Source organism: Chryseobacterium barbadense, assembly GCF_042849955.1.
Taxonomy (GTDB): domain Bacteria; phylum Bacteroidota; class Bacteroidia; order Flavobacteriales; family Weeksellaceae; genus Chryseobacterium.
In genome coordinates this window covers 1-57,671 of the sequence record NZ_BAAFHL010000009.1, presented here as the reverse complement: position 1 = coordinate 57,671, position 57,671 = coordinate 1, and the positions used below count along the sequence as shown (strand labels likewise).

At 37.1% G+C, this 57,671-nt stretch carries 45 protein-coding genes (1 of these 45 running past the window's edge); 22 read left to right on the top strand and 23 right to left on the bottom strand.

Annotation, left to right across the window (positions count from 1 at the left end):
• Both ACGHIN_RS06305 and ACGHIN_RS06300 read right to left on the bottom strand, forming a co-directional pair.
• Positions 1 to 447: the 5' portion of a cytochrome-c peroxidase gene (locus tag ACGHIN_RS06305; protein ID WP_390451855.1), read on the bottom strand. Its footprint begins 1,368 nt before the window's first position; only the first 447 of its 1,815 coding nucleotides appear in the window; the start codon lies at positions 445 to 447; its stop codon lies beyond the left edge, outside the window.
• A 66-nt stretch (positions 448 to 513) separates the two neighbouring features.
• Entirely contained in the window at positions 514 to 1,989 is a 1,476-nt protein-coding gene (locus ACGHIN_RS06300; RefSeq protein WP_390451853.1) for an alkaline phosphatase PhoX, read from the bottom strand.
• Between the two features lie 503 nt (positions 1,990 to 2,492).
• Here ACGHIN_RS06300 and ACGHIN_RS06295 point away from each other — a divergent pair.
• Positions 2,493 to 2,918: a hypothetical protein gene (locus tag ACGHIN_RS06295; protein ID WP_390451851.1), complete on the top strand. Its 426-nt coding sequence runs from the start codon at positions 2,493 to 2,495 to the stop codon at positions 2,916 to 2,918.
• A gap of 29 nt (positions 2,919 to 2,947) precedes the next feature.
• Here ACGHIN_RS06295 and alaS read toward each other — a convergent pair whose 3' ends face one another.
• Positions 2,948 to 5,551: an alanine--tRNA ligase gene (gene alaS / locus ACGHIN_RS06290; protein WP_390451889.1), complete on the bottom strand. Its 2,604-nt coding sequence runs from the start codon at positions 5,549 to 5,551 to the stop codon at positions 2,948 to 2,950.
• A 351-nt stretch (positions 5,552 to 5,902) separates the two neighbouring features.
• On the opposite strand from alaS, the gene ACGHIN_RS06285 reads away from it, so the two are divergent.
• The 4 genes from ACGHIN_RS06285 (at position 5,903) to msrB (ending at position 8,375) form a co-directional block, all read left to right on the top strand.
• Positions 5,903 to 6,454: an RNA polymerase sigma factor gene (locus ACGHIN_RS06285; protein ID WP_390451850.1), complete on the top strand. Its 552-nt coding sequence runs from the start codon at positions 5,903 to 5,905 to the stop codon at positions 6,452 to 6,454.
• Between the two features lie 10 nt (positions 6,455 to 6,464).
• Positions 6,465 to 6,737: a hypothetical protein gene (locus ACGHIN_RS06280; protein WP_390451848.1), complete on the top strand. Its 273-nt coding sequence runs from the start codon at positions 6,465 to 6,467 to the stop codon at positions 6,735 to 6,737.
• A 79-nt stretch (positions 6,738 to 6,816) separates the two neighbouring features.
• Entirely contained in the window at positions 6,817 to 7,266 is a 450-nt protein-coding gene (locus ACGHIN_RS06275) for a DUF417 family protein (RefSeq protein WP_390451846.1), read from the top strand.
• Between the two features lie 17 nt (positions 7,267 to 7,283).
• Positions 7,284 to 8,375, top strand: a complete 1,092-nt coding sequence (gene msrB, locus ACGHIN_RS06270; protein WP_390451844.1) for a peptide-methionine (R)-S-oxide reductase MsrB — start codon at positions 7,284 to 7,286, stop codon at positions 8,373 to 8,375.
• 33 nt (positions 8,376 to 8,408) lie between these two features.
• Here the strand turns inward: msrB and ACGHIN_RS06265 are convergent, their stop codons facing one another.
• The 3 genes from ACGHIN_RS06265 to ACGHIN_RS06255 form a co-directional block, all read right to left on the bottom strand.
• Positions 8,409 to 9,275 carry a tail fiber domain-containing protein gene (locus ACGHIN_RS06265; protein WP_390451842.1) on the bottom strand — a complete coding sequence of 289 codons (867 nt, stop codon included), beginning with the start codon at positions 9,273 to 9,275 and terminating at the stop codon, positions 8,409 to 8,411.
• A 318-nt stretch (positions 9,276 to 9,593) separates the two neighbouring features.
• Entirely contained in the window at positions 9,594 to 10,439 is an 846-nt protein-coding gene (locus ACGHIN_RS06260) for an ABC transporter permease (RefSeq protein ID WP_390451840.1), read from the bottom strand.
• Positions 10,432 to 11,343, bottom strand: coding sequence for an ABC transporter ATP-binding protein (locus ACGHIN_RS06255; RefSeq protein ID WP_390451838.1), 912 nt, complete (start codon positions 11,341 to 11,343; stop codon positions 10,432 to 10,434). Before ACGHIN_RS06255 ends, ACGHIN_RS06260 begins: the two co-directional genes overlap by 8 nt.
• A 94-nt stretch (positions 11,344 to 11,437) precedes the next feature.
• Between ACGHIN_RS06255 and ACGHIN_RS06250 the strand changes: the two genes are divergently transcribed.
• The 4 genes from ACGHIN_RS06250 to ACGHIN_RS06235 all read left to right on the top strand — a co-directional run bounded on the left by ACGHIN_RS06250 (position 11,438) and on the right by ACGHIN_RS06235 (position 16,250).
• Complete coding sequence (locus ACGHIN_RS06250) at positions 11,438 to 12,811, top strand: ATP-binding protein (RefSeq protein ID WP_390451836.1); 1,374 nt, start codon at positions 11,438 to 11,440, stop codon at positions 12,809 to 12,811.
• A gap of 42 nt (positions 12,812 to 12,853) precedes the next feature.
• Complete coding sequence (locus tag ACGHIN_RS06245) at positions 12,854 to 13,963, top strand: NAD(P)/FAD-dependent oxidoreductase (protein ID WP_390451835.1); 1,110 nt, start codon at positions 12,854 to 12,856, stop codon at positions 13,961 to 13,963.
• A 392-nt stretch (positions 13,964 to 14,355) separates the two neighbouring features.
• Positions 14,356 to 15,468, top strand: a complete 1,113-nt coding sequence (prfB, locus tag ACGHIN_RS06240) for a peptide chain release factor 2 (protein WP_390451833.1) — start codon at positions 14,356 to 14,358, stop codon at positions 15,466 to 15,468.
• Positions 15,469 to 15,554: 86 nt separating this feature from the next.
• Entirely contained in the window at positions 15,555 to 16,250 is a 696-nt protein-coding gene (locus ACGHIN_RS06235) for a DedA family protein (protein ID WP_390451832.1), read from the top strand.
• A 38-nt stretch (positions 16,251 to 16,288) separates the two neighbouring features.
• Here ACGHIN_RS06235 and ACGHIN_RS06230 read toward each other — a convergent pair whose 3' ends face one another.
• Positions 16,289 to 17,152, bottom strand: a complete 864-nt coding sequence (locus ACGHIN_RS06230; protein WP_390451831.1) for an alpha/beta hydrolase — start codon at positions 17,150 to 17,152, stop codon at positions 16,289 to 16,291.
• Between the two features lie 253 nt (positions 17,153 to 17,405).
• Here ACGHIN_RS06230 and ACGHIN_RS06225 point away from each other — a divergent pair, with 253 nt between their 5' ends.
• Positions 17,406 to 18,287, top strand: a complete 882-nt coding sequence (locus ACGHIN_RS06225) for a DUF808 domain-containing protein (protein WP_390451829.1) — start codon at positions 17,406 to 17,408, stop codon at positions 18,285 to 18,287.
• Positions 18,288 to 18,631: 344 nt separating this feature from the next.
• Here the strand turns inward: ACGHIN_RS06225 and dnaJ are convergent, their stop codons facing one another.
• From dnaJ to proS, 5 genes are all read right to left on the bottom strand, one after another.
• Positions 18,632 to 19,756 (bottom strand): molecular chaperone DnaJ, encoded by a 1,125-nt coding sequence (gene dnaJ, locus ACGHIN_RS06220; protein ID WP_390451828.1) that lies wholly within the window; start codon positions 19,754 to 19,756, stop codon positions 18,632 to 18,634.
• 96 nt (positions 19,757 to 19,852) lie between these two features.
• Positions 19,853 to 20,389 carry a nucleotide exchange factor GrpE gene (locus ACGHIN_RS06215; protein WP_390451826.1) on the bottom strand — a complete coding sequence of 179 codons (537 nt, stop codon included), beginning with the start codon at positions 20,387 to 20,389 and terminating at the stop codon, positions 19,853 to 19,855.
• A gap of 157 nt (positions 20,390 to 20,546) precedes the next feature.
• Positions 20,547 to 21,881 (bottom strand): Nramp family divalent metal transporter, encoded by a 1,335-nt coding sequence (locus tag ACGHIN_RS06210; RefSeq protein WP_390451825.1) that lies wholly within the window; start codon positions 21,879 to 21,881, stop codon positions 20,547 to 20,549.
• A 112-nt stretch (positions 21,882 to 21,993) separates the two neighbouring features.
• Positions 21,994 to 23,298 (bottom strand): OmpA family protein, encoded by a 1,305-nt coding sequence (locus ACGHIN_RS06205; protein ID WP_390451824.1) that lies wholly within the window; start codon positions 23,296 to 23,298, stop codon positions 21,994 to 21,996.
• A gap of 314 nt (positions 23,299 to 23,612) precedes the next feature.
• On the bottom strand, positions 23,613 to 25,088 hold the full coding sequence (gene proS / locus ACGHIN_RS06200) for a proline--tRNA ligase (RefSeq protein WP_390451822.1): 1,476 nt from the start codon (positions 25,086 to 25,088) through the stop codon (positions 23,613 to 23,615).
• 134 nt (positions 25,089 to 25,222) lie between these two features.
• Between proS and ACGHIN_RS06195 the strand changes: the two genes are divergently transcribed.
• A complete protein-coding gene (locus tag ACGHIN_RS06195) occupies positions 25,223 to 26,260 on the top strand; it encodes a prolyl-tRNA synthetase (protein WP_390451820.1) in 1,038 nt (345 codons plus the stop codon).
• 57 nt (positions 26,261 to 26,317) lie between these two features.
• Positions 26,318 to 27,694 (top strand): OmpP1/FadL family transporter, encoded by a 1,377-nt coding sequence (locus tag ACGHIN_RS06190; protein WP_390451818.1) that lies wholly within the window; start codon positions 26,318 to 26,320, stop codon positions 27,692 to 27,694.
• Positions 27,695 to 27,761: 67 nt separating this feature from the next.
• Here ACGHIN_RS06190 and ACGHIN_RS06185 read toward each other — a convergent pair whose 3' ends face one another.
• Complete coding sequence (locus ACGHIN_RS06185) at positions 27,762 to 28,481, bottom strand: ZIP family metal transporter (protein WP_390451887.1); 720 nt, start codon at positions 28,479 to 28,481, stop codon at positions 27,762 to 27,764.
• Positions 28,481 to 29,209, bottom strand: coding sequence for a class I SAM-dependent DNA methyltransferase (locus ACGHIN_RS06180; protein ID WP_390451817.1), 729 nt, complete (start codon positions 29,207 to 29,209; stop codon positions 28,481 to 28,483). Before ACGHIN_RS06180 ends, ACGHIN_RS06185 begins: the two co-directional genes overlap by 1 nt.
• A gap of 145 nt (positions 29,210 to 29,354) precedes the next feature.
• Here ACGHIN_RS06180 and ACGHIN_RS06175 point away from each other — a divergent pair, with 145 nt between their 5' ends.
• Positions 29,355 to 30,515, top strand: coding sequence for a THUMP domain-containing class I SAM-dependent RNA methyltransferase (locus tag ACGHIN_RS06175; RefSeq protein ID WP_390451816.1), 1,161 nt, complete (start codon positions 29,355 to 29,357; stop codon positions 30,513 to 30,515).
• Between the two features lie 49 nt (positions 30,516 to 30,564).
• Positions 30,565 to 30,756: a hypothetical protein gene (locus ACGHIN_RS06170; protein WP_390451815.1), complete on the top strand. Its 192-nt coding sequence runs from the start codon at positions 30,565 to 30,567 to the stop codon at positions 30,754 to 30,756.
• A gap of 64 nt (positions 30,757 to 30,820) precedes the next feature.
• Here the strand turns inward: ACGHIN_RS06170 and ACGHIN_RS06165 are convergent, their stop codons facing one another.
• Positions 30,821 to 31,627, bottom strand: coding sequence for a helix-turn-helix domain-containing protein (locus ACGHIN_RS06165; protein ID WP_390451814.1), 807 nt, complete (start codon positions 31,625 to 31,627; stop codon positions 30,821 to 30,823).
• 37 nt (positions 31,628 to 31,664) lie between these two features.
• Positions 31,665 to 32,675 (bottom strand): SDR family NAD(P)-dependent oxidoreductase, encoded by a 1,011-nt coding sequence (locus ACGHIN_RS06160; RefSeq protein WP_390451813.1) that lies wholly within the window; start codon positions 32,673 to 32,675, stop codon positions 31,665 to 31,667.
• A 202-nt stretch (positions 32,676 to 32,877) separates the two neighbouring features.
• Between ACGHIN_RS06160 and ACGHIN_RS06155 the strand changes: the two genes are divergently transcribed.
• Entirely contained in the window at positions 32,878 to 33,882 is a 1,005-nt protein-coding gene (locus ACGHIN_RS06155) for a glycosyltransferase family 2 protein (RefSeq protein ID WP_390451812.1), read from the top strand.
• Positions 33,883 to 33,920: 38 nt separating this feature from the next.
• On the opposite strand, the gene ACGHIN_RS06150 is transcribed toward ACGHIN_RS06155, so the two are convergent.
• Positions 33,921 to 35,144, bottom strand: coding sequence for an aminotransferase class I/II-fold pyridoxal phosphate-dependent enzyme (locus ACGHIN_RS06150; RefSeq protein WP_390451811.1), 1,224 nt, complete (start codon positions 35,142 to 35,144; stop codon positions 33,921 to 33,923).
• Positions 35,145 to 35,290: 146 nt separating this feature from the next.
• Between ACGHIN_RS06150 and ACGHIN_RS06145 the strand changes: the two genes are divergently transcribed.
• Positions 35,291 to 35,749, top strand: a complete 459-nt coding sequence (locus tag ACGHIN_RS06145) for an Lrp/AsnC family transcriptional regulator (RefSeq protein ID WP_390451809.1) — start codon at positions 35,291 to 35,293, stop codon at positions 35,747 to 35,749.
• Between the two features lie 5 nt (positions 35,750 to 35,754).
• On the opposite strand, the gene ACGHIN_RS06140 is transcribed toward ACGHIN_RS06145, so the two are convergent.
• From ACGHIN_RS06140 to ACGHIN_RS06130, 3 genes are all read right to left on the bottom strand, one after another.
• The gene (locus tag ACGHIN_RS06140) at positions 35,755 to 36,792 is read right to left on the bottom strand and encodes a bestrophin family protein (protein ID WP_390451808.1); all 1,038 of its coding nucleotides are present in this window, start codon (positions 36,790 to 36,792) and stop codon (positions 35,755 to 35,757) included.
• A gap of 120 nt (positions 36,793 to 36,912) precedes the next feature.
• Positions 36,913 to 38,985, bottom strand: a complete 2,073-nt coding sequence (locus tag ACGHIN_RS06135; protein WP_390451806.1) for an alpha-ketoacid dehydrogenase subunit alpha/beta — start codon at positions 38,983 to 38,985, stop codon at positions 36,913 to 36,915.
• Between the two features lie 79 nt (positions 38,986 to 39,064).
• On the bottom strand, positions 39,065 to 41,161 hold the full coding sequence (locus ACGHIN_RS06130) for a S8 family peptidase (RefSeq protein ID WP_390451804.1): 2,097 nt from the start codon (positions 41,159 to 41,161) through the stop codon (positions 39,065 to 39,067).
• Positions 41,162 to 41,421: 260 nt separating this feature from the next.
• Between ACGHIN_RS06130 and dnaE the strand changes: the two genes are divergently transcribed.
• The 3 genes from dnaE to ACGHIN_RS06115 all read left to right on the top strand — a co-directional run bounded on the left by dnaE (position 41,422) and on the right by ACGHIN_RS06115 (position 52,255).
• On the top strand, positions 41,422 to 46,089 hold the full coding sequence (gene dnaE / locus ACGHIN_RS06125; protein ID WP_390451802.1) for a DNA polymerase III subunit alpha: 4,668 nt from the start codon (positions 41,422 to 41,424) through the stop codon (positions 46,087 to 46,089).
• A 406-nt stretch (positions 46,090 to 46,495) separates the two neighbouring features.
• Positions 46,496 to 49,690 carry a T9SS type A sorting domain-containing protein gene (locus tag ACGHIN_RS06120; RefSeq protein ID WP_390451800.1) on the top strand — a complete coding sequence of 1,065 codons (3,195 nt, stop codon included), beginning with the start codon at positions 46,496 to 46,498 and terminating at the stop codon, positions 49,688 to 49,690.
• A 267-nt stretch (positions 49,691 to 49,957) separates the two neighbouring features.
• Complete coding sequence (locus tag ACGHIN_RS06115) at positions 49,958 to 52,255, top strand: choice-of-anchor J domain-containing protein (RefSeq protein ID WP_390451798.1); 2,298 nt, start codon at positions 49,958 to 49,960, stop codon at positions 52,253 to 52,255.
• Positions 52,256 to 52,339: 84 nt separating this feature from the next.
• Here the strand turns inward: ACGHIN_RS06115 and ACGHIN_RS06110 are convergent, their stop codons facing one another.
• Entirely contained in the window at positions 52,340 to 52,498 is a 159-nt protein-coding gene (locus ACGHIN_RS06110) for a hypothetical protein (RefSeq protein ID WP_390451796.1), read from the bottom strand.
• A 41-nt stretch (positions 52,499 to 52,539) separates the two neighbouring features.
• Positions 52,540 to 53,367 (bottom strand): ion transporter, encoded by an 828-nt coding sequence (locus ACGHIN_RS06105; protein ID WP_390451795.1) that lies wholly within the window; start codon positions 53,365 to 53,367, stop codon positions 52,540 to 52,542.
• 246 nt (positions 53,368 to 53,613) lie between these two features.
• Between ACGHIN_RS06105 and ACGHIN_RS06100 the strand changes: the two genes are divergently transcribed.
• The 3 genes from ACGHIN_RS06100 (at position 53,614) to ACGHIN_RS06090 (ending at position 56,448) form a co-directional block, all read left to right on the top strand.
• The gene (locus tag ACGHIN_RS06100) at positions 53,614 to 54,462 is read left to right on the top strand and encodes a hypothetical protein (RefSeq protein WP_390451793.1); all 849 of its coding nucleotides are present in this window, start codon (positions 53,614 to 53,616) and stop codon (positions 54,460 to 54,462) included.
• Between the two features lie 109 nt (positions 54,463 to 54,571).
• Positions 54,572 to 55,669 carry a Nif3-like dinuclear metal center hexameric protein gene (locus ACGHIN_RS06095; protein ID WP_390451791.1) on the top strand — a complete coding sequence of 366 codons (1,098 nt, stop codon included), beginning with the start codon at positions 54,572 to 54,574 and terminating at the stop codon, positions 55,667 to 55,669.
• A 2-nt stretch (positions 55,670 to 55,671) separates the two neighbouring features.
• The gene (locus ACGHIN_RS06090) at positions 55,672 to 56,448 is read left to right on the top strand and encodes a zinc ribbon domain-containing protein (protein ID WP_390451789.1); all 777 of its coding nucleotides are present in this window, start codon (positions 55,672 to 55,674) and stop codon (positions 56,446 to 56,448) included.
• 55 nt (positions 56,449 to 56,503) lie between these two features.
• On the opposite strand, the gene ACGHIN_RS06085 is transcribed toward ACGHIN_RS06090, so the two are convergent.
• The coding region (locus tag ACGHIN_RS06085) for a WG repeat-containing protein (RefSeq protein WP_390451787.1) at positions 56,504 to 57,671 on the bottom strand (1,168 nt) is incomplete at its 5' end.

The window sequence follows — 57,671 nt, the reverse complement described above, 5'->3', positions numbered from 1 at the left end:
TTTATTGGTCAGTTTTTTCAACAGCCGTATCGCTTCTTCTTTATTTTCGGCTGTATAAGGGTAGAAGAGTTCTTCCAATACCTGCAATCCTTCAGGTTCCAGTTCCGTATGTTCATCCATTTCGATTTCCGGAAGAGCAGGTCCGTTGATGAATCTTGCGGAATGTGGCAGAAAATATTCCACGGCCCATTCCATTCTTTTATAGGTTTTTCTAAGCTCTTCAAATTTCTTCCGGAGTATTTTTTCATCTGCATTATTGGAAACAAGAGCCATAAGCTCACCGGTTTGTTTTTCAAAAGAAGTATTGATTAGAATTATTTCTTTTTTTACACTTCCCAGATCCTCATGTACAGGTTGGTGCTGATCATTTTTGCATTGATAAACAGAAGACAGGACAACTGTAATGAAAAGAAGCACTATTACCGGGTATTTTGACAATATTTTCATAGGTATGAAAAAGTACCAGCGGAGATTTTCCGCTGATACTTTATATTTTTATTAAATGATTGAAATTTATTTCTCTACGTTTCTGATAATGACGATCTGTCCCCCTTCTTTATTTGTATTCACTCCCGCACCATCAGCATTTTTAAACTGATCTTTCTGCCATGTATGAGAGTGGATGTTTACCGCAAATGTATTCGGAACACCAATGATATCGGAAATGTCTACCATGGCCCCGAATTCCCAGGAACCGAATTTCTGAAGGTTTCCGGATTGGTTGTACGCTGTTTGCCATGCTGCATCCGTTCTGTTGTGCTTCATGTTCAGCCATGGTTTATATTGCTTTGTGGCAATATTCAGTTGCCAGATATAAGAATCATGGGCTGCTGCTGCGTAATAAGAATCCCCGTCTTCCTGAATGTAAACAAAGTTTTCTGTCACACATAAGTTATCAGGATTGATCAGGTTGTTTCCTGGATTTGAATCTCCTTCTGCTACAACTTCCAGCTTTCCGGTTAGCATGTTGCTTTCATTAAGAACAAGTTTGTACACTCTTCCCCACATGGTAAGTCCCGGTTTTGGATTCGTCCCGTCGGAAGACTCACCTGTTGCGGTAAAGTAGACTTCTCTTCCTTTTCCTGCCCCTTTTCTGTAATCTACGTCTTCAACTCTTGAAAAACGGATCGCATTATTGTTAATGTTCTGCTGGTTGATCTGTGCCCCCGTTAGATTTTTGGCATTAGGAATTTCTACGAATTCTACATCGTATGAGTTTCCTTTTACCATATCCGTTTCTGTATAATTATTATTGGTTCTTTTTAAAGCATAAAGTTTTCCGTTGTCAAGGTCTCCCTGTGCATTAGCGACATACATAATCAGCTGTCCAGCAGATTGGTGAGAAGAAGAATAAGACTGGTCTTCACCAATTATGATGTAGGTTTTCCCGCCGGAAACATCCTTAGGAAGCGGAACAGCATTTTCCATAGAAGCTTTTCCTAAAGCCGGTTTTACTCTGGTCTGATCAGATGCCTGTGATGTTGGAGCCAATGGATTCAGGGCGTGAACCATGCTTTCTTCTCCGGATTCTCCTGCAGTAAGGAATGCACTGAACCCGTGGGTTTCCTGAGTAGCAAGGGTTGCAGAGCAAAGTCTTGTCATTCCTCCGATTCCATTCAGGATATATTCCCCTTTGAAAGGCTTGAACGTTTTATCTAAATACACTCTTGATACAGATTGGGTAATCTCATGATTGGTAATCATTAAATAACCATCAGAGTTAGGATCTTTCATAATTCCCATGCCGTCCGGCTGACCGGCCAATACGAAATTGGGAGTTCCCGGAAGAACATCCGAACTTGAAATCAGGGTAGTGATATTCAGGCTTTCGAAACCGGGCATTCCGTAGACAAATGCAGGTTCTTTTGAAAAATTTTCGATTTTAATATTCTGGTTGATGGGGTTTTCCTGTCCGTTATTGTCATCATTGCAGCTCTGGAATGCCAAAGCAGCCAACAACAGAACTCCGATAGTTTTGTTCATTTTCATAATTACTTTTTGAATTTCGATTAAAGCAAAACTACAGGTCTAGTATGAATTATATTTTAAGGAGACGAAACAAATAGTTTAAGTTTAAGTAATGATTTGTTAAGACAAGGTCAATAATTAGAATGGTTATAAATAAAACCTCTTCAGAACGAGAGTATCTAAATCATCTTATTTATTTTTTTAGGAAATTTTATTATTTATTCTGAATTCGGGATAAGATTTAGCTATTACAAGTATTTAATTTTAACGCAAAATCCGCAATATCATTGATTATTCTTTATTTTTCGTTCGCTAAGGCACTCTGCTCAGCTATAACTTACCGCAAACACTGCTGAGTAAAAACGCCCTTGCGAACGAAAATTATAACAAAATATAGGAAAGCTCCAGCGTACATAGCGTTTATGCAATTTCAACATATTTTACTTAACCAGAACTGAGGTTATTTAGGATTGGTATACTTTTTATAGATATATTTGGATAGATTTTTAAAAACACAAAAACAGATGAAAAATTATTACTTCACCGGAATATTCGGTGCTTCTCTATTATTCTTCTCTTTCAGTGCAAAAGCACAGATGCAGGATGTAAGCGCTATGACACAGCAACGCGATGTTTTAAAGCTTTATACAGATCTTATGGATAAGCAAATCAACCTGGAAAAAGAAAAGCAGAATAATGCTAAAATTTTAGGGAAAACAGAGGGACTTAACAATCTATCTGATAAAAAGACAGATAAATTCAGTGCTTCCGACCCCAGTAGTACTGCCAAAGATGCAAGGAAAACGGCAAAGCTTTTAAGGCAAACGGAATCTGCCAACAAAGAACTGCAGAAAAGCAATTACAGAATTGTTAATATGGAAGGGGAGATCAAAAAATTACAAATGCAGCTGGATAGATTGAAATATGCAGTAGAAGTTAAGGAAAAATAAAAAAAGGAAGTCATTGACTTCCTTTTTAGTTATATATTGAGAGCTTTTTGATAAGCATTCTCTAAACCTTCAAGATTTTTTCCGCCTGCTGTGGCAAATCCTGGATTTCCTCCGCCACCGCCTTGGATTTCTTTCGCTAAATCTTTCACAATGGCGCCCGCCTGATACTTGGCTGCCAAATCATCGGAAACACCTACGGTAATCATTGGTTTTCCATCTGCATCAGAAAGAACGATCGTCACAGAAGTCGGGATTTCTTTTTTCAACTGGAAAACAATGTCTTTTACAGAACCTGCATCTAAAGAAGTTCTTTTTACTAATAATTGTTTATCACCTTTCTGTTCATAAGCATTTTTCCAGTCACTGATTTCTCCTTTTGCCTTCTCTTTTTTCAAAGCATCCACTTCAGCTTTTAAAGAAGCGTTTTCATCCATTAATTTCTCAATAGATTTTACCACATCTTTGGACTTCAGTAATTGAGCGATTTCAGAAACCTGTTTTTCAAGATTGTTGAAGTATTCATCAGATTTATCCCCGGAGATAGCTTCAATTCTTCGGATTCCTGCAGCGGTTGAGCTTTCGGATGAGATTTTGAAATGTCCGATTTCGCTGGTGTTTTTCACGTGAGTTCCTCCACAAAGTTCTCTTGAACTACCAAACTGGATCATTCTTACATTGTCACCGTATTTTTCACCGAATAAAGCCATTGCTCCTTTATCCAAAGCTTCCTGAATCGGAATGTTTCTGAATTCCTGTAAAGCAATGCTTTCTTTGATCTTTCTATTTACTTTTTCTTCTACCAGAGCCAATTCTTCTTCAGTCATTTTGTTGAAATGAGAGAAGTCGAAACGAAGGTAATCCGGACCTACATAAGAACCTTTTTGCTCTACGTGAGTTCCTAAAACCTCTCTTAACGCTTCATGTAAAAGGTGGGTTGCAGAGTGATTAGACTGTGTATTCTTTCTGTCTGTAGCATTTACTTTAGCATAGAAAACTGCTCCTGCATCTTTCGGAAGACCATTCATTAAAGAAATGATCAATCCGTTTTCTTTTTTTGTATCTAAAACTTCAAAACTTTCCGCAGCATTTTCAAGGATACCTTTATCTCCTATTTGTCCACCTCCTTCCGGATAGAAAGGAGAGTTGCTTAATACCACCTGATAAAATTCCCCGTCTTTATTTTCTACTTTTCTGTATCTTGTAATATAGGTTTCAGCTTCAATCTGATCATACCCTACAAAAGTTTCAGGTTTTTCTTCCAGTACTACCCAGTCGTAAACCTTAGAAGCGGAATCTTTTTTGGAACGCTGCTTTTGCTTTTCCATTTCGGCTTCAAAGCCTTTTTCGTCAATGGTTAATCCTTTTTCCTCAGCAATGATTCTCGTTAAATCGTCTGGAAAACCATAAGTATCATATAATTCGAATACCTCTTCACTAGGTAATACTTTTAGGTTATCCGCTATAGTTTGCTGAATTAATTTTTCAACCCGGATCAATCCGTTTTCAATGGTTTTTAAGAAAGATTCTTCTTCACTCCTGATCACTTCAGTTACTAGTTGCCCCTGTTTTTCCAGTTCCGGGAAGAATGTACCCATTTGATTTTTAAGAACAGAAACCAATTCGAAAAGGAAAGGTTCTTTCATTCCTAAGAATCTGTAAGAGTAAGAAATGGCTCTTCTTAATATTCTTCTGATTACATACCCTGCTCCTCCGTTGGAAGGTAATTGTCCGTCTGCAATGGCAAAAGAAACCGCTCTGATGTGGTCTACCACTACACGGATCGCAATATCTTTTTCGTCTTCTAAAACTCCTGTGTATTTCTTTCCGGAAAGTTCTTCCACTTTAGCAATCAATGGAGTGAAAACATCTGTATCATAGTTGGATGATTTCCCCTGTAACGCCATACAAAGACGCTCAAATCCCATTCCGGTATCTACATGCTGCTTTGGTAGTTTTTCAAGGCTTCCGTCAGCTTTTCTGTTGAATTCCATGAAAACCAGGTTCCAAACCTCTACAACTTGCGGATGATCATTATTGACCAATTCTAATCCGGAAACTTTTGCTTTTTCTTCAGGAGTTCTTAAATCCACATGAATTTCGGAGCAAGGTCCACAAGGCCCGCTTTCCCCCATTTCCCAGAAATTGTCTTTTTTGTTTCCGTTGATGATTCTGTCTTCAGAAATATGAGATTTCCAGAAATCATAGGCATCCTGATCTCTTTCCAGATTTTCGGTAGCGTCTCCTTCAAAAATGGTTACATACAGGTTCTCTTTAGGAATTCCGTAAACTCCTGTTAAAAGTTCCCAGGCAAAAGCAATAGCATCTTTTTTAAAATAATCACCAAAAGACCAGTTTCCCAACATTTCGAACATGGTGTGGTGATAGGTATCTCTACCCACATCATCCAAATCATTATGTTTCCCTGAAACCCTCAGACATTTTTGTGTATCAGCAATTCTGGGAGCTGTAGGTTCTTTGTAACCCAGGAAAAAATCCTTGAATTGAGTCATTCCGGAATTGGAAAACATGAGAGTAGGGTCGTCTTTCAGCACAATAGGCGCTGAAGGAACAATAAGGTGATCTTTGCTTTTAAAATAATCTAAAAATTTTTGACGTATCTCTTGTGATGTCATCATGATATATATTGCTTTGCTTTTACAATTTTTTGATAAGATGCAAATTTAAGGTTTTTAGCTGATTCATATCTACTTTAAGATATTGAAGGCATAATTTTTTGTAAGAAATTTTGAAAATAATGGTTCTGGTTTCAAAATAAGCATTTGTCATTCTGAACGAAACAAAGTGGCATGAAGAATCTCAACAGTTAAAGAATGTTTAGATTACTGCGAAATGACAAAATTGTTATTTGATGTTTAGTATTCAATTGGTTTTTAATATTTTTGAATCTCGCTGATTTCGCTGATTATGCAGTTGATGGTGTTAAAAAAAAATTATAAAAGCGTTTTATCTTCTAAATAAGATTAATGAAAAACGAAGTACTGAAAAACTGGGTAGAGCAGTATTCCGGGTCTCTTTTGAAGAGAGCGGTTTATCTGCTTTCGGATAAGGATGAAGCACAGGATATTGTTCAGGAAGTTTTTCTGTCCGCTTTTTCAGCCTATGATTCTTTTGAAGGGAAAAGTCAGCCGTTAACCTGGCTGATGACTATTTTGAACAGAAAAGTGGCCGATTTTTATCGTAAAAAATATAAATCCGAGCCTCAGATACAGCTGGATCATTTTTTTGATGAAACGGGTTCGTGGAGAAATGATGATGTCCTCAATAATTGGGATTCTTCTCACAAAGAAACTGAACTTCTCGATGATAAAGATTTTAATAAAACATTAGAGGATTGCATAGAAGATTTGCCCTCCAGATGGAAGATTCCGTTGAAAATGAATTATCTTCAGGAAAAAAAAGCACCGGAAGTGAGTCAGGAATTGAATATTTCCACGACTAATCTATGGAAGATTCTGCAAAGAGGGAGAATGCAGCTGAGAGAATGCCTGGATTTGAACTGGTTTGCAAAATCATAAGGATTGAAAAATGTTAAAAAAACTAATACATACTATTTTCTTACCATGCAGTGAAGCTACTTTACTGATGGAAAAGCGCAATGCAGAAACCATTTCTTCTAAAGAGAACTGGGAGCTTTCTCTCCATTTGAAGATTTGCAAATGGTGCAGGGCCTATCAACAAAAACTCGAAATTTTAGATGATATTCTGAAGAGAAAGCTTTCTCAAAGAGCAGAAAGTGAAATTAATGATTCTGATATTCAGAATTTTAAAAATAAAATGCTTGAAAATTTAGATTCTTAAGAAAAAAATGTCAGGATTTTGAAATGGTTCCGACTATACTTTTGAAAATAATAAAGTATTCATTCAAAATCTTAAACTTATGAACGGAACTACTACAGAAATTAACCAACAACCCCCGGCTTATAAACTCGGATATTACATTTCGCTTTTTGGAGCATCCCTTATTTTGCTTTGGATAGGTGTTTTTAAATTCACTCCTACAGAAGCTGCAGCGATAAGGCCATTAGTTGAAAACCATTTTCTTACCTCTTTTGTATATGATGTGATGAGTGTTCAGACAGTGTCAAATACTATCGGAGTTATAGAAATTATCATTGCATTACTATTGATATTTAGTGTGAAATTTGCATTTCTAAGAAGATATGCAGGAATAGGGATGATCATTACTTTTCTGATCACATTAAGTTATTTATTGACAACTCCCGGTGTCTGGAAAATGGTGGACGGAATTCCGGTGACAGACTTTTTTATCCTGAAAGATCTGATGCTTTTAGGATTTGGATTGATGATATTTCAAAAGAAACAATAATGGATAAAAAGAAAAAAATGAAAAATATATTGATATTGCTCGGAGTCGTTCTGGGTATTGCAGTCTTTGCAACGAGTTGTAAAGATTCATTGAAATCAAAATCAGCAGAAACTAAAAAAGAAAATGAGACCATTATGGACAGTAAAAATGTAAGAGAAATCTATTTTGCAGGCGGATGTTTTTGGGGAACAGAGCACTTTTTTCAACAGATTCGTGGGGTAGTAGGGACAGAAGTTGGATATGCCAATGGAAATACTGAAAATCCTACTTACGAAGAAGTTGTAAGCCACACCACAGGTTTTGCGGAAACAGTGAAAGTAAAGTATGATCCTGAACAGGTGGATTTAAAGCTCCTGATCGAGTTGTATTTCAAAACTATTGATCCTACAAGTATCAATAAGCAGGGAAACGACAGAGGAGATCAGTACAGAACCGGAATTTACTATACTGATCAAGCAGATGAAGCTATAGTGAAAGGTGAAGTTCAGAAGTTAGCTAAAAATTACAGCAAGCCAGTAGTTGTAGAAACTATCCCTTTGAAAAACTTCTACAAAGCGGAAGATTATCATCAGGATTATCTTGATAAAAATCCCGGAGGTTACTGCCATATTGAACCTGGGCTTTTTGAAATGGCGAGAAATGCCAATCCGCTTCCAAAAGCAAAATATCAAAAGCAGGATAAAGAAGTGTTGAAGGAAAAGCTGACTCCGATTCAGTATGATGTTACCCAGAATAATGCTACAGAACGACCTTACACGAATGAATATGATAAAGAATTCCGTGACGGGATCTATGTAGATATTACAACAGGAGAGCCATTATTTATTTCAACAGATAAGTTTGAATCCGGTTGTGGTTGGCCAAGCTTTTCAAAACCGATTACCAAAAAAGTAATTGAAGAAAAAATGGACAGATCTCATGGAATGACAAGAGTTGAGGTAAGAAGTAAAACAGGAGACGCTCATTTGGGACACGTATTTACAGACGGTCCGGAAGAAAAAGGAGGTTTACGTTACTGTATCAACAGTGCTTCCCTTAAGTTTATTCCAAAAGAAGAAATGGAGAAAAAAGGATACGGAGAATATTTGCCGCTGTTGGAGAAAAAATAAGAAAAGGTCGCTTTCAAGCGACCTTTTATATTTTTAATATTTACCTGTTAAGCTATTGATCTTCTTTTCCAAAGCATCAATTTTGATTTGTTGTTCCTTTAAGGCGTTAACGAGTACCGGGATAATTTCCGTGTAAGAGATACCAAGCATTTTATTTTCGGATGTTTCAACGATTTCAGGAATGATTTTTTTCATCTCTTGTGCACTAAAGCCTAATTTAATTTTTTTATCGGCATCGGCTTTTAAGGTGTAAACAATAGGGTCCATTTCCAAAATCTCTTTCAAGCCATAGTTGAGATCTTTAATGTTTTCCTTCAGGCGGATATCAGAGCTTACATTGGGAGAATTGGTCAGATAAAGTCTTCCGAAACGATGATCGGCATCTCCTAAATCTGTTGTATTATTGTATCCGGGTCTGATAATACCTTCCTGAAAGGCATAAATATCCGCTGTTGACCCCTCCACATCAAATGTGACACTGTTACGTCCGTTTGCGTTATTTGTGGGAACCCCCGTTAAAGCAGCAGCACTGTTGTTAGCAATATAACCCGGAGTAATAACAAACCGGGAAGTATTATTCCCTGCCGTGTCCTGAATGACCAACCCTTTAAAAAATCCAAAGTCAGGAGATTGTATAACTAAAGCATCTTTGGGTTGAGGTTCAATTATGCTGAGTTTTACCGTAGGTGCATTATTGTTGATTCCTACATTCCCATTATCCAGTACGGTAAGGAGTTCTGTACCTGAAGAATTATTAACTTCTAAAGATTTTGAACCGGATGTATTGCCTGAACTGACAATATCTAAAGTAGCAGAAGGACTTGTAGTTCTTATACCTACTTGCGCTTTTGTGGTTGATAATACTGCAAAAAGTGCCGAAAGAGCGATAATTTTTTTCATTTTTTTTGTTTTTGTTTTTTTAAGGGTGACAAAATTAAATAATTAAATTTTTAACCTTAATTTAAATTAATATTAAAAAAATAAATTTTTTTAGATGATTATGAATAAATATTTATTTATAGTGTAGAATGTATTTTCAATAATTAGTTATTAATGTACAAACGGTATTAAAAAGTGGGAAATAAATATTTTAAAATAAGAGACAAAAATAAGCACAACCTGAATACAATGCGTCTTAAGCCCTTTTTCATCAGGCTTTCATGAAAAAAGCGACTCAAAAAATGAATCGCTTGATTATTATATTTAATCCGGGAAAGATTACCAGTCTTTCTTTTTCAATATCCAGTAAGAACCGAAAATAAAAATGATACACCAGATAATGCAAGCCATTAGACTTTCAATGGGATAAGTGAATTCATATTTTAAGCCTATCGCTTTTGCAAGATTTAATCTGATCAGAGGATTAGGGATTAAACTAGACATGCTTTCTAATGGCAAAAGTTTTGTAAAAAAGAACGAATTTTGAGCAGCATCCATTCGTTGTTGCTGTGTCAATCCCTGTAATCTTGTGAATGATTCCACCCCGATTAAAATGCCCTCAATTATCCAGAAAACAAAAAATGCAAGAAAAACAAACACCGATTTTCTTAGTAAAACGGAAAGGAACATTAAAAAGCAGAAGAATGTGAACAGTTTCAGGAAGTAATTTCCTATGAAGAACATCTCCTCAAAAACCTTGGCTGAATCCGTTACCTTAGAATATTTATATCCTAAAAACATGGTAATGGCAAAGACTAGGATAGTAGAAACAGCAGTGAATATCGTAATGGTTAATAGTTTTGAAGTAATGAATTCCCTTCTGCTTAATCCGTCAATCGTATTTTGTTTAAACATCCTGTTACTGAATTCCTGAGAGATAGAGAATACAATGATCAATCCAAGGAAAATCTTTAACAATGCAACGATCCATGTAGTGAAATTCCAGATTTCCGGGAAGTTGTATATACCTTGTTCTTTTAAATTAATCCGGTTTCCAAAAACCTTAAGATCTACCAATCCAATGAAAAGCAAAGCAATTAAAATAGCAAAATAAAGAATGGTGAAGATCTTGAATGGTCTGTAATTCAGATTTTTATAATATTCAAGTTTTAATAATTTAAGCATGGGTATTCGTATTTTTTACAAGTTCAAGGAATTGAGTTTCAAGAGACTGCTTTTTCTTCATCAGATGCGAAAGGAAAATTCCTTTTTCAGCCAGTTTCTGATTTAAGCTGGAAGCAGAGATCGAGGCATCATCCCGGATTTGGGCTTTAATGATGTCTCCTTCCAAATGCACGGATTTGAACCACTGAAGTTCCTCCAGTACACTCAAAAGTTGTGGGTTGTTATCTGCTTTCAATTCAAAATACCCTTTATTATTAGTCATTTCATCCACTCTTCCGCAGTAAATTGAATTTCCCTCTTTCAATACGATTACATGGCTGCAAATTTTTTCAATTTCATCCAGCAGGTGACTTGCAATAATGATGGTAATCCCTTGCTTTGCAATATTGCTGATGATTTCCCTGATCTGGATGATCCCTTCAGGGTCCAATCCGTTGGTAGGTTCATCTAAAATAAGAACCTCCGGATTATTTAGCATTGCAGATGCAATGGCCAAACGCTGTTTCATTCCTAATGAAAATGTTCTGAAGGTATCTTTCTTTCGTTCAAAAAGCCCAACGGTTTTTAAAACCTCGTCAATTCTCCCATATGGAGCTTCTTTAATTTCCGCAACGATTTTCAGGTTGGTTTCAGCACTTAAATAAGGATAGAAATTAGGCTGCTCAATAATCGCTCCGATTTTTTTCAAAGTCTCTGAGGTAGTTCCTTTTTGTCCGAACCAGAACCAATCTCCATTGGTAGGATTAATAGTAGAAAGAAGCATCCCGAATGTGGTGGATTTTCCACTTCCGTTAGGCCCGAGAAGACCGTAAACATTCCCCTTTTCGACATCAAAAGAAATATTGTTTACAGCAACTCTTTTGAATTTTTTAGTCAGATTTTTTACTGATAAAATTTTTTCCATGTAATTTGTTTTACATAGTAGTAGTCTATGTAAATGATAAAATGTTACACTATTTAAGATTAAAATATTAAATTTGATAGAACAATAGGTTATTATGAAGTTAATTGAACTCGCTAAGGAATTAAATATTTCGGCCGAAGCTATAAAACGATTCATTCAGGATTTTGATCTTGATTTGGGAGGATGTATCAGTACCAATTTTGAAGTGAAGGAGGATTTTGAAAAATTTGCCCGTGAAAATGCAGATTTTTTAAAACTGTACGAAAAAGACCTCGATAAAAATAAAACCCTGGAACAAATTGCGGAAACAATCAATCAGCCTAAAGAAAAGATAGAAAAGGCTATCAAAGAGGATCATTCCAATATTTTTGATAACGGGCTTTTCAGGTCATCAATTTCAAGCTATGGGATTGATAATAAGCTAGGCGGTAATTATAAATTTGTCTATGATTATTTTGGGCATAAGACAAGCCTTCAACAAAGAGATTTTATAGGTTACAGAGATTTATTCTTTTATATTTCCGGTGTATTAGAGCCATTCTTAAATCCACAGCAGATCAAAGACTGGGGGATTCATAAGCCGGCCGGGATTATATTATATGGCCCACCCGGAAGCGGTAAGATATTCTGGGCGAATAAAATTGCGGAGATCATCGGGTATAAGTTCAAGGAGGTGAAGAAACATTATTTGGGAACATCATTTATTGACGGGACTAAAACCAGTTTCAACGATTTTCTGGTCAGCATGATGAAGGAAGACAAAGTGCTTCTTTTTATGGAAGATTTTGATGAAATTATGATGGAAAGAAGTGCAGAAACAGATGTGGCGTCCTGTAACCTTGAAACCCAGGAAATCATTCTTCATTATATCGGTAAATTTGAGCAGGAAGATCTCTTAATGGTCGGTTCTGCCAATTCGGTATCAGAAATAGATGAGGAAATTCTTGCACCGGGAAGATTTGATGTGATTATTCCTGTTTTCCCGCCTAATGCTTCTGAACGTTCTGAAATTATTTTATATGCAATGACGAAAGAACTTCAGGAAGACTCTTTGCTATATAAAATCCTTAAAAATAATAAAGCAGATAAAATACCTTTCTGGCATGGGATTTCATCACAAATGAAGGCCTTTAGCAATACGATGGTGATAGATTTTACCCAAAGCCTGAAAAAGCGTATTAAAAATTTATACGCACGAACCAGAAATGAAAAATTAAAAATTGATCAGGCTCTTTTGAATGGAGCCCTGAGAGATGCCGCTGCCAAACTTACGGAAGAATACCTTGATCAGATTGCCAGATTTCTGAACGATGTTATCGTGAATAATTATGATGATTTCAAACACAGAGTTGCCGCTTTGAAAAATGAACTTGATGCTTATAAAGTGGTGGAAATCCCACGAAGGGCCATTGGTTTTCAGCATAATGAGGAAGAAGATCAGAAAAAAGACAAAGATAATTCTCAATAATTATTACCCATTACCTATTACTCATAATTCACATTGATCATTATGAACAGCATCTGGGAGCTTGAAACTTTTTACAGAAAGCGCAATATTATTATTGTTGGGGCCGGTTTCACGGGATTATGGATCGCTGTTTCCATCAAGGAAAAATATCCTGAAAAATCGGTTTTAATTATTGAAAGAAGCTCAATTCCTTTAGGTGCATCAACAAGAAATGCGGGTTTTGCCTGCTTTGGAAGCCTTACCGAAGTTATTGCCGATTCCCAGAAAATGGGTTGGGGAAAAACACTGGATTTGGTAAAAATGAGGTTTGAAGGGCTCAGGAAAATTCAACAGTATTTCAAACATGATGAAATTGATTTTGAATTAACCGGAGGGTATGAAATTCTGAATAGTGAAGAACCTTTACATCAAATAGCTGAGGTTAATGAAAAACTGGCTGCCATCACCGGAGTTGAGAGAACATACTTTCTTAATCAGGATAAAATACAACAGTTCGGGTTAGGGAAATCTGATTTTTTAATTGAAAATTCATGTGAAGGAAGTCTGCATTCAGGAAAATTGATGCAAAAACTTTTAGAAAAATGCCATGAATTGAAAGTAGAATTTCTTTTCGGAACAGAAGTGAAAAATAGTGTTGAGAGCGCACATGGAATTGAAGTTCAGATTTCAGATACACTTTCAGTTGACGCAGATCAGCTTATTTATTGTACCAATGCTTTCAGTTCAACATTTTTGGAAAAAGAAGAGATCATTCCGGCTCGTGGACAGATTCTTTTGACGGAGCCCCTCGAAAATTTAAAACTTCGGGGAACTTTCCATTATGACGAAGGATTTTATTATTTCAGAAATTTGGGAAACCGTGTTTTATTAGGCGGTGGAAGAAATAAAGACTTTAAGACAGAAGAAACCACTGATTTTGACACCACTGCATTTTTACAGGATCATTTGGAAAACTTTCTGAAAGAAGTTGTTCTTCCCGGTCAGGATTTCAAAGTTGCTCACCGCTGGTCCGGAATTATGGCAATGGGATCGGAGAAAACGCCCATTATAAAACAGCTTTCCGAAAGACAGTTCTGTGCAGTCCGACTTTCCGGAATGGGAGTGGCTTTAGCTCCGAAAATCGGGGAAATTGTTATGGGAATGATTTTATAGTTTAAGTCTCGCAGATTTCGCAGATCTTAAATGCCTGGAAATTAATTCTTTTCCTACCAATCGAAAATTTCATTTGTTAATTATTCAGAATTAAATTCATGACGAAAAAAACCGTACCTAACAATTAATTCGGATTCTAAAATTAATTTCATTTTTTCATGGTTAATTCCTTTTTCCAGTTGTATGAGTATTTTTTCAGATAACCAATTATCACTTTGACTAATGTCTTTAAATAAATTCATTTTATGAAACAATTTATTTAATTGGAATAATAAAGAGTTTCGTTGACTAATAACTAAATTATATAAAGTAAATATACCTTAAAATATTACTCACTGCACATTATTCATTACTCATAATTTTATCCGTATTTTTGCAAAAAAGAAATATTCGTGATTAACAACGACCAGATAAAAGAAGTTCAATCCAGAATTGAGGATTTACATAAATACCTTCAGATCGAAAAAAAGAAGATCGAAATTTCCAATGACGATGAGAAAACGGCAGCTCCTGAATTTTGGGACAATCCGAAAGAAGCAGAATCATTTCTGAAACAGCTTCGTTCCAAGAAAAAATGGGTGGAAGATTATGAAGAGATCAACAGCCAGTTTGAAGACCTTCAGGTATTGGCGGAATTTGCCAAAGAAGATCCTGATTCTGAAAAAGAATTAGACGAAACTTTTCCACAGTTAGTAGAAAAGATTGAAGATTTAGAATTTAAAAACATGCTTTCCAATGAAGGAGATGAACTTTCTGCAGTACTACAGATTACAGCGGGAGCGGGAGGAACAGAAAGCTGTGACTGGGCTTCCATGCTGATGAGGATGTACACCATGTGGGCGGAAAAGCAAGGCTATAAGATCAGGGAACTGAACTTCCAGGAAGGTGATGTTGCAGGAGTAAAAACAGTGACCCTGGAAATTGATGGAGAATATGCCTTCGGATACTTAAAAGGAGAAAACGGAGTTCACCGATTGGTAAGGATTTCACCATTCGACAGTAATGCAAAACGTCACACAAGTTTTGTTTCCGTATATGTCTATCCTTTGGTGGACGATACGATTGAAATTAACATCAACCCGGCCGATATATCATTTGAAACCATGCGAAGTTCCGGAGCCGGTGGACAGAACGTAAACAAAGTGGAAACGGCAGTACGTCTTCGCCACGCTCCTACGGGAATTATCATTGAAAACTCAGAATCCCGTTCGCAACTTCAGAATAAGGAAAAAGCTATGCAGTTGCTTCGTTCAAGGTTATATGAAATGGAACTTGAAGAACGTATGAAAGCCCGAAACGAGATCGAAGCCAACAAAATGAAAATAGAGTGGGGAAGCCAGATCAGAAACTATGTGATGCATCCTTACAAATTGGTAAAAGACGTTCGTTCCGGTCACGAAACCTCAGATGTGGATGCCGTAATGAACGGAAATATCACCCCATTTCTGAAAGCATTTTTAATGGCAGACGGAACAGCGGTTTCGGATGATGATCTGGATCTGTAAAATATCATAGCCTGGAATTGTTAAAAACTTATAATTAATTTTTGTATCAGGTTTTTTAGGCTTATTTTTGTTACTCATCAATATTTATGGAAGATTTCAATAGTTGGAAGGATTTACTGAACCCTGAGTTTTATATCAAAATGGGTGGGTTCTGGCTTATTTTATTTATTATTTTTGCTGAAACGGGTCTTTTTGTGGGATTCTTTTTACCCGGGGACTCCTTATTATTTGTTTCGGGAATCTATGCGGTGGAAATTATCAAAGAGACTTTTGGCTCTACAGGGAGCGATTTTTTAGATACTACCATTCTGGCGGCCTGCGTTTCTTTAGCAGCAATTATTGGAAACGAAGTAGGATATTATTTCGGATTAAAAACAGGTCCGGCTTTATACAAAAAGAAAGATACCACATTATTTAAAAAGAAATACCTATATCAGGCACACGATTTCTTTGAAAAACATGGTGCGTTGGCAGTTATAATGGCGAGGTTTTTACCGGTGGTAAGAACTTTTACCCCTATTGTTGCGGGTATTGTGAAAATGGATAAGAAAGAATTCTTAAGAGATAATATTATAGGAGCTGTTTTGTGGTCATTCTCTTTAATTTATGCTGGCCATTATTTGGATAAAGTGTTCAGAGATGAATTTGGAATTGAATTAAAATCCAAACTGGAATACATTATCATTGTGATTGTATTGATCACCACACTTCCGGTGATCATCAAATTCCTGTTTGGGAAAAAGCAGGATTTCTCTAAATATGAGGATCAGAATTTTGATTAAAATATCTTATATAAGTAAATAACCTGCTAAAATGCAGGTTATTTTTTTATCCAGTCCAGAATATTTGGATAGATGATACTGTCTCTCTTCTTTTTGCTGAAAAACCTTGGTGCATGGCCAGCTCCTTCCATAAAAACCAATTTATGCGGGACGTTCTGTTGAGTCAATGCAGAATCTAACGAAAGACCCTGTTTTTGATTCACCAGAAAATCCCTATTCCCCTGAAATAATAGAGTAGGAATATTACTGATATTGGCAATCGGGCTTGCTTTTTGAAATTCTTCAGATAAGTTTTTACGATTGAATTTTGTTCCCACAGCCCTTTGAATTGTAGGGGATGAATATTTTGAATAAAATGAATTCAGGTATTCTTTAGAAAAAAAATCAGTAGGCCCGCTCAGGGAAATAATTTTCCTGATCTGATCAGCATGTTGATATCCGTAAAGTAATGCCAAATGTCCACCTGCGCTTTCACCGAGAAGGATATAATTATTGGGTTGTAATTCGGCTTTCTGAGCCAGTGAATTGAATTTTTCAATAGCCGAAGCAATATCCTCCAACTGCTGTTTATAAGTGACTTTTTTTGAAACCAGGCGGTAATTCATATTAATGCTTGGAATATTATTTTTAAAAAGCATTTTTTGAATATGAATCATATGTTCTTTTCTGCCGTATTTCCAGGCGCCACCATGAACAATAAGAACTACAGGAGATGTTTCCAGATAATCGGACGGCAAGAAAATATCCATTTTCTGCTTCTTATGTTCTCCATATTTTAGATTATAAATTTTTTGTTCATTGTTGGTCCCTACCCAAACCCTGAACCTTGAATTGCATGAATTCAAAATGAATCCTATGCATCCCAAAACAAAGAAGTGGTATCTGAGTACGAGCTTTTTCATTGATTAAAAATACATAAAAATGAAGAATTATGAATGCTTGTAGAAATGACTTTTAACCGTGTATTATAATTCCTTAAAAAGCTATATTTTTTATACCTTTAGTCTTGTAGGGCTTGTAAAGACGTTGTAGGTCAACCCATAGAATTAAGCTTTACTCTTTTTCTATTAAATCGGGGTACAATCATATCGGGAAATCAGATTAAAACCTTATTTTTGCCGTACTTAACACTTATTAAAAAAATATTAAAATACTATGGCATCTGGTTTTTTTGCGATTTTGGACGATATTGCCGCTCTGATGGATGATGTGGCAGTTACAAGTAAAATAGCAACTCAGAAGACGGCAGGGATTTTAGGTGATGATTTAGCCGTAAATGCAGAAAAAGCAACCGGTTTTCTTTCTTCCCGCGAATTGCCGGTCTTATGGGCAATTACGAAAGGATCTTTCATTAATAAACTTATTATTCTTCCCATTGCTTTCCTGCTCAACTGGCTCTATAAGCCCGCAATAGAAATTATCCTGGTTTTGGGAGGACTTTACCTCGCTTTTGAAGGCGTGGAAAAGATCATCGAATTTTTATTCCACCGTTCGAAAAAAGGGCATGAAGTTATTGAAGAAAGCCAGGTTGATGAAGATGAACCCGTTTCTGAAAAGACCAAAATAAAGTCTGCCATAGCAACCGATTTTATTCTTTCCATAGAAATTGTAATCATTGCTTTGGGAACAGTTATTGAGGAAAACCACCCGTTACTAACACAAATTCTCACCGTAACTTTTGTAGCATTTATAGCAACCGTAGGAGTGTATGGAATTGTAGCTCTTATCGTAAGAATGGATGATGCAGGTTTCAAGCTGATTAATAAAAGCAATGATAAAGGATTCTTCTCCAAATTGGGACATTTATTGGTAAATGCATTACCTATTATCATCAAAATATTAGGAATTGTAGGGACTCTTGCTCTGATCTTGGTCTCAGGAGGGATTTTTGCTCACAATATCTCTTACCTTCACCATTTCCTTCCCACATGGCCGGATATGATCAAAGAATTTACTTTCGGGATCATTGGGGGATTAATCGCTGTAGCATTATTTACTGTAGGTAAGAAAATATATTCAGCAGTTCTTCGTAAATAATCGAGTTTTGGTTAAGGATTTTATTTTAAACGCAAATGATGGTCGCAATATTAGTAAAAGGATCATTTTTTAGAACGCAAAGGCACTCTGTTCAGCAATTGACAACAAAAGCTTTATCATTAGTTGAGTGAAACGCCGTTGCGAACGGAAAAATATAGGCAGTAAAATTTAAAGACCTTTGCTTACATCGTGTTTAAATAAAATTGTTCTGTTTTCTTAACCCGAACTCAGGTTAAATAATAAGTTTATAAATAATAAAGAATACATCGGCGCGGGAGCTTTGCTCCCGCACCGAACTTATTACAAAAAAAAGAGGCTTTAATAAGCCTCTTTTAAATATATTCTTAATTGAATAAATCTTTCACTTTATCAAAAAAAGTTTTTTCTTTTCCGGATGGCTCTGCCACCATTTCTCCGCTTGACATCTGCTTTTCGAAGAATTCTTTCTGTTCTTTCGTAAGCTTTTGAGGGGTCCATACATTAATATGGATGAACATATCGCCTTTCCCATAGCTGTCAATGCTTGGAAGCCCTTTTCCAGCCAGTCTTAAAATCTTGCCGGATTGGGTTCCCGCATCTACGGTAATTTTCACTTTTCCACCTACCGTAGGAACCTCTTTTTTAGTTCCCAAGGCCGCTTCTGCAAAAGAAATATATAATTCCTGGTGAAGATTGTCACCTTCTCTTTTAATGACTCTATCCACTTCCTCTTCGATGATCACTAAGAGATCTCCCGGAATACCACCAAAAGGAGCATCATTTCCTTTTCCTCTCACATTAAGCTGGATGCCGTCTCTAGCTCCTGCCGGAATATTAATGGTCACTTCTTCTTCATCCTTGATCAGACCTTGTGCATTGGCGCCGGCCGGAATTTTATCGGCTACTTTTCCGATTCCCTGGCAGGTTCCACAGGTAGTCTGGGTCTGCATTTGTCCAAACATCGTATTCATTACTTTGATCTGAACACCGGAACCGTTACAGGTAGGACATGTTTTTGAAGTGGCACCTTCCGCCATTTTCATTTTCTTTACTTTGATGGTTTTCTGGGTACCATTCACCATCTCTTCAAGGTTCAGCTTGATTCTTATCCTAAGATTGGAACCTTTTACCTGCTGCTGATGCCCTCCGCCACCAAATCCTCCGAATCCGCCACCAAAATGACCACCGAAAATATCTCCGAACTGGCTGAAAATATCTTCCATATTCATTCCCCCGCCGAATCCGCCACCGAATCCTCCATTTCCACCTACTCCTGCATGGCCAAACTGATCGTATCTTGCACGTTTTTGGTCATCGCTTAAGATTTCATAAGCTTCTGCAGCTTCTTTGAATTTTTCTTCGGCTATTTTATCTCCCGGGTTTTTATCAGGATGATATTTGATCGCCATTTTTCGATAGGCCTTTTTTATCTCATCGGCTGATGCGGATTTGCTTACTTCAAGAACTTCGTAATAATCTCTTTTTGACATGATCTTATAATTGATTACTGATAAATGATAACAGACATTCAGAATGGTATAAGTGAGATCTCATCAATTATCACTCATCATTTATCATTATTAATATTAGTTTCCTGTTACTACTTTAGCAAAACGAATAACCTTGTCATTCAAAGTGTAACCAGTTTCAATAACATCTACAATTTTCCCTTTCAGGTCCTCTGAAGGGGCTGGAATCTGGGTAATGGCTTCGTGAAAATCTACGTTAAAGCTGTCTCCGGCTTTTACTTCCATTGCTTTTAGTCCTTTTTCATTAAGTTTCCCTTTAAACTTCTGATAGATAAGTTCCACTCCCTGTAGATCTGCAGAATTTCCGTTCTTGGCAATTTCTTTTAAAGCCCTTTCAAAATCATCCAATACTCCTAGCATAGAAATCATCATATCCTGGTTAGCATACTGGAAAAATTCCATTTTCTCCTTGGATGTTCTCTTTTTATAATTTTCGAATTCAGCATAAAGACGAACATAACGATCTTTTTCTTGTGCCAAAAGTTCCTCTGCTGTCGGCTCAACTGTCACATTTTCTCCAGAAGTGTTTTCATTCTGAATGGTGTTCTCTTCTTGCTTATTGATGTTTTCTTCGTTGATATCCTGATTTTCCATATTCAATAACTATTTTACAGAATTGTTTGTCAAAGATTCTGCCAAAGAAAAAATCAGGACATTAAGTCAGAAAATTTGTTCGGGTGGCGAAAAAGTCACTGGTCAATGGTGAATAGTCAATTTTTGGATATGTTATAAATTCACCATTCGCTATTATTTATTCTCCGAAAAAAGTCTGGAATAATAAGTACAAATTTAGGATGATGATAACGAAGGAAATGGCCCACACACAGCCTTTCAGGAAAGGTTTATTTACAAATTCACCCATTTTTGCTTTATCACTGGTGAACATCACCAGCGGAACCACTGCAAAGCTAAGCTGCATGGATAAGATGACCTGGCTTAAAACCAATAGATCAGTTGTGCCTTTTTCACCGTAAATAATAGTGACAATTAAAGCCGGAATTACGGCGATAAGTCGTGTGATTAATCTTCGCAGCCAAGGTTTTAACCTGATATTCAAAAAGCCTTCCATTACAATCTGCCCCGCAAGAGTTCCGGTAAGGGTTGAATTTTGCCCTGAGGCCAGTAAAGCAATCGCAAAAGCAATACTTGCCATAGAAGCTCCTAAAATAGGGGTTAACATTTTATAAGCATCATGAATGTCTGCAATATGCTTATTTCCGGTGGTATGGAAAGTTGCAGCTGCAAGAATAAGAATGGCTGCATTAATGAAGAATGCAAGCAGTAAAGAAACGGTACTGTCTAATGTAGCAAATTTAATGGCCTCTTTTTTTCCTTCCCGGTCACGCGGGTAATCACGGGTTTGAACAATGCTGCTATGAAGATACAAGTTGTGCGGCATCACGGTAGCCCCTAAAATTCCAATGGCTATATAAAGCATGGCAGGGTTCTGAATGATTTCCTTTTGAGGTACCAATCCTCCTAGAATTTCATTAAAAGCGGGTTTTGAAATAACAATTTCATAGACAAAGCAGGCCAGAATAATGAAAATAAGACCACCCACAATACTTTCTATCCATCTGAAACCTTTTGCCTGCATAAGAAGTATAATAAGAACATCTATAGTTGTAATCACAATTCCCCATGTTAATGGAATATGGAATAATAAGTTCAAAGCAATAGCAGAACCAATAACTTCGGCCAGATCACAGGCTGCAATGGCAATCTCACAAAATACCCATAAAATAAAATTGGTGGTTGGATTGAAATGATCTCTGCAAGCCTGCGCTAAGTCTCTTTCTGCTACTACGCCAAGTTTTACAGACAAATGTTGTAATACCATAGCAAAAATGTTGGAAATAAGGATAACGGAAAGCAGCGTATACCCAAATTGAGCACCTCCTGCAATATCCGTCGCCCAGTTCCCGGGATCCATATACCCGACGGCAACCATGAGACCGGGGCCGGCAAAGGCAAGATATTTTCTCCAAAAAGTAGCCTTTTTAGGAACTTTGATAGAGGAATAGACTTCTGATAATGAGTGTGAAGTTCTTTCTTTCCTCCAACCTTCTTTTATATTGAAATTCATAAATGTTAGAAATGACTAACAAATTTAATTAAATAAATCAAAACGCAAAATATAAAATGAAAATCCCGGGAAATATTTTTCCCGGGATTAATTGTATATCGATTCTGAAAGACTATTTTGCGAATCTAACAGCCATTTTTCTGTCAATAGCTCTTTCTGCATCAGAAGCAGAAGCATCTACAGTGGCAAATTTACTTCCATATCCTTCAGCTCCTAAAACCTGAGCTCCCACTCCAGCTTTCGTTAAAGCTGCTTTAATAAAGTCAGCTCTGGCCTGAGATAATTTTACGTTAGAAGCTTCATTACCTGTCTTATCTGTATATCCACCGATTTTAATTTTAGCATCCGGGAATGCTTTCAAAATAGCCACCAAATTGTCAAGTTGTCCTTGAGAACCTGCTTCTAATTCAGTAGAGCTTCCCATTTTAAAATTAACATGGTCAAAATCATACCATACATCTTTCAAAGCATTATCGTCTGCTGCATTTTTATATCCGTCAGATTTAAGGAAAGAAATCATTCTGTCTTCCATTCCGCCTTTGTATCCCTTCAATGCTACACCGTTCAGGTCGATATTCTCGTCAACCTTTGTTGTCGTAGCCGTAGTTGCTGCAGTATCCATAGTGGAAACCGTTGCTGTATCAGAAGATACTGTTGCAGAATCCGAAGTTGTGGTTGTTGTGGTTGTTTCTTTCTTATTGCATTGTTTCCACAAGAAATATCCTGCTGCTAATAGCAATAAAAGAGGTAACAACCATTTCCAGATAGAGCCGCCACCGTCATTATTGTTTCTGTCAGGATAAGTTCCCGTAGGAGTAGTACTTCTCGTTACTTCAATTTTAGGTTCTTCGTGAGAAGTTACATTGATTTTGTCATTGTCATTATCGAACTTATATCCTTTTGCCCAATCACCAAGATTGAGAGAAGCTAAAGAAAGTCCTGCAGGCAATAACGTAGAAATAATACCTTTCTGTTCACCTAATAGATTTGAAATACCGGATTGTCCTAAGTTATTATCAGCAGCATATTTTCCAATGGAGCCTAACGTAGCACCTGTCACCAGATTCAATAAAGAGCTGGATGAATTGTTGCTGATTCCTGCATAGGTAGCAATTGTATTAACTAATCCATTTACTTTGTCACCAAAGATAAGGGATAATATATTGCTTATCCATGAATTATTATTCTCAGATCCTCCTAATAGATTTCCCAGTATGCCGCTTGATGAGGCGTTGGTAATGGAATCCAAAACCGCGGGATTATCAGAATTGTTGGCTAAACCACCCACAACTGCAGGTAACAATCCACCAATTGCTTTTGAAATACCGGATTCACTTTCTCCAAGCTGTGATGCTGCCTGAGAAACTAGAGCGGGACCTAATTGTCCTTTAATTAAATCAATGACGTTTAAAGACATAATAAATTTATTTTAAAATTAATGTTGACATAAATTTAAACAAAAAATAGTCCAAATACTATTTTTTTTAAAATATTTGTTAAAGTCATCGAATTTTTTTTGAATAATTAGTAAAATCTATCGTGGGATTTTATGAATAATGCCCGTCTGTCAGATCATTTACAGAGATGATCTCTATCTCCCGAGTTATCCAAATATTTGTTGAAATGTTTTCGTTAAATGGAGATTTAATTTCCTCCTAATAATCCATATTAAAAAAACATCCCGAATATTTCTCAATATTCGGGATGTTTTTTTAATATTTTGAATAAAGATTAGTATGCTTTTGCAAACAATACCCTTCTTTTAGACGGTTTACCCGAAATAAGAGAGGTTCCTTCTTCAATATCATTATCTAAAGGAATACATCTGATAGTCGCTTTAGTTTCATCTTTAATCTGCTCTTCCTCTTCCTCGGTACCATCCCAATGGGCATAGATAAACCCTCCTTTTTCCTCCAGAACTTTTTTAAATTCTTCATAGGTATCCACCTTAGTAATGTGATCTTTTCTAAAGTTATGTGCCTTATTGTAGATATCTTTCTGAATCGTGTTCAGTAATTCTTCAATATAAGAATCCAGTCCTTCAATAGAACGCACTTCTTTGGTAAGGTTGTCCCTTCTGGCGATTTCCACTGATTTGTTCTCCAGGTCTTTCGGCCCGATGGCAATTCTTACAGGAACTCCCTTCAGTTCATATTCTGCAAATTTCCAACCCGGTTTATTCTGAGTATCATTGTCGAATTTAACGGAAATTCCTTTTGCTCTCAGTTTAGCCTGAATATCCAATGCAACCTCACTGATTTGGTTTAATTGTTCTTCACCCTTAAAGATAGGTACAATAACTACCTGAATAGGGGCCAGGGTAGGAGGTAATACCAATCCGAAATCATCAGAATGGGTCATGATCAGGGCTCCCATTAAACGGGTGGAAGTTCCCCAAGATGTAGCCCATGCATGTTCAATTTTGCCTTCTTTGTTGGTGAATTTCACATCAAACGCTTTGGCGAAATTCTGTCCTAAAAAGTGAGAGGTACCAGCCTGAAGCGCTTTTCCATCCTGCATTAATGCTTCGATACAGTAAGTTTCATCCGCTCCTGCAAATCTTTCAGAAGGGGTCTTTAACCCTTTGATAACAGGAATCGCCATGAAGTTTTCCGCAAAATCAGCATATACATCAATCATTTTTTCAGTTTCTTCAATTGCTTCATCCTTTGTGGCATGAGCCGTGTGGCCTTCCTGCCATAAGAATTCGGCAGTTCTTAAAAACAGGCGGGTTCTCATTTCCCAACGAACTACATTCGCCCATTGGTTGATCAGAATTGGTAAATCTCTGTAAGACTGGATCCAGTTTTTATAGGTATTCCATATGATGGCTTCTGAAGTTGGACGAACGATAAGCTCTTCTTCAAGCTTGGCGTCCGGATCTACAATAAGTTTCTGAGGATTGTTGGGATCGGTTTTTAATCTGTAATGGGTGACCACCGCACATTCTTTAGCAAAACCTTCTGCATTTTTTTCTTCAGCCTCAAATAAGCTTTTGGGTACAAAAAGCGGGAAATAAGCATTAACGTGACCGGTTTCTTTAAATTTTTTGTCCATTTCATCACGCATTTTCTCCCAGATGGCGTAGCCATACGGTTTAATCACCATACATCCACGTACCCCTGAGTTTTCAGCCAGATCTGCTTTTACAACTAACTCGTTATACCACTTGCTGTAATCTTCGCTTCTTGAGGTTAATTTTGCCATTACGATTTTAACTTTTATATGTTATTGTTATCTAAAAATAAAAATCTATTTTTGATAGATTTTTATGACCATTATTTGGTATATTTTTGGTACAGATTGCAAATATAATTTAAATTAAAAATTTTTACATTATCATGAAAAGAAATATACATAAAAATTTGCTTGGTATGCTAAAATCCAAAGGAATTTTAGCCCTATCAGGCGGATTGCTGCTGATGTCTTGTGGGGCTCAAATGGGAGGTTACAGCGAGACAGATGGGGTATATTACGATCCCAACAAAGATACCCTTCCTGAAGGGGTAATCATTGATGATGACAGAGGAAACAGGGTTGGTGAATATTATGATTACTATCAGGACTCTAATGTTATTCAAAATGCTGAGATCAATTCCAGAGAACAGGATAACAGATATAACGCTTGGAGCGGCAATGAATGGAATATGAATGCTACAGACTCTGACTGGGGTAATTTTGCGGGAAACGTAACGAATTACTATGACAATTCCTGGGGATGGGGATATCCTTGGGGTTGGTACGGATATAGCCCATATTGGGGCTGGAACCGTGGATGGGGCTGGAATATAGGCTTCTCTTGGGGCTGGGGTGGCTCCTGGGGGTATAACCCATGGAACTGGGGATTCGGATACTCTCCTTACTGGGGTGGATATTATGATCCTTTCTGGGGAGGTTACTACGGATACGGATATCCTTATTATGGAGGATGGTATGGCGGTTATTGGGGTAACGGATACTACAACAGACCTGTTTACAGAAGAAGTGGTGCAGATGGAAGAGGATTCAACAGCTACAATGCGGGAGGCTTAAATAAATACGGAACCGGTTCAGGTTTCAGAAATGGTAATAGCAATACGCTGAGAAATAACACGGGCGGATTCAGAAATACGAATACCGGAGGTTTCAGACAAGGAAACACCAACAGCGGAGGTTTCAGAAATTCAGGGGGTATGAGACAGCAGAATCCAACATACAATCCACCTAGAAGAAATGACAGTGGCTTCAGAAACGACAGTGGTTATAGGAATGACAACGGTTTCAGATCGGGTGGCTATAACAATTCCAACAGTGGAGGAGGCTTTAGATCGAGTGGTGGTTCTACCGGAGGAGGCTTCAGATCCAGTGGTGGAGGCGGAGGCTTCAGAGGAGGAAGATAATTTCAAAAATCGTAATAACTATTCAAAAAAATAATGTTAAAAAAATCTTTAGTATTAATGAGTATTTCTGCAGCATTTTTTGCGCAGGCTCAGGATGTTTCTATCATAAGAAATTCTATTGATGTATATTCCGGATCACCTATGGTTGGGTCTTCTAAATTCAATGCAATGGCCGGAGCCAACGGCGCTTTGGGCGGAGATGCCAGTGCGCTGCTTACCAACCCTGCGGGTTTAGGAGTTGCTATTTCTGGTGAGATTACAGGAACGTTGTCGATCAACAATAACAAAAATACTTCTTCCTTAGCGGGTTCATCCATCAATTATAATATCAATGATGTAGATCTTGGAAATGTAGGTGGGATTATGACATTCCAGCTCATGTCTGAAAGCGCATGGAAATTCATTAATATCGGGGTGAACTTTTCCAACCAGTCTATTGAGAATTATGTGGAAACTCCGGGTAACAGCAATCTGATGTATGATTTTGATGTAGACAGAAGCTCTTCATATGCGGGACATGCTTATAACAGATATGGGAACTTATCTAAAACAAGTTTTGGGGTAGGAGCCAATTATAATCATAACCTGTATTTCGGAGCAGGATTTAATTTCTTCAATGCAACGATCGATCAGTATGATACGGCGGCTTTCCAATCGCTTCAAAATGGAGCGATAGATTACTTTGATAAACAAAATACTCCATATTTTGAAAGATCTACCGGATTTTCAGCTTCTCTTGGGGTGATCGGAAAAGTAAGCCCTAATTTTAGAATCGGAGCTGCTTTGGAAACGCCTACTTTCTGGGAAATCGAAAGAAGCTATGATTTTTATAATGATCCTGAATTAGGAGATGATTTCGGCTATGAAAACAGGAGATTCACCTCCCCGCTTAAGGCAACCGTGAGTGCTGCCGTTGTTGCAGGTAAAAATTTCTCCCTAAATGCAGATTACAGCATTGGCTTAACCAAACCTAAATATAAAGTATATGGACCTGCAGAAACGGAACTGAATGATTTCTTCCAGGATAATTATAAAAACATATCAGAATTAAGATTAGGTGCTGAATACCGAATCAAGCAATTCAGACTGAGAGGTGGTTACTCCTATGTTTCAAACCCTTTAGATGCATTAACGATCAATAGATTTACAGATGAAGGAAACACAGGAGATCAATCTTACAGCAATCTTATCCTGAATGACAGAAATTTATTATCCTTTGGTTTAGGATATGATTTCAAATCATTCTATATCGATGCGGCATATCAGAATGTAACTTCTAAATACAGTAATCCTTTTATGAGAGGAGTTCTGTCTGATAATATAGATTCTGCTTACTATTCACCAACAGATATCATAACCAGCGATGCTTATATTGTTTCCGATGTGAAAAACAGCAGAAATAACTTCTTTATTACATTCGGCTGGAAATTCTAATTTCCGGATTGTGTAATGAGTGATTAAATTGAGGCTCCGGATTTAAACAATTCGGAGTTTCTTGTTTTTAGTGATGATGGGGATGAGGATGAGTATGGAAAAGATGCATCGTTAAAGCAAAAATAACTCCCAAAATAACAAGCCCTATTTTCATCCAGTCAATATTGTGGTTCTTATTGCTTTCAAAAATGATTACCGAAGAAATGTGTAAGAAAATACCACCCACTATAGCCAGAAAATAAGGCTGCAGGTCCGGGTTGAAATAATTGCCTAATAACATGCCCAAAGGTGATGCGGAAGCAAATAAGGCAACGATGAGTAATGAAGGATAAGACGGACTTTTGGCTTCGTTCCTGTTGAATAAAAACGCTCCCAGAATAAAAGAAATAGGGATGTTGTGAACCAGGATTCCTAATAAATATGGGGATAGAGTTTCTTCTTCATTAGCTAAGGGAATCCCTTCAATGAAAGCATGAATAAAAAGTCCTACCATAAGTGCCATGGGAAGGATATTATGCTCATGATGATGGTGGAAATGTCCATGTTCAAAACCTTTGGTAAGGGCTTCCAGGATCATCTGAAGCAATACGCCGGCAATAACGAAAATACCCAGATTGCTACTTTCTTCTGAAACATATACCTGTGGAAACACTTCATTAAGGCAAATCGTAATTAAGAATCCGGCACTTAGGATCAATAGATTTTTAGCCAGTTTTTCTTTTTGGCCGAAAATTTTTCCCAGGAGTACTCCTGCAATAACGCTTATAATCAGTAAAATAACCGATATCATATTGTTTTCTTAAATAAATTGATGCAACGTGGAGAAGTTTCTTTATCAAAAGCATTCAGTTGATAATCTCCCCAGATTTTTATTCTTTCGAAGCCGCATTCTCTGGCATAAGAATGAATAGTTTCGGGAGTGTGAAGCTTTACTTTTTCAAAAAAATGGAAAGACCTTCCTTCCGTATCAAATTTAATGTCTTTAATGATATGTCTTCCCTCTATTTTTTTATTGATTTTAAAATTTATATTTCCTCTGGTAATAACAGATTCCGGAACGATGTTTTTTCTCACATATTCTTCATTCAGATAATCCAGAACAAAATATCCTCCCGGTTTTAAAGCATTGTACACCGACTGGAAAACCTTTTTATCATCACTTTCCTTATCAAAATACCCGAAACTCGTAAACAGATTGAATACCGCGTCCATTGGATCGGCATCAATAGGATTTCTCATATCATGAACATCGAAAATAAGGGTTTGGTTTTCAAATTGCTTATCGTACTCAATGCTTTGTCTGGAAAGGTCTAAGCCCAAAACGTCATAACCTAATTTATTCAGAAAAACAGAATGTCTTCCTTTCCCACAGGCAAGGTCAATGATTTTGGAAGAAGGCGGAAGCTGAAGATCAGCCGTTAACTTTGTAATGAAGTTTTCTGCTTCAGTATAATCTCTGTTACTGTACAGCAAATGATAATAAGGGGTATCAAACCAAGATTCAAACCATTCCATAATGCAAAAATAACTAAATTTGTGCGGTTAAAGGCAAACTATTTTAGAGATTAAAGCATTTAAAGATTTAAATTATTGAAACATTGATTGCTCTGATTTTTAATCTTTCAATTTTTTAATTTTTTTAATCTTTTAATTATTACTTATGAATACAGACAATCTACAAATTCAGATAAAAACGTTCTTCGGACTGGAGCAGGTTTTGGCAGAAGAAATCAAAAAACTGGGCGGCCGCAGTGTTGAAGTTAAGAACCGTGCAGTGAACTGCGAAGGAGACCTCGGTTTTCTTTATAAAATCAATTATGCTGCGAGAACGGCTTTGAAGATTTTAGTACCGATCCATGAATTTAAAGCGTTTAATCAGCATCAGTTTTATGACAGGCTTTTAAAAGTGACCTGGGAAGATTTTCTGGATGTTGATCAGACTTTTGCCATTGATGCAACGGTCAATTCCGAAACATTCAAGCATTCCCAGTTTATGACACTGAAAATGAAGGATGCCATTGTGGATTATTTTCAGGATAAATTTAAAAAACGTCCGAGTATTGAAACCAAAAATCCGGATATTAAATTTCACCTGCATATCGACCGGGAATTGGTAACAATTTCTCTTGATTCTTCCGGTGATCCGTTATTTAAAAGAGGATACAGAAAAGAACAGGGACAGGCTCCGATCAATGAAGTACTGGCAAGCGGAATGCTTCAGATCGCAGGTTGGGACGGGAAAGGAAATTTTCTTGACCCGATGTGCGGTTCCGGAACCCTGTTGATAGAAGCGGCGATGATTGCAATGGACCTTCCGGCGCAGATTTTCAGAAAGAAATTTGCTTTCCAGAACTGGAAAAATTATGATGCAGATCTTTTTACAAAAATCAAAGAATTCAGAATCAACAGAATTAAAGAATTTGAAGGAAAGATTGTAGGATATGATATCGATGCAAGAATGCTGAATGCGGCAAGAATGAATATTGAAGCCGCTGAAATGGAGGATGTGATAGAAGTGAAGAAACAGAATTTCTTTGATTCCAAAAAAGAACTGTTCCCATTATTGATGGTCTTTAATCCGCCTTATGATGAAAGAATTTCTATCAATGACGATGATTTTTACAAAAAAATAGGAGATACCTTCAAAACAAGCTACCCGAATACTTTAGCGTGGCTGATTTCCTCTGATCTTGAAGCGGTGAAGAAGGTGGGATTGCGTCCTTCAAGAAAAGTGAAGCTGTTCAATGGAAAGCTGGAAACCAGATTCTTACAGTATGAGATGTATGAGGGGACGAAAAAAGTACATAAGATTGAAAGTTAATAGCATTTATAAGCAATAAATGTTACATGTATTATTCAAAATTTAAATTATGAAATTATTAGTAATTGGCCCTTTTGATATTATAGTATTTGCATTAATGATCATCACATTATATGCTGTTGCTATTGCCATACTGTTTAAAAATAAATCAAGTATCTGGCCTTATCTGGCATTGCTGTTTTTTCCCATAATTGCCCCGATAGGTATTATTGCCGGATATTTTATGACCAGTAAAAACTAAATCTGCAACAACAGAATAATAAAAATCCGCAGAATAGGCGGATTTTTATTTCAATATTTCTTAATCATGTTACCAAAGAAGGCGCAAAGCCATACTGTTTTTTAAAAGCATAGGAAAAATGCGAAAGATCCTCAAAACCCACTTCCATATACACATCTGTCGGTTTTTTTTTCTTTTCCCTCAAATGATAATAGGCCAGTTCCAATCGTTTCTGAGTAAGCCATCGTTGTGGCGTGACTTTAAAAGCTTTTCTGAAATCCCGGTTGAAAGTTGAGAGACTTCTTCCCGTTAAATATCCAAATCTTTCCAATGGCATATTGAACATATAGTTTTTCTCCATGAAATTAATGAGGTCTATTTTACCGGGCTCTTCAAAATCAGCGAGTATCGAATCGATATTTGGATCAATTTCCCGTAAAATACTTATGGCTTCAATGATTTTTAAATGAGCAATATTTTCGGGGAAAGATTCTTTCATATCAAAATATGGAATCAGGGAAGCCAGACAACTTTCAAGCAACGGATGTCTAGGGAAACTGTAGATTTTAGTTTCTTCACGGAAGTTTTTCTTTACCGGATCAAGAGTAGAGTAGAATTGCTTCAAGCGCTCTGTGGTGAGATGCATGACTACGGCTTTATGCGGTTTTCCGTCTTTCGGATAATTAATGATCGTAGCCAGATGGTTTCTGGGAATCAGGAAAATATCTCCTGATTTGAAAATATAGGTCTGATCGGCCTGAATGATTTTGGTTTCACCGGAAATAAACCACACCAGCATGTGATATTCAAAAACAGTTTCCGTTTTGAACAGCTTATCATCGTAAGTAGATAATTTAATGTCCGGTGTGATGTATTTGATTTGAAAATCCATAAGATCATTTTCTACAACAAAGGTATTTAAAAACAGATTATTCCACCGTGAATTTTATCTCTGTCATTTCTTCGCTTAACTTCCATAAGCGATCCGCGTTTTCATGATTTATAGAATAGGGCTGAACTCCGCGAATAGTAGAAGGCTCATCAAACCGATGTTCAATTTGTCCGAAATCTATTTCAGCAATATTACAATCTTCACAATAAACACCTCCAATAGTGTTAAGTAAAGGACTTACAGCGCACCAGACAGTTGTAGCTGCGCCTTGCGGTATCGTTTTCAAGCGAGCTTCCACTTCCGGTTTGATGGTTCCGGTTTCGTCGTGTGTCCCTATTTGTTTAAAAAGCTCAATAGGCTCTTCTCTTCCCAGGTCAGTTCCATTTACAGAACCAGGGTGTAAAGAATAAGCTCTTACATTGAATTCTTTTGCCTTTTGATCCAAAGCTACAGCAAATAAATTACAGGCCGTTTTCGATTGTCCGTATCCCAATAAAGTCTGGTACTCTCTGTGCTCAAAATTAGGATCTTCAAAATTGAATGGAGACATCTGATGTCCATAAGAAGATACATTGATTACCCTTGCACCATTGGCTTTTTTTAGAGCGGGCCACAGCTTTGCTGTAAGATGAAATGCTCCCAAATAATTGGTGGCTAATTGAGATTCAATTCCTCTTGAATCTCTTCGTAACGGAACCCACATAATACCTGCATTGTTAATCAGTAAATGAAGGGCTCTTCCGGATGCTATGAATTTCTCTGCAAAAACATTGATGGACTCAGGATCCATTAAATCTAAATACTCAATTTCCACATTGCGGATTCCTGCCAGGTTTTTTCCTGCTTTTTCAATATCTCTTGCCGGAGCGATCACTTTTGCGCCCGCGGAAACCAAAGTTTTTGTAGTTTCTAACCCGATTCCTGCATATCCTCCGGTGATGATGACCGTTTTCCCGGAAAGGTCAATTCCTTTAATAACATCCTGTGCTGTGGATTTAGCATTAAAATTTGAAGTCAACGGTTGTTGTACGTTTTGATTAAGTTTCATATGTTTTGATTTTTAATTAATGAAACAAAGGTATAGAGATGATGAATCTGATGTTTTGTTTAAAATTCCAAATAACTTTGTTTAAAATGTCGGTTTTAAAAAATGTATGCCTATGAATATGATTTTTAAAAATTGAGCGTTAATTAATTTAAAACTGTTTGCTGGTTCCTCCGTGAATAATTAATTTTGAAAAATTTTCAATTTGAAGCCTACCATTTCCATCGTTGTCGCTATTTTTAACCGAAAGGATGAGCTTTTTGAGCTTTTAACTTCACTCACTCAACAGACTGATAAAGACTTTGAGATAATCATCGTAGACGACGGTTCCCTGATCGACCTGAAACCCACCATACAGAATTTTGAAGAAATTTTGAATATAAAATATTTCAGAAAGGATAATTCCGGACCGGGTTTAACGAGAAATTACGGAGCGAGAAGAGCCGAAAATGAATGGCTGGTTTTTGTAGACAGCGATGTTATTGTGGAAAAAGACTACATTGAAAACATCAAAAAAGATATTCTGGAAATTCCGTGTGATGCATTTGGAGGAGCGGATAAAGCACATAAAGGCTTTAATCTGATGCAAAAAGCTATTTCCTATTCCATGACCTCGGTTTTTACAACGGGAGGGATCAGAGGTAGCAAAAAGGCGGTTTCCAGGTTTCAGCCCAGAAGCTTCAATATGGGCGTAAAGAAAGAAGTCTTTGATCAGGTAGGCGGCTTTTCAGAAATGAGGATAGGTGAGGACCCTGATCTGTCCATGACACTTTGGGAAAATAGATTCACGACCGCTTTCTTTGATGATATTGCCGTATACCACAAACGCAGAGTAGATTTTGGGAAATTTTCAAAACAGGTCTATCAGTTTGGCTGTGCAAGACCCATTCTTAATCAGAGACATCCGAATTATGTGAAACTGTCTTTTGCGTTTCCTACACTGTTTCTTTTAGGATATATAATGGGTTTCCTGGAATATTTTGTTCTGGGTAATGGCTTTATACTGGCTTTGTACGGATTATATACATTTCTGGTATTTTTTCATGCCTTATGGGTCACTAAAAATATCAGTATTGCCGGAATGGCCGTTATTTCCACGTATATCCAGATGTTTTCCTATGGCTATGGATTTTTGAAATCCTGGATCTTCCTGAATATTTTCAGAATGAGACCTGAAGATGCTTTTCCGAATCATTTTTACAAGAAATAAAATAAAAACCGGCTGAATTTATTCAGCCGGTTTTTATTTTATATAGTAACCGTTTCATGGTGGAGAACGCCTGTTCTTTTCATGCATTCTTTCATTTTCCGGTAGGTTCTTTCAATATCATGATCCAGGCCTATGGAAAATCTGATCAATCCGTCGGAGATTCCCATCGCAGCACGTTCTTCTTCCGGGATTTCGGATGAAGTTGAGCTTCCTGAACATGAGAATAATGTCTTATAAAATCCTAAACTTACTGCAAGATATCCCAGATTTTCCTGCTGCATCAATTCCATCAATTCATTAGCTTTTTCTGTAGTTCCGGCATCTAAAGTCAGCAATCCGCCAAATCCGTATTCTTCATTCATCATACTTTTCATAAGTTCATGATCTTTATGGGATGGTAATCCGGGATAAGAAACTTTTAATCCGTCATGTTCAAATCTTTCAGCCAGGTACATCGCGTTGTGGCTGTGCTGTTTCATTCTGATATGAAGCGTTCTCAGGTTTTTTAAGATGCTTGCAGAACGCATGCTGTCCATGGTTGGTCCAAGCAACATACAGGCACCTGTGTTCACATTTTTAGTATCATTGATGAACTCCTGTGTTCCACAATACACTCCGCCAACCGTATCACTGCTTCCGTTGATGAATTTCGTTAAACTGTGGATAACGATATCGGCTCCCAACAATTGTGGTGAAACAGAAAGAGGAGAGAAGGTGTTATCAACGATCAGTTTTAGATTGTGTTTTTTACAGATTTCAGATAGCTTTTTCAAATCTGCTACTTCCAGTAACGGATTGCTTACCGTTTCACAATAGATCACCTTTGTAGCAGGCTGTATAGCGTTTTCAATAGATTCAAAGTTGCTGATGTCTACGAAAGTGGTATTGATGTTGAAAGACGGAAGAAAGTTTTTAAGAAAAGCATACGTTCCGCCATAAATAGTTCTGCTCGAAATAATATGATCTCCTGCTTTACAAACCTCCATAAGCACAGAAGTAATAGCTCCCATTCCTGAAGCCGTAACATTAGCTGCTTCCGTATTTTCCATTTTTGCCAAAGCCTGGGCAAGATATAGGTTCATCGGGGATGAATGTCTTGAGTATAAATAGCACCCGTCTGCGTTTCCTTCGAATGTGTCGAACATAGTTTTAGCAGAAAGGAACGTGTAGGTAGAGCTGTCCGAAATAGACGGGTTCACTCCACCGAATTCTCCAAAATATTGCAAATCCTGAATTTCATTTGCGGCATTAAAAGTATCCATTATTTTTTTCTTTTAAATTTCACTTCTTTCCAGAATTATTACAATACTTTCTGTAAATATTAGATGATAAAACTATAATTATTTTATATTGGCGAAAAAATGTTTATTATATTTGAATATTATAAACTTTAACCAAAAAATTATCTATGACCTTCGATGAAACTGATAGAAAACTCCTGCTTTTTTTGCAGGAAGATTGCAAGCAAACCACTAAAGAGCTCTCTTATAAGCTCGGATTATCTGTAACGGCAGTATATGAAAGGATAAGAAAACTGGAAAACACAAGGGTGATTTCAAAATATGTAGCCATTCTTGATAAGCATAAAGTGGAGCGAAACTTTATTGTTTTGTGTCACATCAAGCTTACACAACACAAAAAAGAGTATGTACTTCAGTTTGAAAGAGAAGTGATGAATTTAGAGGAAGTTACAGAATGCTTCCATATAAGTGGTGATTATGATTATATCCTTAAAATAGGAGTGAAAGATATGGATGATTACCGGAATTTTATGTTGAGTAAACTGACTACTTTACAGCATATTGCAAGTACTCACAGTTCATTCATGATTTCCGAGGTTAAGAATACGACAGCCATGGTGGTGTAATAAGACTAAACGATAACCCCGTTTTTAGAAGCAATGGGTTCAGGAAGATCTTCGTGCTCTCCAATGATTTGCAGTAGATCAATTTCTATTGTTCTGCAGATGGAAAGCATTGGAACATCAAACATCAGTCCTGCAAATGGGTTTTCGGAATAATCTCCTACCAGTTCCATAATAATGTAGATCCAGCCGATAATGATACAGAAAGGGATAGAGGTCCAGATTCCCCAGTCGCCGAGCTTTGCAAACTCATTCACCAAACCCAGTGGAAGTAAAAGGATAAAAAGAACATTGAAAACAAAAGCCGTACTGGCAAACTGTCTTGGAGAAGGGAATTTTTTAATCCTTTCCGCCTGTCCCTGAAAACCATAAAACTCATTCAGAGAATTTTGGAGCTGCATTTGATTGAAATCTGAAATAGCCTGAATGTTTTTTAAAGCGTTGATATCTTTTGCCTGTTGCGAAATCAGGTAGGTGGCGAAATTTTTATAAGAGGATTGAAGTTCCGCCTCTTCTTCAGATAAATATTTGTGAAGAAAGATCGGTGTTCTTCCATAATCCGGAAATCCGGCTTTGATTAATCTGTTACGCCTTTGATTAACATTGTGATGGGAATGTTCTTCTTCTGCGCTGATATGCTCCCATTCTGTAGGAACCAATAATTGTTCACGGAAAGCATATAGCCATGCAATATGACGATAAACAATTCTTTTTTTCCGATCTTCAAGGTCAAAAGTGCCTACTTCTTCATTTTCTGTATTGAATGCGTAGAGCATCGCTCCAAAAGAACGGCTGGAATTAACGATCCCACCCCATATTTTTCTGGCTTCCCAAAGCCTGTCGTACGCCTGATTGTTTTTAAAACCAACCAAAAACGCCTCAGCAGTACCAATTAAAGCTACAGGTACCCACGGAATGATCATCCATTGCCAATTGAAAAAATAGAAGAGCACGGCAATCAAAGTACACCAGATCGAAATCCAGATCAGATGAATGCCGGATAAATTAAGTACCTGTCTGTAATTGACGTATTTGGTTGTGATCATACATTCTGCGTTTTAATAAGGCGTTTCGAATAACGCTATTACAAGTTTATTAAAAAAATAAAAAACGAGCATAAAAAAACCTCTAAAAAATTAGAGGTTGATATAATTTTATGATTTAATCTAGTATTGTAACATTTCTTCAATCTTTGCTGCCAACTTTTCGGCATTAGGCAGCATTTCTTTTTCTAACACCAGGTTAATCGGAACAGCAGGCAAATCCAATGAACCCATAGTTTCCACCGGTGCATCCAAATATCTGAAACAGCTTTTAGAAATTCGATGAGCAAAAGCTTCTGCAAACGAGTTGTTAAGTTGCTCTTCAGTTAGTACAATACACTTTCCATGAGCCTTAACTCTTTCAAAAACAAGCTCCTCGTCCAATGGGATTAATGTTCTCAGATCGATCACTTCAACTCTTCCATTAAAGTTTTTTACGGCTTCTCTTGCCCAGTAAACTCCCATTCCGTAGGTTACTACAAGTAATGTTCTTCCTTTATCAGTTTCATTTTTATCCGCTTCGATAATTACTTTTCCTTTTCCGAAAGGTAAAATGTAATCTTCTGCCGGCTCTATTGTTTTGGCATCTTCAGTTCCCGGAACCTTGCTCCAGTATAATCCTTTATGTTCAAGCATTATCACAGGGTTCGGATCATAATAGGCTGCCTTTAATAAACCTTTAAAGTCTGCCGCATTACTTGGATAGGCTATTTTAATACCTTTGATATTGGCCAAAATACTTTCAACACTTCCGCTATGGTAAGGGCCGCCGCCGCCGTAAGCTCCGATAGGAACACGGATGATATTGCTTACCGGATATTTCCCGTTACTTAAATAGTTTGATTTTGAAATCTCCGTAATCAATTGGTTGATTCCCGGATAAATATAGTCTGCAAACTGTACTTCAACAATTGGCTTTAATCCAACTGCACTCATGCCTGTGGTAGAACCAATAATGTATGCTTCCTGAATAGCAGTATTGAAAACTCTTTTGCTTCCGAATTTTTTTCCTAAGGTTACGGTTTCACGGAAAACTCCTCCAATTCGTTCTCCAACATCCTGTCCGTAAAGTAATGCTTCCGGGTGTTTCCACATCAACTCCTGAATAGCATGAATGGCAGCATCTACCATGACAATTTTTTCTCCACCTTCAGGTTCGCGGGTTCCCACTTCTTCGGTAACAGGGGTTGGTGCAAAAATATGGTCAGTTACGGTTTCAGGTCTTGGATCCGGAGCATTTTTAGCTTTTTCGAATGCTTCTTCAGCTTCTAATCTTGCCTTTTTGGTGATTTGCTTTAATAATTCTTCATCAACTCCTGCTTCCAGCAATTGACTTCTTAAAATGTTTCCCGGATCTTTAGCTCTATGCTTCGTAAGATCTTCTTCATCTCTGTAGAATTCTCTTCTTACTCCTGAAGTATGGTGCCCTATCAAAACCGTTTTAGCGCAAACGACTAACGGTTTTCTTTCCATCCTTACAAAATCTACGGCTTTTTTCATTACCTCGAAGCTTTCTGCAAAGTCAGTCCCGTCCACTCTCATTCTGTTTAAGCCTGTAAATCCGGCTACAAAGTCATAAGCATCACAAGTTCTGGCTTCTTCTTTTGTCACGGAAATTCCCCATTCATTATCCTGAACAAGGAAGATGATCGGAAGTTGATGTAAGGCAGCAAATTGTAGTGCCTCGCTCACCTCACCTTCAGTTACGGAATTGTCCCCAAGACTACATACGACAACAGGATTCTTTTCAAACTGTTGCAAGTTAAAGTCCTCAATATATTTGATTCCCTGTGCAACACCTGTTGTTGGGATGGTCTGCATGCCTGTGGCCGAACTTTGATGAATGATCTTAGGCATCTTTTCATCCCTGCTTGAAGGGTGTGAATAGTAGGATCTACCTCCTGAAAAAGGATCATCAGCTTTGGCTAATAACTGAAGCATCAATTGGTATGGTTCGAAACCAATTCCAAGAAGGATACTTTCGTCTCTGTAGTAAGGAGAAACCCAGTCTTCTTTTGTTAATTGATACGCTGTTGCCAGCTGAATGGCTTCATGGCCTCTCGACGTACTATGAACATATTTACAGATATTTCTGTTTTCTTCATAAATGTCAGCCATAGCTTTGGCAAGCATCATATGGTTATAAGCCTTTAGTAAAATCTCCTGAGAAACTTTTTCGTGAAGTGTATTTTCCATAGAAAGCAAAGATACATAAAAAAACAAAATACTAACAAGTGTTAGTATTTTGTTATATTCTAATTATTTCTCGAATTAATTATTCTTTAATAACCTTTTTAGAAACCACATCTTTATCTGTTTTTACTTCAACGATGTAAATTCCTTTAGGATATGATGCTAAATCTAGAGATTCCTGATCACTGTTGATAACTCCATTTTGTAATTTCTTACCGGACAGATCGTAAATGTTGAAAGTAGATTTTCTAGGTGCTTTCATTACTTTTACAATGTCTTTGGTAACTGTAGGTGCAATGATGATTCCGTTAGCAATTTCAGCTTCTTTAGTTCCTAACACTTGCTCGCTATGGCCAGTTACAATGATAGAATAATTTTGAGGTGGATTCATGCCAATATTATCAACTAATATTCCTTTATTGGTGATCTCAATTCTATAGTTTCTTCCGGTGACAGGTGCGTCAATTACTACTTGTTCAACATTATCAACTGTGTTATCAGCTTTTGTGGCAGGAGTATTTGGGCTTGCAGCATTCAATCTCCAAGGATAATAAATCGTATTGGTAGTTGTATCAATAACTCTAAGATCAAGATCATTGATTAATCTGGATGTTCTATTATTGTGAATAGCTTGATAAGTAGTAGGGAAATTCGTAAAAGCAGGATCAATCCAGGAAATAGTTACTTTTAATGGTTCGTTTCCGGATGCTTTTACCAGTTTTTTATTTGGAACCCCACTTGTTAAACTTTCGTCATTAAAGATTACGGTTCCATTTGATTTTCCAACAAGAATTTCAGCTCCTTTTTTAGCATCTGCATATCCCCAGCCAAATAATGGATCAGGACCAATATTTCCTGCTTCTTTTGCAGAATGTATTAATAATGTTTTAGCAGATGCAGCATTTAAAAGACTACCAGTGAATAATTGTTTGTTAATTTGTGTCCAAAGTCCAATAATTCCTGTAATTACCGGAGCCGAGAAAGATGTTCCGCTATTGTATCCATAAGTTTCACTTCCCGTGGCACTTGTTGCCGGATAGAAAACGTCGGTACCTGTTGTAGCAATATCAGGCTTAATACCACCATCATCTCTTGGGCCTGCACTGCTATAGCTTGAGTGTACTACGTCTGCAGCAGTTGTATAACGGAAATTGTTGTTAGAGATAACGTCTGTAGCACCAACAACAATAATATTTTTAGCTAAAGAACCATTAGTAATACAATCAGCACCATTGCTACAGTTATTTGGCGGAAGAGTAGCTCCAGCAGGGAATGTTACATAACTTGAGCCACTTCTGTAGTAGGCTGTAGTAACGGTACTTCCTGTAGGTCCATCGCCAAAATAGTTTCCAGCTGATTTTACAATAATATTGGAAGGATTTTGGTATACGATGTCATCATAATTAGCATCATTATCATAATAGGCTCCTTGTAAGTCGTAGGCTGTACCATTGGTGCCCCCGGAATAATAACCAGTCCAATACCACGCATTTTGATTAAATACCCATCCTCCATTAGTTCCATATGAATGGTTAGAAATATTGGGGTTAGCTAGTAATATTTTATCAAATACATCACTTGGTGAAGACTGTCCTGGCAAAGTGGTTTCATCAAACATATAAGAATCTATAGTAGAATTTGTGGCAATGCCTTTAATGTTACCACTTAATCCTCCTCCGCTGACGGAGACAGAACGCGCACCAACAAATCCGGCTACACCGGTAGCGTGATCACTATAACTCTGAGTAGATGCTTCCATGTTAGTAATTCTTCCTGTTGCATTAGCAAATGCAGTATGAGGAGCATAGACTCGACCGCCATCAAATATAGTAAATTTGATGTTTTCACCATTGAAAGCTCCTGTTAATCCGGTTACATTTCCTGTAGTATTGAGCGCATCAGCATTGGTATTGTAGCCTTGTCTTATGTCTTCGGTTGTATAGAAGTAAGGGTTGCCATCAAATACAAAAGCTACTCTTCCTCTTAATTGTTCAAGCTTTGCTTTTAATTCAGGATTTTTATCTAAATCAGTAGTCTTATAATTACTATTTACATAGTTTTCAAAAGCCTTTTGTTTTTCAGCCTTTTGTTGATCAAATCTTCTATGCAAAGCCTCATTGCTTTGCGCACTCATTAAAGTAATAGCTAATGTGCTGATTAAAAGTAAATGTTTCTTCATAACACTTAATAAATATTGAATAAAATATTAAGAGGCAAATATATATAAAATTATTAAGGTATATTAATTTAATACAGAAAAGATGATTTATTGTTGATTAATTTTCTTCGGAAAGTTAATTACATTGAGTTTTTCACGTTTTAAGAATAATTGAAAAATTATTGAAAGTTGAATTGCGGGTTATTTCTTTTGGGGTAATTATAGAATGGAAAAATTGAAGTAACTTTACATTCTCTTTCTTAAAAAAGTTAGAAAATTATATGTACTTAATTTTTGACACAGAAACAACAGGTTTACCTAAAAATTTCAACGCTCCTCTTTCGGATTCGGAAAACTGGCCAAGAATGGTTCAGATTGCCTGGCAATTGCATGATGATGACGGTAATCTGATAGAAAACCAGGATTATATTATCAAGCCTGAAGGATATGATATTCCCTTTAATGCTGCGAGAATTCACGGAATTACTACCAAGATTGCTAATGAAGAAGGCCGTGATTTGCAGGAAGTTTTGGAAGAGTTTTCTCAGGTTCTGGAAAGAGTAAGAATAGTTTCCGGACACAATGTTGAATTCGATTATAATATTGTAGGAGCCGAGTTTTTCAGAAAAAACTTAAAAGATAATCTTCAGGAAAAGCCTAAAGCGGATACCATGATTCTGGGTACGGATTTTTGCCAGCTTGGAGGAGGACGAGGAGGGAAATTTAAGCCGCCTAAGCTTGAAGAACTTTACGAAAAATTATATGGTCATAAATTCGATGAAGCACATAACGCTGCTGCCGACGTAAATGCAACTGCACAGGTCTTCTTTGAAATGATGAGGGTGGGAGTGATTCCTGCTGAAGTGCTGAAGATTTCCGAAGACCAGTTAAAATACTTCAAAACACTATATCCGGATCCGATAAAACCTTTTGGTATTGTGATCCGAAGACAGGTTGCAGATTTCCATACCAAGAAAAAACAAACTGATTTTGGAAGTATCGATGAAATTGATCTTGGAAAATATTTCAACTTCGACAATCATAGTGTGTTCTCGACACTGATGGCTACATCGAGTATTTCTGACCTTATTAAAAAAGCTTCTGAGGATAATTTCCCGGCTGTCGGAATGGTAGACCTGGGAAATATGATGGGAGCCTTTAAATTTGTTTCTGCTGTAGAATCTGCGAATTCGGACAGAAACAAAAAGCATAAAGAATATTTAGCCAAAAAACAGGAAGCGGAAGAAAAAGGAGAGGCTTTTAATGAAGAAGAGCCTGTTTCGGAACCGTTAATTCCGGTTGTAGGCTGTGAATTTTATATTTCTGACAGGTATGAACAGAAGCAGTTTACTAAAGATGATCCTGACAGAAGAACTCAGGTTGTACTTTTGGCAAAGGATTTCAATGGGTATAAAAACCTTGCAAAGTTGTCAAGTATTGGGTTTTTAAAAGGTTTTTACTTTGGAGTGCCGAGAATTAGTCGCGAGCTTATCGCTGAATATAAAGAAGGCTTGATTGCATTAACGTCCGGTATTCATGGGGATATTCCTGATGCGATCCTGAACACCGGTGAGCAAAAAGGGGAAGAGCTTTTCAGATGGTGGAAAGATACTTTCGGTGAAGACTTTTATGTTCAGATACAAAATCATAAACTCCCAGAAGAAGAACATTTGAATGAGGTTCTGTTGTATCTGGCAGATAAGTATAATGTAAAGATCCTGGCTCAGAATGAAACTTTTTATACCCATAAAGACGACTCCAACATTCAAGACATTGTAAGCTGTATTAAAGATGGCGAAAAATTAACAACACCTGTAGGGAAAGGGTTTGGTAAAAGAAGAGGTTTAGCAACAGGTGAATATTACATTAAGAACAGCGATGAGATTAAAGAAGCGTTTCTTGCTTATCCGGATGCGTTTGAAGCCTATGAAGAGTTTTTGGCGAAATTCAGTCCATATACTTTAAAAAGAGATGTACTTCTTCCGAAATTTGATATTCCCCAAGAATTCATCCATGCGGAAGATGAGATTGATGGTGGAAAGCGTGGTGAAATGGCTTATCTGACGCATTTAACATATGAAGGAGCAAAAAAAAGATATATAGATACCGGGATTACTGAGGAAATTAAAGAGCGTCTGGATTTCGAATTAGATGTAATTGCCAATACAGGATATCCGGGATATTTCCTTATTGTACAGGATTTCTGTAATGAAGCCAGGAAAATGGGGGTCTGGGTTGGCCCCGGACGTGGTTCAGCTGCAGGTTCAGCTGTAGCTTATTGTATCGGAATTACCAATGTTGACCCTATTAAATATGATCTCCTTTTCGAGAGATTCCTTAATCCGGAAAGGATTTCAATGCCCGATATTGATATTGATTTTGATGATGAAGGAAGAGACAGGATTATTAAATGGGTAATTGATAAATATGGGCAGAATCAGGTTGCTCAGATCATTACATATTCCGTTCTTGGAGGAAAGTCTGCCATTAAAGATGCAGGAAGAGTATTGGATGTTCCTATTCCGGATACTAATAATATTGCTAAATTGGTTCCTTCTACTCCGGGAATGAATATTGCAAAGGCTCTGTCAAAATATGATAAATTAAAGCCTGAAGAACAGATGCTTGTCGATGAGATGAGAATGGTTCTTAGCAATCCTGAAGATCCTCGTTTTGATGTACTGGAGAGTGCTAAAAAAATGGAAGGCTGTATCAGAAATACTGGAATTCATGCCTGTGGAGTAATTATTACGCCCGAAGAGGTGAGTAATCTTGTCCCGGTAACCATTGCCGCAAAAGATGCCGATATTTTGGTATCACAGTTCGATAACTCAGTGGCGGAGAGCGCCGGGTTATTGAAAATGGACTTCCTGGGGCTTCGTACATTAACAATTATCAAAGATGCTTTGAAACTGGTTAAAGAAAGACATGGAGTGGAGATTGATCCCGATACCATTCCGCTGGATGATCAAAAGACCTATCAATTGTTTAAAGAAGGAAGAACAGTAGGGATTTTCCAGTATGAAAGTCCCGGGATGCAGAAATATATGAGAGAGCTTAAGCCTACCGTTTTTGCTGACCTTATTGCAATGAATGCCCTTTATCGTCCGGGGCCTATTAAATATATTCCTAATTTCATCAACAGAAAACACGGTATTGAAGAGATTGTCTACGATTTACCGGAAACTGAAGAATATTTAAAGGAAACTTACGGAATTACCGTTTATCAGGAGCAGGTAATGCTTTTATCTCAAAAATTGGCCAACTTTACCAAAGGTGAAGCTGATACGCTGAGAAAAGCGATGGGTAAAAAGCAGATCGATGTCCTGAATAAAATGTACCCGAAATTCATTGAAGGAGGCCGTAAAAATAATCTGGATGAAACCCGTCTGGAAAAAATATGGAACGATTGGAAAGCCTTTGCGGAGTATGCGTTTAACAAATCCCACTCTACGTGCTATGCCTTAGTTGCATATCATACAGCTTTTTTAAAGGCAAATTATCCAGCTGAATATATGGCGAGTGTGATGAGCAATAACATTAACAATACGGCACAGATCACCATGTTCATGGAGGATTGTAAAAGTATGGGGGTGGATGTTTTAGGACCGGATGTGAATGAATCCCAATATAAATTCTCTGTAAATGAAAAAGGACAGATCCGCTTTGGTCTGGGGGCAATTAAAGGGATTGGCGAAGGGCCAAGTGAAGCTATTACCAAAGAAAGAGAAAACGGAAGGTTCAAAGATATCTATGACTTCTTTGAAAGAATTCCGTCTTCGCAGGTTAATAAAAGAGTAGCAGAGAGTTTGGTGATTGCCGGAGCTTTTGATGAGCTGGATAAATATCACAGAGGGCAGTATTTTGATATAGATGCGGCGGGAAGAACCAATCTTGAAAGATTGCTAAGATACGGACAAAGCTTCCAGGAAAGTAAAAATGAGGTGGAAAACTCCCTTTTTGCTGATTTTGCGGAAGAAATCCAGATTGAGCAGCCTAAACTGGCTCCTTGTCCTGAATGGCCTAATATGCATAAGCTTAATAAAGAAAAAGAGATCATAGGCTTCTATCTTTCCGCCCATCCGTTGGATGAGTTCAAATACCAGTTCCAGTTTATGCAGGGGCAGCTTTCCAAGAAATCTGTTTTGGAGAAAGAAGAAGGTGAAAAAGCAGTGGTGGATGAAGTCCCGATTCTTGAGCAGGATACTCAGGACGAAGTTGCGGATATAATAGAGATTGTCTCGGATGAATTGCTGACCGGAGAAGAAGAGATAGTAGAAGAAACTACCAAAAAAGCAGAACCTAAAGGGAATTTTGGATTTCTGAACCTGGATGAGGTGGATGCTTATAAAGAGCAGGCGTTTAGCAACAAACCTCCGGAATTGTTCGAGGAAAAGAAAAAAGACTGGAAACAAATTCAGAAGGAGAGAGAGAATGGAGGTGGAGGTAAAGAATTTACCGTAGCGGGACTAATTACTGAATACAGGGTTCAGGATGGCTTTAAAAGTGGTGAAAAGGTTGCGTTTCTTACATTAGAAGATTATACGGGCTCTTATTCTTTCAGATTGGGAGACAGAGATTATATGCGTTTAAAGGAAAAGCTTGAAGTGCAGCGTTTTGTAATTTTGAAAATTAAGTTTGCGCAGGTAAAAGACGGTCGCGTTTTTGTAAATGTGAATGATGTTATTGAGCTTAAAGAGGCATTTGAAAGATTTGCAAAAAGCATATCTTTAGTCATGGACGTGATGGATTTCAGGAAAGAAGATCTGGAATTTTTTAAAACTGTACTGGAGAAAAACAAAGGGGATCAGAAATTGAAATTCTATCTTAAAAATATTGAGGATGATTCACACATAGAGCTGCAATCCATGAAATATTCTGTTGATCTTAATGGGGATCTGATTAAAGAGATTCAGTTACTCAATAAATACGAATTTTATTTAAACTAAAAATTAAATTTTGTAGAATATTTAATGAATACAGCATTTCAGGATTGTATCTATTCTTACTATAAAGGATGGCTCAAGATAAAGTGTTAAAGCTATTAAGCAATAAATCTAGTAATAATTAAAATTTGAATGAAGTAGCAGCTGAATTTTAGCTGCTTTTTTTTTATGTTAAGTGGTGTAAATCAATTTCTGTATAATATTTCTATTTATTGTTTATTTTACTGAATTTCAGTCTTTTGTAAAATTATCATTCTTATGTGAATAATTTATAAAATTAAATGATTGTTTGGTTTTGATTAAAAAAACTTGTTTTTAATCTAGCGTTTTGAAAAAAAATATAACAACTTTCGATTCTTGTTGAAAAATATTTATAAATTTATCTCCCTAATTTTTAATTTTACTAAGTATGAAAAAATTACATCTACTCTTTTTACTTTTGATAAGTTTACTGGCTTATCAATCGTATTTGGGACAGACTTTCACACTTGCTACTTGTTCTACGGGTCTTTCTACAAATACCTATGGACCTATGAATAGTGTTACAACGGCTGATAGTAAAAATAGAACAGCCTTTATTATTCCCGCTTCACAGTTGTTAGCAATTGAGAATGGGACAATTACTTCTACTTATTTTAAAAGGCTTGCTTCTTCCGGAACTTTGCCTGCCGGAACAACTTTTAAAATTTATCTAAAGAATACTACTGCATTAGATTTTGGATCCGGTTCTCCGGATTGGGCTACGGAAATTAGTACTGCTACTTTAGTTTATTCTTCTGACCCGGCAGCTGCTGTAGGTAGTACCGCAGGATATAAACAGTTTGTCCATACGGCGGGGTTTGTGTATACCAGTGGAAGTAATCTTGCGGTGTATGTAGAATATGTACAAACAACACCTCCAGCAACTTCAATTACTTGGGATTATGAATACGGAACGCCTTGTGTAAGCACTGCAACAGGTACTAATACCACAAAGTATGTACTTACTACTGGAACATTTGGTCCAACGCTTACCAATTCGAATGGAAGAAGACCGGTAGTTGGTTTTGATGTAACTATGCCGCCAGCAACTGCTGCGCCAGCTTGTACGACGGTTAGTGCTCCAGCAAATGCTGCAACAAATGTTTCGCTTACTCCTACCATTACCTGGTCTGGGGTTTATGGAGCAAACGGTGCTTCTAATTATTTAATTAATCTGGGAACCACGCCGGGTGGAACGGATATATTAAATGCATATAATGCAGGGAACACAACTTCTTATACAATTCCTTCGGGAACATTATCCTATAATACTAATTATTATTTAAAAGTAATTCCTATCAATAATGTAGGACCTGCAACAGGATGTAATGAAACGTCATTCACTACTTTATCACTTTCTTGTCCTTCTGTTTCTCAGCCTGCAAATAATGCCACTGGTACTTCTCTTAAACCAACTATTATTTGGTCTTCAATAGCGGGAGTAACAGGATACAGGTTGTCTGTGGGGACTACAAGTGGAGGAACTGATATTTTAAATAATATAGATGTAGGAAATGTTTTGAATTATACTTTCACATCCAATTTAAATCCTTCCACACAATATTTTTATACTGTTACTGCTTATCAAGGGGGAAGTGTTTCTAGTGGTTGTACGGTAAGAAACTTTACTACAGGGACGACTGTTCCTCCGGCAAATGATGATTGTGCAAATGCTGTGGCATTAACAGTGAATCCTGGCTTAACATGTACTACAACAACACCGGGAAATACATTGGGAGCAACAATGTCTATGGCTGCGACTCCTTGTTCCGGTACTCCGAATGATGATGTCTGGTATAGTTTTGTAGCAACTTCACCTTCGCATTTAATTTCATTAACTAATATAGTGTCAACGGGTGTTTCTAGTGCTACGGATATGTATTTCCAAGTGTTATCAGGAGCTTGTGGATCTTTAACTAGTGTTCTGTGCTCCGATGATAATGAAAATATGGCTACAGGGCTTACTCCTGGTGCTACTTATTATGTAAGAGTTTATACGTATACTTCAACGGCTAACGCTAGTGCCAGCTTTAATATTTGTATCAGTACACCTCCGCCTCCGCCAGTAAATGACAATTGTGCAGATGCGGTAACGTTAACGGTGAACCCTGATATGAACTGCGGGACAATGACTTCTGGCACTACTTCCGGAGCTACCAGTTCAGGCGTTGCACTTGGTTCCTGTTCTGGAACAGCAGATGACGATGTATGGTATAAATTTACTGCTCTGGCAACTACTCATACATTACAGTTAAAAAATGTGGTTTCAGTGGGGACATCATCTTCTACGTCACTCTATGCACAGGTGTTTAGTGGTGCGTGTGGAACTTTAACAAGTACAACTTGTATAACCTCAAATACAAATTATACACTATTGAATGGACTGACAATTGGAGAAACTTATTATGTGAGAGTTTATAATAGCAACTCTAATTCTGGAGCAACTTTATATGCTAATACTTTCGATGTTTGTGTAGGAACTCTACCTCCACCGCCGGCAAATGATAACTGTGTTAATGCTGTATCTCTTACGGTTAGCAGTTCCAATGCATTTGTAAATCCAGTAAACGGTTCCACTCTTGCTGCAACCCAAAGTACAGCTACAGCACCTACTTGTAGTGCTACGGGTATAAATGATGATGTTTGGTATTCATTTACTGCAACATCTGCAACTAAACTTGTGCATTTTTTAAAGAGTTATAATGCTACTACAACACAAATCTATTCAGGAGCATGTGGCGGTTTGACTGCAGTTACTTGTTTTGCAGGCGGTGTAGGAAACTCAAATGTATTGTTGCAAAATCTTAATATAGGAGAGACATATTATGTTAGAGTATTCTCATCAACAAGCACGGCGGCCACAAGTTCTAATTTCCAGATTGCTGTAACCACTCCTTCTGCAGTAAGTAATGATACATGCGCCACTGCAGCAGCAATAGCTTGTAACGGAACTGTTCAGGGAGTTAATGCTTTGGCAACAGACGACACACTGCCGGCTTCTACTTGTGGATCAGCAACGGCTGCAGTTTATAAAGGAGTTTGGTACACAGTAACAGCTACAGAAAACGGACCTATTACAATTGATGCATGTGGTACTCAGTATGATGCATACTTAAGAGTTTACACCGGAGATTGTACTACGCTTACATGTTTTGCCAATACTTCAGGTACAGGGTTTGCTGATGCTGGTTGTACAAATAATAATTATAATGCACCTAAACTAACATTTACAGGGGTTGCAGGTACTACTTACTATATATTATTGACTGGCTTTACAGCTTCTAGAATTGGTAATTATAGTATTTCAGTTACGCAAGGCTGTTCAGGTCTTGGTACTAGTGAAGTTGACAATCAAAAAGATGATGTTAAAGCTTATCCTAATCCATTTATGGATGTATTGAATATTTCAGACGTATCCAACGTGAAGTCAGTTTCTGTAATAGATATGGCAGGAAGATTGGTAAAAACTATCGATACACCTTCTTCAGCTCTTCATTTAGGAGAATTGAAATCAGGATTGTATTTAATGGTTCTTAATATGAAAGATGGTTCAAGACAAACAATCAAAGCGGTTAAAAAATAAAATCAGTTTTTTAATCATTTTATAGACAATGGCGGCTAATTTAGCCGCCATTTTTATGTTGAAGAAAAAAATAATTTAATGTAAATGTTTGATTATCAGTTGTTAGTTTTTAATAATTCAATTGCGAATGAATTATTGTTTTTAGACAATTGTTTCATTTTATATAATAAAATGATCATTTTATGGTATTATTTTAAAAAATAGCAGCATAATGGTAAATTTTAATTAAAAAATGTCTAAATTTATTTTCCCTAATAATTTACTGTAATGAAGAAACTACTATTTTTTATTTTAACCTTGCCTGTTTTATGTTTTGGGCAATGGAGTGAAAATTTTGATGCCGGTACAACAATGCCGGCAGGATGGGCTGTCATTAATAATGGCGGGGCCAATGGCTGGGTATTCGGAACGCCCGGTGCGGGAACTGCCCAGTCTGGAGCAAATGTTGCTACACTTACCTATGATGATACAGCACATGATGATTATTTAATTACAAAAGCTATTACCGTAACAGCCGGTGTAAGTGACAGAATATCTTTTTTTGTAAGATCCAGAAGCTCAAGTTTCCTTGAAAATTATGAAGTTTTACTTTCTACTACCAACCAGACGGCAACAGCCTTTACTACGATACTGCAGCCTACAGAACCGGCACCAGCCACCTGGACACAAAAAACATTTAGTTTATCATCTTATGTGGGTCAAACAGTATATGTTGCTATTCATGCAACTGATACGGATAAATGGCAGCTTTATGCAGATACATTTGTAGTGGATTCAGCACCTACAACTATCCCAGGATGTGCTACACTGGCATCTCCGGCTAACGGAGCTACCAATGTAAATCCTGATGGCATCTTAAACTGGAATGCCGTTACATCGGCGTCCGGATATAAAATCAAGATAGGAACTACCAGTGGAGGAACGAATATCGTAAATAATGTTGATGCAGGAAATGTAACTACCTATAATATTCCGGGAACTCTTAATTCGGGAACAACATATTATGTTACTGTAACACCATATAACGCGATTGGTGACGCAGCAGGATGCCCGGAAATTTCTTTTACAACAGTTGCTGCACCGGCAAATGATGAATGCTCAGGCGCAATTTCATTAACTGTAAACCCCGATCTTTCTTGTGGCTCTGTTACGGCTGGAAACACTTTGGGTGCATCGGCATCCGCTAATGTATTAACACCGTGTACAGGAACAGCAGATGATGATGTATGGTATTCCTTTACCGCAACAGGTACTTCACATCAGATCTCGCTTACTAACCTGGCATCAACTGGCACTACAACAGCGTCATCTATCTATTTCCAAGTATTATCAGGAACATGTGGGGCACTAACGAGTGTAAATTGTTCGACAAGTGCTACCAAAATAATAACAGGTCTTATAGCAGGACAGACTTATTATGTGAGAGTTTATACTTCTTCAGGAGCAGGTTATAATATGAGTTTCAATATTTGTGTAGGAACTCCCCCGCCACCGCCTGCCAATGATAATTGTTCAGGAGCAATTGCCTTAACAGTGAATCCTGATCTCAATTGCGGATCAACAACAACAGGAAATACCATCAGCGCAACAGAATCAATGGCATCAACACCATGCAACGGAACTCCGGATGACGATATCTGGTATTCATTTGTAGCTACTTCTGCTTCTCATGTGGTAACTCTTTCCAATATTTCTGCCTCTACGGATATGTATTTTCAGGTTTTGAGTGGAGCATGCGGTTCGTTAACAAGTATAATTTGTTCTGATCCGAATTCAGCTACTTTAACCGGATTAACGCCAGGGCAAACTTATTATATAAGAGTATATACATATAGCAATGGAAATTCTGCAAGCTTTACTATTTGTATCGGAACACCTCCGCCACCACCTGCTAATGATGAATGTTCCGGAGCTATTGCATTAACAGTAGGTACTGATTTCGCTTCAGGAGCTATATTATCAACTAATGCGGGGGCAACCACCAATACTACCTCTACCTGTGCCACATCGAACTCAGTTAATAATACATGGTATTCTGTTGTGGTTCCGGCTTCAGGAAATGTAATTATTGAGACAGGAGCGGCAGCAGGATCACAATTTACAGACTCCATATTGGCGGCATATAGCGGAACTTGCGGTTCTTTAACCCAAATTTCATGTAATGATGATATTACTACTACCACCAATTTATATTCCAGAGTTTCCCTAACAGGGAGAACGCCTGGCGAAACCATTTATGTAAGTGTCTGGAGATATTCCACAGCGGGTGGAGATGGCCCTATTCAGGTTTCTGCCTATGATTCAGGCAGTTTGGCGACTACGGAAATTGCTGCAGCTAAAGACAAGATTAAGGTTTACCCTAATCCGTTTGTAGATATACTAAGTATTTCAGATGTGTCTAAAGTGAAATCGGTTTCTATAACAGATATGGCCGGAAGAGTATTAAAGACTATTGATACACCTTCTTCTGCACTTTATTTAGGCGGGCTTACATCAGGAATGTATATGGTAACATTATCTATGAAAGATGGTTCCAAGCAGGTTATTAAAACAATCAAAAGATAGTTTTTTGGAGACTGATTATCAGACTCCATTGTAAATAGCAATAACATGGCTTCAATAAAAAGACGGCTTAATGCCGTCTTTTTATTATTTATTAGGTACAGGTTGTAGATCTCCTGTGTTCAAACTACTGAATACGGTAGGGAAAAATGTGACTAAGATAAAGTAAATGATGACCATTAATACAACCAAAGCAAATAAAATAATGACCAGGTTGTTGGGTTTGTTCTTTTTTTTCGGTTCCATGATCTTGTGGTATTTGGTTAATAGATTAATTATAAGAAGTATTAAGCTAATTTCTTGCCACATTGTTTGCAGTACCTCGCATCATCATCAATATCCTCATTCCCACATCTGTGGCAAATCTTTTCCAGGTTTTGTCTTTTGTTTCTCATCTCTGCAGTTACAATTCCTGTTGGGACAGCAATAATAGAGTAACCGGCTAGCATCAATATGACAGCAAAAAATTTCCCAAGAGGGGTAATGGGGGAGACATCCCCGTATCCTACGGTGGTAACTGTAACAACCGCCCAGTAAATAGATTGCGGGATACTTTCGAATCCCGGTCTTCCGCCTTCTACCATAAACATCATGGAACCTACAATGACGGAGAAAATGATAAGAAATAGTAGGAAAATATAGATTTTTCTTGAACTGTTTTTTAAGGCTCTTAAGATAAGGTACCCGTCATTCATAAAATCAAGAAGATTGAAAATCCTGAAGATTCTAAGCATTCTCAACATCCTGAAAATAAGAAAATATTTGGTAACGGGGAAAAATAAGCTTAAATAGAAAGGTACGAGCGATAAAAAATCTATAATCCCGAAAAAGCTGAATATATAATGTTTTTTATTTTTGACTACAGCGATACGCAAGCTGTACTCTATGGTAAAAAGCAATGAGATAATCCATTCCAGGATAAGAAAAGTAAAATGAAACCTCTTATCCAATATAGGAACACTTTCCATCATAACGATAAGTGTACTTACGAGGATTAGGATTAATAAGACAATATCAAATAATTTCCCAAGTCTTGTATCGGACCGGTTGATAACCCGGTATAAAAATCTTTTCCATAGCGTATCTTCAGAAATAAGATTGTGTTCTCTTTCCATGCTCTTTAAATTATAATCTAAGATAAGATTTTAATGTTCTAGTATACAAATATATCGCAAAAAGCTTTTAGATAGGGGGATGTGAAAATTAAGCTCATCGATTTGTGAATAATTATTGCTTAATAGGCTGGGTTTCAGTATTTTATTTTTGGTAATATAGGTAATTTATATGACATATAAAAATAAAATTTTTGTCATATTTATGGTATTCTTTGTAATTTTAGGGTACAAAAAAACATTATAATCATGAAAAAAATTATTACTTCAGCCCTCTTGGGGGCGCTATGCTCTGTGTGCAATGGACAAGTAGGGATTAATACCATTAATCCTAATTCAGCAACAGTATTAGATGTTACTTCCAATCAGAAAGGAATCCTGATTCCGCGTCTTTCAGATGCGGAAAGAAACGCCAACCTGGCCGATAATGATATTTCTACAGTTCCTCCGGCAGGAATTGTTAATGCAAGCCTGTCTACTGGGACACTTATCTTTAATACCACTGCAAATGCATTTCAGTATTGGGACGGTACGCTATGGAGACAGCTTTTCGTAGCCACTTCTTCCCAGGCCGGAAATGATGGGGTAGTGAAAATTAATTCCGGAAATGGAGGCGCAAAGCCCACTCTTAACCTTTCTGCCACAGGAGGAGGCTATGGCCCCAGACAACAGGTTATTTACACTGTACCATTGGTATTTGCAGCAAGTCCTACCACCAGCTGGCCGGAAACTACAGTGCCGTTTCCCGGGGTAACTTCCAATATATATATATCCGCAACCAATAAGTGGCGTGAAAATGAAATCTATGGGCAGGTACATCTCTGGAGGCTTATAGTGAATATAACACCTGGTTCTAACAGTTCAGGTTCAGTGAAAGCTACACTGACGAATCCCGATTCAGGATTTGTTGTCAACTCCATTCAGTTTTTGCCCAGTGGCTCAAGTGGGGTGGGGAATGTTCTCACCTTCTATTTCTATACGATTGCAGACCAGGCCAGCTTAGATCCGGGAAGAGGTTATCAGCTTTTTTTGGAGGCGGATACAGGTTGTAATGCCGTGGTAGATTCCTTTACCAGAGTATCATTATTCAAAGATTAAATCTCATGACTATACTGGAACCCGGCTTATGCATGCATAAGCCGGGTTTTTATTGAAAACAAATTTTATTTTCATAAAATTAATATCTTCGTTGTCATAAGTATATTCCATGAAGCTAAAAGAAGTAATTTCAAAAATTGAAGAAAAAATAAAAATTAATCAGGCGGAAGATTTTGATAATGTTGGACTTTTATGTGGTGTCCCGGACCGCAATGTTTCCGGGATTTTGGTCTGTCATGATGCATTGGAGAATGTAGTGGAGGAGGCCATTCATAAAAACTGTAATCTTATCGTATGCTTTCACCCTATTATTTTTTCAGGATTGAAATCATTAACAGGTAAAAATTATGTGGAAAGGGCTGTTTTAAAAGCTATTGAGAATAAAATTGCCATTTATGCCATTCATACGGCATTTGATAATGACTTCTTCGGAGTGAATGCCGGAATCTGTAATCGCCTGGGGCTGAAAGACCTTAAAATACTTCAGCCTAAGAAAAACAACCTGAAGCAACTGACGGTATATGTTCCTGAAGATTATACCGAATCTTTAAAAAATGCTCTTTTTTCCGCAGGGGCAGGAAATATTGGTTTTTATGATGAATGTAGCTTCAGTATCAGCGGAAAAGGTACCTTCCGGCCGATAGAGGGCTCAAACCCGTTTTCCGGACAGCAGGATATACGGGAAAATGCGAATGAACATATGATCTCAGTAATTTTTGAGGGATATAAACAAGGACAGATTGTTTCGGCAATGAAGGCTGCACACCCTTATGAGGAGGTCGCCTATCAGATCTATAGCCTGGATAATGAAAACCAGTATTCCGGATTAGGGATGTATGGGGAATTGGAAGAGCCGATGGATGAAAAGGACTTCCTGAAAATGATAAAAGAAAAATTCAATCTGGAGATCATTAAACATTCTGACTTTACGGATAAAAAAATAAAAAGAGTAGGCGTATTAGGCGGATCCGGTGCAAGCGGGATAAAATCTGCCATATCTAAAAAATGTGACGCTTACCTTACAGGAGATCTCAAATACCATGATTATTTCTTAGCAGAATCTCAAATGCTGATTTGTGATATCGGACATTATGAGTCAGAGCAATTTGTTGTTCAACAATTATTTGAAATTTTGTCACAAAAATTTAGTACATTTGCAATCTCAAAATCTAACGAAAAAACAAACCCAGTAAATTATTTCCTTTAGATATGGCAAAAACCACCGATATTTCAGTTGAAGAGAAATTAAGAGCTTTATACGATTTGCAGATCATTGATTCAAGATTGGATGAAATCCGAAATACAAGAGGAGAATTGCCAATTGAGGTGGAAGATCTTGAAATCGAAATTGAAGGGCTTGAAAAAAGAGCTGAAAAATTTCATACGGATATCAAAGATCAGGATGACCAGATCAAAACCAAGCATGAAGTAATCAACCACGCTAAAACTTTAATTGAAAAATACAAATCTCAGCAGGATAATGTAAGAAACAATAAAGAGTTTGAAGCTTTAGGTAAAGAAATCGAATATCAGGAACTGGAAATTCAGCTTGCTGAAAAAAGAATTAAAGAGTTCGGAGCTAAAATTGCTCATAAAAACGAAACTTTGGGTGAACTTACTGCAAAGATCAACGAACTCAAAAACCATTTGAAATTCAAAAAAGACGAATTGGATGGTTTGATCTCTGAAACACAGAAAGAAGAAGAATATCTGTTGGAAAGATCTAAGGAATTCGCTTCCAAGATTGATGACAGATTATTGGCATCTTACAATAAAATCAGAACAAGCTCTGTAAACGGTTTAGCTGTTGTGGGATTAGAAAGAGGAGCTCCGAAAGGATCGTTCTTCACAATTCCACCACAAAAGCAAATGGAAATCGCTCAGAGAAAGAAAATCATTATTGATGAGCATTCAGGGAAAATTCTTGTTGATGACGAATTAGTAATGGAAGAAACTGAAAGAATGAAATCTGTGATTAAATTTTAATCACTTACATACAATAAAAAAGCTGTTTCATTTGGAACAGCTTTTTTTGTTTCTATCAATTCAAAGAAAGTTTCTTTGGTTCAACTTTTATCAAATTTCCTAAAGAATCCATATAGGCAAAAGGGAGCCCATATTCCAAAGAAAGTGTGTATAAACCGTTGTATAATTTATTGACACGAATTTCACGATCATAAGCAGGAGGTAAGATTTCTTTTCCTTCACCATTATAAATACCATATTTCCCATCTTTTCTTGCGATAAAGAATCCGTCTGAACTTTTGATCCAGGTATCAAATTGCGGTGTTAAGATCTCTTTTCTTTCCGCTACATTATATATTCCCCATTTATTTCTTCCGGAAATATTTTTTGCGATATAAATATAGTTATCCTGAGTAGATTCTGTAATCATATCATAAGTGTTATCCAAAATGACTTTGTAATTATTGTCCATAACCCCATATTTATTATCTTTTTTAAAGTAGATAAAACGGTTAGGATGGTTGGCTTGCATCATCAGTTCTTCATATAAGCTTAATTTCTCCGAAGCCACATAACATTCAGGAATAATCTCATCATATACAAAGTCAGAAATCAATTTTCCCTGATTATTGACAATGGCCAGCTTATCTTTTTTCCGTAAAAACAGGAAGGCTTCTACAACATCATCAAATTCATTGGTCTTGTAACGCAATTCATCATATTCCACATTGAACTTTACAGGCTTTCCGTCTAAATTCATTAAAACCGTTTTTCTTTCCTGCTTTCCATTTTGATTAATGATTCCGTTTAAAAAATAATTTGATGGACTGATGTAATCATAAATAAATTCAGTAATCGGTTTGAAATTTTTAGAGAAAACGGCATATTTTTTATTTTTATTGGTAGCAAGAACGACCGGTGTTTTTTCGTTTCCACCCTGTGAAAAATAACTCATAGGTTCCTTCAATAGTTTATTCCCTTTGAGATCATAAGCATAAGTGTCACCATCTTTATTGGCAGACAGGAATAACGCTTTGTTCCAATATTCCACATAATGAAATTCTACAGGAAGAATCAGTTTTTTAAGAGACTTGTCATAGGCCCCCGATAATGATTTTCCGTTTATATTATTATTGACCTGGTATAAATTGTCAGTAAAAGGTCTTGCTGTTCCCAGATTTTTCGGAATTCCGTAATTATCCTGATTTTCTTTTGTTTTAGACCGTAAACGGTCGTCTCTCTGG

Excerpts from the sequence above, each read along its gene's own strand:
- ACGHIN_RS06300 (WP_390451853.1), bottom strand. The coding sequence starts at position 1,989 with ATGAAAATGAACAAAACTATCGGAGTTCTGTTGTTGGCTGCTTTGGCA.
- ACGHIN_RS06295 (WP_390451851.1), top strand. The coding sequence starts at position 2,493 with ATGAAAAATTATTACTTCACCGGAATATTCGGTGCTTCTCTATTATTC.
- alaS (WP_390451889.1), bottom strand. The coding sequence starts at position 5,551 with ATGACATCACAAGAGATACGTCAAAAATTTTTAGATTATTTTAAAAGC.
- ACGHIN_RS06285 (WP_390451850.1), top strand. The coding sequence starts at position 5,903 with ATGAAAAACGAAGTACTGAAAAACTGGGTAGAGCAGTATTCCGGGTCT.
- ACGHIN_RS06280 (WP_390451848.1), top strand. The coding sequence starts at position 6,465 with ATGTTAAAAAAACTAATACATACTATTTTCTTACCATGCAGTGAAGCT.
- ACGHIN_RS06275 (WP_390451846.1), top strand. The coding sequence starts at position 6,817 with ATGAACGGAACTACTACAGAAATTAACCAACAACCCCCGGCTTATAAA.
- msrB (WP_390451844.1), top strand. The coding sequence starts at position 7,284 with ATGAAAAATATATTGATATTGCTCGGAGTCGTTCTGGGTATTGCAGTC.
- ACGHIN_RS06265 (WP_390451842.1), bottom strand. The coding sequence starts at position 9,275 with ATGAAAAAAATTATCGCTCTTTCGGCACTTTTTGCAGTATTATCAACC.
- ACGHIN_RS06260 (WP_390451840.1), bottom strand. The coding sequence starts at position 10,439 with ATGCTTAAATTATTAAAACTTGAATATTATAAAAATCTGAATTACAGA.
- ACGHIN_RS06255 (WP_390451838.1), bottom strand. The coding sequence starts at position 11,343 with ATGGAAAAAATTTTATCAGTAAAAAATCTGACTAAAAAATTCAAAAGA.
- ACGHIN_RS06250 (WP_390451836.1), top strand. The coding sequence starts at position 11,438 with ATGAAGTTAATTGAACTCGCTAAGGAATTAAATATTTCGGCCGAAGCT.
- ACGHIN_RS06245 (WP_390451835.1), top strand. The coding sequence starts at position 12,854 with ATGAACAGCATCTGGGAGCTTGAAACTTTTTACAGAAAGCGCAATATT.
- ACGHIN_RS06235 (WP_390451832.1), top strand. The coding sequence starts at position 15,555 with ATGGAAGATTTCAATAGTTGGAAGGATTTACTGAACCCTGAGTTTTAT.
- ACGHIN_RS06230 (WP_390451831.1), bottom strand. The coding sequence starts at position 17,152 with ATGAAAAAGCTCGTACTCAGATACCACTTCTTTGTTTTGGGATGCATA.
- ACGHIN_RS06225 (WP_390451829.1), top strand. The coding sequence starts at position 17,406 with ATGGCATCTGGTTTTTTTGCGATTTTGGACGATATTGCCGCTCTGATG.
- dnaJ (WP_390451828.1), bottom strand. The coding sequence starts at position 19,756 with ATGTCAAAAAGAGATTATTACGAAGTTCTTGAAGTAAGCAAATCCGCA.
- ACGHIN_RS06215 (WP_390451826.1), bottom strand. The coding sequence starts at position 20,389 with ATGGAAAATCAGGATATCAACGAAGAAAACATCAATAAGCAAGAAGAG.
- ACGHIN_RS06210 (WP_390451825.1), bottom strand. The coding sequence starts at position 21,881 with ATGAATTTCAATATAAAAGAAGGTTGGAGGAAAGAAAGAACTTCACAC.
- ACGHIN_RS06205 (WP_390451824.1), bottom strand. The coding sequence starts at position 23,298 with ATGTCTTTAAACGTCATTGATTTAATTAAAGGACAATTAGGTCCCGCT.
- proS (WP_390451822.1), bottom strand. The coding sequence starts at position 25,088 with ATGGCAAAATTAACCTCAAGAAGCGAAGATTACAGCAAGTGGTATAAC.
- ACGHIN_RS06195 (WP_390451820.1), top strand. The coding sequence starts at position 25,223 with ATGAAAAGAAATATACATAAAAATTTGCTTGGTATGCTAAAATCCAAA.
- ACGHIN_RS06190 (WP_390451818.1), top strand. The coding sequence starts at position 26,318 with ATGAGTATTTCTGCAGCATTTTTTGCGCAGGCTCAGGATGTTTCTATC.
- ACGHIN_RS06180 (WP_390451817.1), bottom strand. The coding sequence starts at position 29,209 with ATGGAATGGTTTGAATCTTGGTTTGATACCCCTTATTATCATTTGCTG.
- ACGHIN_RS06175 (WP_390451816.1), top strand. The coding sequence starts at position 29,355 with ATGAATACAGACAATCTACAAATTCAGATAAAAACGTTCTTCGGACTG.
- ACGHIN_RS06170 (WP_390451815.1), top strand. The coding sequence starts at position 30,565 with ATGAAATTATTAGTAATTGGCCCTTTTGATATTATAGTATTTGCATTA.
- ACGHIN_RS06165 (WP_390451814.1), bottom strand. The coding sequence starts at position 31,627 with ATGGATTTTCAAATCAAATACATCACACCGGACATTAAATTATCTACT.
- ACGHIN_RS06160 (WP_390451813.1), bottom strand. The coding sequence starts at position 32,675 with ATGAAACTTAATCAAAACGTACAACAACCGTTGACTTCAAATTTTAAT.
- ACGHIN_RS06150 (WP_390451811.1), bottom strand. The coding sequence starts at position 35,144 with ATGGATACTTTTAATGCCGCAAATGAAATTCAGGATTTGCAATATTTT.
- ACGHIN_RS06145 (WP_390451809.1), top strand. The coding sequence starts at position 35,291 with ATGACCTTCGATGAAACTGATAGAAAACTCCTGCTTTTTTTGCAGGAA.
- ACGHIN_RS06140 (WP_390451808.1), bottom strand. The coding sequence starts at position 36,792 with ATGATCACAACCAAATACGTCAATTACAGACAGGTACTTAATTTATCC.
- ACGHIN_RS06135 (WP_390451806.1), bottom strand. The coding sequence starts at position 38,985 with ATGGAAAATACACTTCACGAAAAAGTTTCTCAGGAGATTTTACTAAAG.
- ACGHIN_RS06130 (WP_390451804.1), bottom strand. The coding sequence starts at position 41,161 with ATGAAGAAACATTTACTTTTAATCAGCACATTAGCTATTACTTTAATG.
- dnaE (WP_390451802.1), top strand. The coding sequence starts at position 41,422 with ATGTACTTAATTTTTGACACAGAAACAACAGGTTTACCTAAAAATTTC.
- ACGHIN_RS06120 (WP_390451800.1), top strand. The coding sequence starts at position 46,496 with ATGAAAAAATTACATCTACTCTTTTTACTTTTGATAAGTTTACTGGCT.
- ACGHIN_RS06115 (WP_390451798.1), top strand. The coding sequence starts at position 49,958 with ATGAAGAAACTACTATTTTTTATTTTAACCTTGCCTGTTTTATGTTTT.
- ACGHIN_RS06110 (WP_390451796.1), bottom strand. The coding sequence starts at position 52,498 with ATGGAACCGAAAAAAAAGAACAAACCCAACAACCTGGTCATTATTTTA.
- ACGHIN_RS06105 (WP_390451795.1), bottom strand. The coding sequence starts at position 53,367 with ATGGAAAGAGAACACAATCTTATTTCTGAAGATACGCTATGGAAAAGA.
- ACGHIN_RS06100 (WP_390451793.1), top strand. The coding sequence starts at position 53,614 with ATGAAAAAAATTATTACTTCAGCCCTCTTGGGGGCGCTATGCTCTGTG.
- ACGHIN_RS06095 (WP_390451791.1), top strand. The coding sequence starts at position 54,572 with ATGAAGCTAAAAGAAGTAATTTCAAAAATTGAAGAAAAAATAAAAATT.
- ACGHIN_RS06090 (WP_390451789.1), top strand. The coding sequence starts at position 55,672 with ATGGCAAAAACCACCGATATTTCAGTTGAAGAGAAATTAAGAGCTTTA.